Below are 54,851 nucleotides of genomic sequence, written 5' to 3'. Positions count from 1 at the left end.
CCGGCACCAGCAGCTTGCCGCGCCGGCGTCCGCTGCCGACGAGGACGTACGGCAGGTCGACGACGGCCGGGTCCACCAGCACGGGCCAGTCCCCGGGCAGCCCGATGGGGGTGATGCCGCCGTACTCCATGCCGGTCTCGCCCGTCGCCGTGTCCATCGGGGCGAACGAGGCCTTGCGGGCCCCTAGGTGGCGGCGCACGGCCCCGTTGACGTCGACCCGGGTGGTGGACAGCACCACGCAGGCGGCCAGGGTGCTGCCGCCGCCCCGCTTGCCGGTGACCACCACGCAGTTCGCGGACTGTTCGAGCAGCTCCCGGCCGTAGTGCTCGACGAAGACGGCGGTGTCGGCCCACTGCGGGTCGGTGTCGACGTAGAGGATCTGGTCCGCGGGGGTGCTGCCGCGCCAGTGGCGTACGGCGTCGGCGACCGGGCGGGTCAGCTCGTCGAGGCGGTCCGGGGCGGGCGTGGCGCTGTCGAAGTTCCCGATGGGTGCGTGCATGGCGGCACGCTAACAACGGCGGGCGGCACGGTGGACGGCCGTCTCAGCGGACGGGCGGCACCGAGACCGCCATAATCATCTCCATCGGCCCGTCGCCCTCGTTCCCGTACGTGTGCGGGGTGTCCGACTCGAAGGAGGCGCTGGCGCCCGTCGGCACACGGTGTGCCACCCCGTCGACGGTGAGGGTCAGTTCCCCGGCGGTGACGTGCACGAGTTCGACCGTGCCGGTGGGGTGCGGGTCGGACGGGCTGCTCTCGCCCGGCATCAGCCGCCACTCCCACATCTCCAGCGGGCCGGGCGCCTCCACCCCGGCGAGCAGCCGGCTGAAACTGCCGGCGTCGGTGTGCCAGAGCCGGATCGCCTGCTCCGCGGGGACGACGCGGACCGTGGGCCCCTGTTCCCGGTCGAGCAGCGTGGTGATGCTGATGCCGAGCGCGTCACCGATCTTCACCACCGTGCCGAGGCTGGGGTTGGTGCGGGCCTGCTCGATCTGGATGAGCATGCCGCGACTGACTCCGGCCCGGGCGGCGAGCGTCTCCAGGGTGAAGCCGCGCTCGCCGCGCCAGCGCTTGACGTTGCGCGCCAGGGACTGGGTCAGCAGGTCGAGGTCGGCCACGTTCCGTCCAGGTTCTTGTCCACTGTTCTCGGGTGCCGCGGTGCGGTCGGGGACGCCCGGATGCACCCGGACGTCCACCGAACTGTACTGCGCGGCGACGGCGACCGGCCGGGGCGGCGAACGCTCAGCCCTCGGCGGCCGGTTCCGCGACCCTGCCCGCCGACCCGGCCCGGTCGTCCAGCTCGGCGAGGCGTGCCACCGCCTCGTCGTCCAGCCGCGACAGGGCGCGCAGCTCTCCCGGCGTGACCCCGTCGGGGATCGGCACCGGGGCCGGCGTGCGCAGCGGCGGCTGCCAGCCCTCCTCGGGCGTCCAGCGCCGTACGACCCGGGCGGGCGCGCCCGCCACCACGCAGTGGTCGGGCACCGCGCCCCGGACCACGGCTCCGGCCGCGACCACCACGTTCCGCCCGATCCGCGCGCCGGGGAGGATCACCGCGCCGGTGCCGACCCAGCAGCCGGGGCCGATCTCCACCGGGTCCATCCTGGGCCACTGCTTGCCGATCGGCTGGTGCGGATCGTCGTAGGAGTGGTTGGTGGACGTGACGTAGACGTACGGGCCGAAGTAGCAGTCGCTGCCGATGCTGACCGTGGTGTCCGCGATGACGTGGCTGCCGCGCCCGAGGACGACCCCGTCGCCGATGCGCAGGATCGGCTCGGGTCCCAGGTCCAGGTCCGGCATCAGGCCGGCGGTCAGGGTGACCTGCTCGCCGATGATGCAGTGGGCGCCCACGTGGATCCAGGGCTCGCCGAAGACCGTGCCGAGCGGGAAGGCCAGCCGGGTGCCCGTGCCCAGGGCGCCGAAGCGGAAACGGCCGGGGTGCGCCGCGGTGACGGAGCCGGTGCGCTGCACCCAGGCCCAGCCCGCGTGGACGGCCCGCTGCGCGAGGCGGCTTCGCCAGGACGGATACGTGTTCTTGCGCTTCGGCACCCGCTCACGGTAGTGGGCGTGCGGTGCGGGCACGGGGCGGGAGTGCTGTGATCTTCACCCCACCGGGTGGCGTACGGTGCCGTACATCATCCGAACAGGAGGCGAAGATGACGCAGAAGGCGCTGATCACGGGCATCGGTGGCAGGGAGCCGAAGGTGGACGCGGAGGCCTTCGTGGCGCCGACGTCCTCGATCGTGGGGGACGTGACGCTGCACGCGGGGGCGAGCGTCTGGTACGGGGCGGTGCTGCGCGGCGACGTCGAGCGGATCTCGGTCGGCGCGAGCAGCAACATCCAGGACAACTGCACGCTCCACGCCGACCCGGGCTTCCCCGTCACCGTCGGTGAGCGGGTCTCCGTCGGGCACAACGCCGTGGTGCACGGGGCGACCGTCGAGGACGACTGCCTGATCGGCATGGGCGCCACGGTCCTCAACGGCGCGGTGATCGGCGCCGGTTCGCTGGTCGCGGCCCAGGCCCTGGTCCCGCAGGGGATGCGGGTGCCCCCGGGTTCACTGGTCGCGGGGGTGCCGGCGAAGGTGAAGCGGGAGCTGACGGAGGAGGAGCGTCAGGGGGTCACGCTGAACGGCACCATGTACGCGGCCCTCGCCGTGGAGCACCGGGCCGCGGTGGGAGAGCGCTCGTAGCGCCGGTGCCCCGCCCGGGCCCCGCACGGCGGACCGGCGCGGACCGCGCCTCGCGGGCGCGCCGCTGCTCGCCGGGCCCTCCCGGGCGCGCGCTACTCGGCGGTGGCGAGCGGCTGCGCCCTCTTCGCCTTCCGCTTCAGGACCAGCATCGAGGTCACGCCGATGGCCACGGCGAGCACCAGGCCCAGCCAGGAGAACCGCTTGAGCCAGGACTCGGCGACGACGCCGACGTAGTAGATGACCGCGGTGGTGCCGCCCGCCCAGACGATGCCGCCGAGGACGTTGGCGATCAGGAACTTCCAGTACGGCATCCGCAGCACACCGGCCAGCGGGCCGGCGAAGATGCGGAGCAGGGCGACGAAGCGGCCGAAGAAGACGGCCCACATGCCCCACTTCTGGAAGGAGCGCTCGGCGGTGGCGATGTGCCCCTCGCTGAAGTGCCCGGGGAACCTGCGGCCCAGCCGGGCCAGCAGTGGCCGTCCGCCCTTGCGGCCGATGGCGTACCCGACGGAGTCGCCGATCACCGCGCCCGCGCTGGCGCAGACCCCGAGGACCAGCGGGTCCACGCCGCCGTGCTGGGAGGACAGCAGGGCCGCCGAGACCAGGATGATCTCGCCCGGCAACGGGATGCCCAGGCTCTCCAGACCGATGACGAGTCCGACCACCGCGTACACGGCCGCCGCGGGCACCGTGTCGAGCCACTCCTGGACGTGCACGACCACACCCTCCGTTGCGCACTTCTGCTGCGTTCCGGGTGGGCCACGCGCCGCTTCCCGGGCCGCCTCGATGGGGCGACCCGGGAAGCCTACCGGTTCACCGGATGTCAGCCGTTGGGGCGCAGGGTCCAGATGACGGTCATCTCGCCGGTCACCGCGCCGTCCTCGCGCTGGATGGCGACGCTCACCGGGAACTCCGGGCGGCTGCCCGCGTCCAGCTCCGCGACCACGTCGGCGACCGGGCGGCCCAGCGTCGCGGTGGCCGTGACGGGGCCGAGCGCGATCTTCTTGAAGGCGATCTCCGCGGTGACCGGCAGCGGCACCGCCCGGGAGAGCTGGTCGCCGAAGGCGGCCAGCACGATCGCGCCGCTCGCGGACTCGCCGAGCGTGAACATGGCTCCGGCGTGGGGTCCGCCGACGTGGTTGCGGTACTCGCTCTGGTCCGGCAGGGCCAGTACGGCCTTCTCCGGAGTGGTCTCCAGGTACTCGAGGTTCAGGGTCCTGACCATCGGCACCGTGGCGGCGAGCAACTCGCCGATCGACATCTGATCTGCGCTCATGGCAGCAGGTTACCCACGAGTAGCAACTTGGGGCCAGGGCTCCGCGAGGATCGCGCCCGTCCGCTGTTTCGGTACGTCCCTGACAAGGCCCGGTGACCGAATCGTGTCCTGGGCGGCATTAGGGTGACTGCTCATGTGGCCAGGACAGCAGCCGCCCGGGGGCGAGCAGAACCCGCAGAACAATCCGTACCAGCAGCCGGGGTACCAGCAGCCGAATCCGTACCAGCAGCCCGGCTACCAGCAGCAGCCCGGCCCGTACGGGCAGCAGCAGTGGGGCGCTCCGCAGCCCCCGACGGCTCCGCAGCCGTCCGTGGGCGGTGGCGGCGGCGGTGGCGGCAACCGGACCAAGGTGGTCGCGATCGTCGCGGCGCTCGCCGTGGTGGTGGCCGCCGGCGTCACCGGGTTCCTGGTGCTGGGCGGTGACAAGGACGACCAGGCGGACCAGGGCAAGGACGGCAAGCCGTCGGCGAGCGCCTCCGCGGACAAGTCCGGGACCCCCTCCACCGACCCCAGCGCTTCCGGTGGCGAGGACAACCCGCGCGGCGGCGACGGGCCGAAGGCGACCGTCGACGGCTGGAAGGTCGTCGCCAACCCCCGCTTCGGCACCATGTTCGACGTGCCCGCGGACTGGGAGATCGACAGCACGGACACCAGCGTCGGCTTCGAGTGGGAGGAGAAGGGCAAGACCGAGCGCACCACCGTCACCGCCCCGGCCTACCTGAAGTCCGAGTGGTGCACCACCGACGAGAACAAGGACGGCCGCAAGGAGAGCACCTCCCTCGCCACCGCGGGCACCCGCGGGGAGAGCGGCGCCAAGGACGCCGCCCAGGCGGCCGAGACACGCGTGCCGTGGTGGATCTACGGCGGGTTCACCGAGCCGGACAAGAAGAGCGTGAAGTACGGCAAGCCGAAGCCGTACACCACGGCCTCCGGCATCGAGGGCAGCGTCATCACGGCGCACTCGGAGGGCGCGCCCAAGAAGGGCAAGTGCGACACCGAGGGCAAGGCGATCACCTTCGCGTTCAAGAACGGCGCGGGCGACTTCGTCACCTGGAACCTCTACGGTGCCAAGGGTGTCAAGGAGGAGATCCCGGAGGCGACGGTGCAGAAGATCCTGAGCACCGTGCGCCTCACGGAGGAACCGCCGACCGACACGTAGCCCCCCGGCGCCGCGCGGGCCGCGGGCCGGTACCGGGGCTAGCCGATGCCGAACGCCCCGGCGGGAGGCTCGGGCGACGGCTCGGCGTCCTCGTCCCGCACCGGCCGCGCGTCGCCGATGAACGTCCGCAGGCCCGGCCCGTGCTCGACCCGGGCCGGGAAGGCGTCGGCGGCGGTGCGCCGGGCCAGGGCCGCCGTGTCGAGCGGCCGGTGCGCGGCGACGAGGACCGCGTTGCCGAAGCGGCGCCCGCGCAGCACACCCGGTTCGGCGATCAGCGCCAGCTCCGCGAAGAGCGTGGCGAAGCCGGCCAGTTGGGCCCGCAGGAAGCGGAACGGCGCCCCGTCGGCGAGGTTGGCCACGTACACGCCGTCGGCCCGCAGGACCCGTGCCGCCTCGCGGGCGTAGCCGACGGAGGTCAGGTGGGCCGGCACCCGGGAGCCTCCGAAGACGTCGGCGACCAGGACGTCGGCGGAGTCGGCGGGGGCGGCCTCCAGCCAGGCACGGGCATCGGCGCCGTGCGCGGTGACGCCGGCGCCGTCCGGGAGCGGCAGGTGCTCGACGACCAGGTCCAGCAGCGCCCGGTCGGCCTCCACCACGTCCTGCCGCGAGCCCGGCCGGGTCCGTGACACGTACCGGGGCAGGGTCATCGCACCCCCGCCCAGGTGCAGCACGTCCAGCGGCCGCCCCGGCTCGGCCACCGTGTCCAGGACGTGGCCGAGCCGGCGCGTGTACTCGAACTCCAGGTGCTCCGGCTCGTCCAGGTCGACGTACGACTGCGGGGCCCCGTCGACGGTGAGCAGCCAGGCCCGCCTCCGGTCGACGTCGGGCATGAGCTTCGCGGTGCCGTGGTCGGTGACGCGGCTGACGGGTACGGCTTCGTCGTTCACCCCCTGATTGTGCCCGGGGCCGAGCGCCCACCCCGGCCGGGGGCGGCCGGGCGGCCTCGGCCGAGGCGGCGCGGCGGGCCCGACCACCTCGCCGGACCCGCGACGCCCCGCGCCCCGGCCACCTCCTCGCCGCGGACGTGCTCCAGCACGCCCGCGACGCCACCGGCCGCGGCCTCCTTCACGCCACGGCGGTCACGGTCCCGGCCGCCACGGTGCGTCCGCCCTCACGGACGGCGAACCCCAGACCGGCCTCCAGCGGCACGTCCCGGCCCAGTTCCACCGTCATCGTGACGGTGTCCCCGGGCCGGGCGACGGCCACCTCACCGAGGTCCACGTCCCCGACCACGTCCGCGGTCCGGATGTAGAACTGGGGCCGGTACCCCGTGGTGACCGGCGTCGACCGCCCGCCCTCACGCGTCGACAGCACGTACACCCGCGCCGTGAAGCGCCGACCGGGCACCACACTGCCGGGGGCGGCGACCACGTGCCCGCGCCGCACCGTGTCGCGGGCCACCCCGCGCAGCAGCAACGCCACGTTGTCCCCGGCCTGCGCCTCCTCCATCGGCCTGCCGAAGGTCTCCACGCCGGTGACGACCGTGTCGACGCCGGCGCCGAGAACCTCCACGCGGTCGCCGACGCGGACGGTGCCGCGCTCGACCGCGCCGGTCACGACCGTGCCGCGGCCGGTGATGGTGAGCACGTTCTCCACCGAAAGCAGGAACGGCGCGTCCAGGTACCGCTCGGGCACGGGCACGTAGGTGTCCACGGCGTCGAGCAGCGCCTCGACGGACGCCGTCCACCGCGGGTCGCCCTCCAGCGCCCTCAGCCCCGAGACCCGGACGACGGGCACGGCGTCGCCGCCGTAGCCGTGCGCGGTGAGCAGGTCCCGCACCTCCAGCTCGACCAGGTCGGCCAGCTCCGCGTCCTCGCCGTCCTCGACGGCGTCCGCCTTGTTGAGCGCGACCACGATGTGGTCGACGCCCACCTGCCGGGCGAGCAGGACGTGTTCGGCCGTCTGCGGCATGACCCCGTCCCGCGCGGAGACGACGAGGATCGCCCCGTCCAGCTGGGCCGCGCCGGTGACCATGTTCTTGACGTAGTCGGCGTGACCCGGCATGTCCACGTGCGCGTAGTGGCGGGTGTCGGTCTCGTACTCGACGTGCGCGAGGTTGATGGTGATGCCGCGCGCCGACTCCTCCGGGGCCCGGTCGATCCGGTCGAAGGAGACGTACCGGGTGGTGCCGTCGGTGCCGCGCTCGGCGAGGACCTTGGTGATGGCGGCGGTCAGGGTGGTCTTGCCGTGGTCGACATGGCCCATCGTGCCGATGTTCAGATGCGGTTTGGTGCGGACGTACGCCGTCTTGGACATGGCGCTACCTCGAAGCCTCGTGGCGGTGATGGGACCCCGGTGACCGGCCGACCCTCCCCCTGCGGGGTCCGCCGGACGATCCGGGGAGGGTCAGCTTCGGGCGCCGTCGGCAGCGGCGGTGAAGAGGAGGACGGCAGCCTTCGGGGCATCCGCGACCGCGGATGCTGCGAGGTGGAAGGCGTACCGGAACATGAGGCCGATCATCGCCGAGGTCCCGCCCCGCGTCGAACGGTTTTCGCGGCGCGGGAGTTGGCGGACCGCCCCCGTCCGCTACCGCCCGATGGTCCGCAGGGCTTCCCGCACGGACAGCGGTGCCAGACGCCCCTCGTTCTCCGCCACGAACGCGCGGACGGCGTCCGGGTCCGTCCTGGCGTACTGGCGCAGGCACCAGCCGATGGCCTTGCGGACGAAGAAGTCCTCGTGGCCGCCGCGCCGCAGGCAGTATCCGAAGAGCCGGTCGGTGTCGGTGCGCTGCCCGTAGCGGAGTTGGTGGAGCAGGGCCGCCCGGACCAGCCAGGGGTCCGGGTCCCCGATCCAGGCGTCCGTCTCGGCCGTGAGCCCGCGATCGGCCGCGACCAAGCCGCCGACCACGTGCGCGGAGAGCAGGTCGACGGTGTCCCACCAGGGCACCGTGGTGAGCAGATGCCGGACCACCGGCAGGAAACCGGAAGAGCAGTTCGTCACATGCCGGCGCAGCAGGTCCACGGCGAAGTACTGGTACTCGCGCTCGGGGAGCCGCCAGCAGCGCAGGGCGACCGCGGCGAGGTCCCGCTCGTCGGGACGGGGCACCCCCGCGAGGACGGTACGGGACAGCGCGCGCCGATCAGGGGAGGTCAGGCCCAGGAAGGGAGCGACGTTCCGCATGTACGCCCGCTGGTTCGCGGCCCGCTCGGGATCGGCCGCGGCGGCGTACACGGCGGTGAGCCGCTCCACCACGGTGTCGGCGAGCGGACTGTGCGGAACGTCCGGAACTCCCTTGGCTGTGACGCTCATGAGACGCACCATACGGCGATCACACACATTTGTCGGTTAGTGTCACCGGATGCTCGATGCCACCACCCGCTCTGGGGGCACCGCCACGGTCTCTCCCCGGGCCACCGCAACGGAGCTCGCCGTCGCCACCGCCGCCGGGCCGGTCGCACCGACCGGCCTCGCCGCCCGTGTGACGAGAGTGCTGCTCTCCCCGTGGTCCCGGCTCTCCCTGCTCCTGGCCCTGCTGGCCTCGGCCGCGACGACGGTCCTGCTGTTCCGGCCGCAGGAGCTGCTGACCGACGGCTGGCCACCACAGCTCGGCGGAGCCACGGCGGCACTCGCCTACGCGGTGGCGTACGGGCTGTGCACCGTCGCCTTCGTCCCCCGGCCCCTGCTCAACCTGGCCGCCGGTGCCCTGTTCGGCTCGCAGCTGGGTCTCGCGTCGGCGCTGGCGGGGACGGTGCTCGGCGCCGGGATCGCCTTCTGCCTCGGCCGGGTGCTGGGCCAGGAGGCGCTGCGTCCGCTGCTGCGCGGCAAGTGGCTGAAGGCCGCGGACGGACAGCTCAGCCGGCACGGTTTCCGTTCGATGCTGGCGGCGCGGCTCTTCCCCGGGGTGCCGTTCGCGGCCGCCAACTACTGCGCGGCCGTCTCCCGGATGGGTCTGCTGCCCTTCCTCCTGGCGACGGCCCTCGGCTCCATCCCCAACACCGCCGCCTACGCCGTGGCCGGGGCCCGCGCCTCGACGCCCACGTCGCCGGCCTTCCTCATCGCGCTGGCCTGCATCGCCCTGCCGGGGCTGGCGGGCGCCGCGGTGGCCTGGCGCAAGCGGCACCGGCTGCGCGGACGCTGACGGGGGCGCGGTCGCCGGCCGTGCCGTGACCGGCCGGACCGTGCGCGGGAGCCCCTCCACCCCTGTGGGCCGATCTTCACTTTGGGGCGCTACGCTGCCCCTCGGCACGCCAGACCCCGATCACCGCGCACGGCGGTTCGGTGTGCCCATCGACCGTTTCTCGATCGGCACTTGGACTCCGTAACCTCATGTCTTGGTTTGAATCCCTCATCCTCGGACTCGTCCAGGGGCTGACCGAGTTCCTCCCCGTGTCCTCCAGCGCGCACCTGCGGCTGACCGCGGCGTTCTCCGGCTGGCACGACCCGGGCGCGGCCTTCACGGCGATCACGCAGATCGGCACCGAGGCCGCCGTGCTCATCTACTTCCGCAAGGACATCGGGCGGATCCTCTCGGCGTGGACGCGGTCGCTCACCGACAAGTCGATGCGCCGGGACCCCGACGCCCGCATGGGCTGGCTCGTGATCGTCGGCTCGATCCCCATCGGCGTGCTCGGCCTGACCCTGAAGGACCAGATCGAGGGGCCGTTCCGGGACCTGCGCATCACGGCGACCATGCTGATCGTCGTGGGCATCATCATCGGCATCGCGGACCGGCGGGCGGCCCGGGACGAGAAGGGCGGCCGTCACCGCGCGCCCCAGCAGCGCAAGGAACTGGAGAACCTGACGGTCCGGGACGGCCTGATCTACGGCCTCTGCCAGGCGGCGGCCCTCATCCCCGGCGTCTCCCGCTCCGGCGCCACCATCAGCGGCGGTCTCTTCATGGGCTACCGGCGCGAGGCGGCGGCCCGGTACTCGTTCCTGCTCGCCATCCCCGCGGTGCTCGCCTCCGGTCTGTTCGAGCTGAAGGACGCGATGGAGAGCGACCACGTGTCCTGGGGACCGACGCTGTTCGCGACGGTCATCGCCTTCGCCACCGGCTACGCGGTCATCGCCTGGTTCATGAAGTTCATCTCGACCAAGAGCTTCATGCCGTTCGTCTGGTACCGCATCGCGCTCGGCGTCCTCATCATCATCCTGGTCACGGCGGGTGTCCTCAGCCCGCACGCCGCGGAGTCCGCCGGCTGACCGCGCCCGCTTCCGTAGCCGTCCGGTAGCGCACTGTCAGCGCTTGGCCCTACGCTGTTCCGCATGTCCCCCGATTCCTTGACTCCTGGTTCCGTGCGGTCCGCAGCGGAGCTGAACGACGAGATCCGCGCGCTGTGGCTGCGCGCGGGCGGGACCCTGTCGGCGCAGGAGCGCGTGGAGTACGAGTTGCTGGTGGTCGAGTGGGCGTCCGCGATCCGCGGCGAGGTCATCGAGGCGGCCTGACCGGCCCGGGCCTCCCCGCCGGCCGGCCGCACCCGGAGACCTGAGCCCGTCCTCCCCCGGCCCGGCGTCAGCGTCCGCCGGCGACCCGCACCACCGTCCCCGTCGTGTACGACGCGTCCGCCGACATCAGCCAGGAGATCGCCGCGGCGATCTCCTCGGCCCGCCCCGCGCGGCCCAGCGGGACGGCCGCTCCCATCCGCCCGGCACGCTCCGGGTCGCCCATGGCGGCGTGCATATCGGTGTCGACGACCCCCGGCGCGACGGCGTTGACGCGGACACCGTCCGGGCCCAGCTCCTTGGCCAGGCCCAGGGTCAGGGCGTCGACGCCCGCCTTGGAGGCCGCGTAGTGGACGTACTCGCCGGGGCTGCCGATGGTCGCCGCGCCCGAGGACACGTTCACGATCACCCCGCTCCCCCGCGCGGACATCAGCTGGGCCGCCTGCCGGGCACACAACAGCACGCCGAGCAGATTGACGTCGAGGACGCGGCGCAGGTTCGCGGGGTCGCTGTCCGCGAGGCGCCCGAGCGGACCGGTCACCGCCGCGTTGTTCACGAGCCCCGTCACCGGCCCGAGCCGGTCCTCGGCCGTCTCGAAGAGCCGCTCGACGTCGGCCTCGACCGACGTGTCCGCCCGCACGGCGACGCCCCGTCCGCCCGCCTCACGCACCCCGGTCAGGACCGCCTCCGCGGCGGCCGAGTCCCGCGCGTAGCCCACCACGAGGTCGTGCCCGTCCGCGGCGAGACGCAGACAGGTGGCCGCGCCGATCCCCCGGCTGCCGCCGGTGACCACCGTGACGGGTCGCTCCGTACGCTCCATGAGTACCTCCCGCAGAGGATCGGATGAGCCGCCCGACCGGACCGCCACCCGTTTTGATCGATCATCGATCATCCTAGGTGAGGCCCCGCTTCCCCGGAAGCGGTCATCCCATGTGATCAACTGCAATCCGCCCTCGTCGGGAGCGCACACTGAAGGGACCATGGGGTAGGGAGGCGCCTATGAAGACGCTCGACCACTGGACGGCCTCTCCGTGGCGGCGCTCGGGCACCGCCGTGCTCGCCGGCGCCCTGCCCGTGCTGGCGTTTCCGGGGCCGGCCCTGTGGTGGTGGGCCTGGGTCGCCCTGGTGCCCTGGCTGCTGCTGGCCCGGACCGCGCCGGGCGGGAGGCGGGCCGCGTACGACGGCTGGTGCGGCGGCTTCGGGTTCATGCTGGCCATGCACCACTGGCTGCTGCCCAACCTGCACGTGTTCACCTTCGTCGTCGCCGCGCTGCTGGGCGCGCTCTGGGCACCCTGGGGCTGGCTCGTGCGCCGCATGCTGGGCGGGGCGCCCTCGCTCCGCCGGGCCGGGGCGGCGCTGGTGGTGCTGCCCTCGGGGTGGCTGGCGGTGGAGCTGGTCCGTTCCTGGGAGGGGCTCGGCGGTCCCTGGGGCGTGCTCGGCGCGAGTCAGTGGCAGGTGGCGCCGGCTCTGCGGCTCGCTTCGGTGGGCGGGGTGTGGCTGCTGAGCTTCCTGGTGGTGACCGTCAACGTCGCGCTCGCCCTGCTCGTCGCCGTCCGCCGGGCCCGGACCCCCGCCCTCGCCGGGCTCCTCGCCACCGCCGCCGTCGGCTCCGCGGCCTGGGCCTGGTCACCGCGTCCCGACACCGACGAGCGGGCCGCGATCGCCGTGGTGCAGCCCGGTGTCGTCGCCGGGGCGGACAGCGCCGACCGGCGCTTCGACCGCGAGGAGCAGCTCACCCGCGACCTGCGCGGGCGGGACGTCGACCTCGTCGTCTGGGGCGAGAGCAGCGTCGGCTTCGACCTGGACGACCGGCCCGACCTGGCGCGGCGGCTTGCCGCGCTGTCCCGGGAGACCGGCGCGGACATCCTGGTCAACGTGGACGCCCGCCGCTCCGACAAGCCGGGCATCTACAAGAGCTCGGTGCTCGTCGGTCCCGACGGCCCGACCGGCGACCGGTACGACAAGATGCGGCTGGTCCCCTTCGGGGAGTACGTCCCGGCCCGCTCCCTGCTCGGCTGGGCCACCTCCGTGGGCGAGGCGGCGGGCGAGGACCGCAGGCGGGGCACCGAGCAGACCGTGATGAGCGTCGGGGGCGGGCTGCGGATCGGGCCGATGGTGTGCTTCGAGAGCGCGTTCCCGGACATGAGCCGCCGACTGGCCGCCGACGGGGCCGAGGTGCTGCTCGCCCAGTCGTCCACGTCCACGTTCCAGCAGACCTGGGCGCCGGAGCAGCACGCCTCGCTGGCCGCGCTGCGCGCCGCCGAGACCGGCCGGCCGATGGTGCACGCCACCCTGACCGGGGTCTCCGCCGTCTACGACGCGAACGGCACCCGGACCGGCTCGTGGCTCGGCACCGACGCGAGCGCCTCGCGCGTCTACGAGGTGCCGCTCACGCACGGCAGCACGCCCTACGTCCGCTTCGGCGACTGGACCCTGCACGCGGCGCTGCTCGTCCTCGCGGCCTGGGCCGTCACCGAGGGCGTGCGAGCGGTGCGGCTCAGACGGAACGCTCCCGCACCGCCCGTACCACCCGCTCACACAGCTCATGGGTCTCCAGCGCGTCCCGGGCACTGAGCACCGTGCCCGCGCGCACGGCGTCCAGGAAGGTGAGCACCGCCTGTTCGATGCCGCGCTGGCGGGCCACGGGGACCCAGTCGCCGCGGCGCCGCACGGTCGGCTGGCCCTTGTGGTCGATGACCTCGGCGAGGTTGACCACCTGGCGCTTGGTGTCCTGGCCGGAGACCTCCAGGATCTCCTCCGCCGATCCACTCAGCCGGTTCATGACGCCGAGCGCGGTGAAACCGTCCCCGGCGAGCTGGAGCACGACGTGGTGGAGCAGGCCGTTCTCGACGCGGGCGCGCACGGTCACGTCGTCGACCGGGCCGGGCACCAGGAAGCGCAGGGTGTCGACGACGTGGATGAAGTCGTCGAGGATCATCGTGCGCGGTTCCTCGGGCAGCCCCGTGCGGTTCTTCTGCATGAGGATCAGCTCGCGCGGGTGCTCGGCGCACTGGGCGTAGCCGGGGGCGTGGCGCCGGTTGAATCCGACGGCGAGGCTGGTGTCCCGTGCCTCGGCGAGGGCCACCAGGCGCTCGGAGTCGGCGAGTTCGTAGGCGAGTGGCTTGTCCACGTAGGTCGGGACGCCGGCTTCCAGCAGCCGCGTCACGATCTCGGGGTGGACGGCCGTCGGCGCGTGCACGAAGGCCGCGTCGAGGCCCTCGGCGATCAGTGAACCGAGGTCGGCGTGGCGCCGCCCGGCCGGGAGGCGGAGGCTGTCGGCGACACGGGTGAGTGTCGCGGGGGTGCGGGTCTGCACGTGCAGCTCGACCCCGGGCAGTGCGCCGAGCACCGGCAGATAGGCCTTCTGCGCGATGTCACCGAGTCCGATGCAGCCGACCTTCACGGGGTGTGCTCCTCTGACGCTAGCCGAGCTGGGTGTGCTGGGAAGCATACGGGGGCCGCGGGGGACGCCCGCCGGAGGTTCCGGACGGCCTGCCCGGGCGCTGAAAACCCCTCGTGGAACGACGTACCGTGCACGAGGATGCCCTCATGACGACCAAGCGCCTCGAACCCGCCCCCGACGCCGACGAACGCACCATGCTGGAGGGCTGGTTGGAGTACCACCGGCAGACCCTCGCCCTGAAGTGCGAAGGTCTCACCGACGCCCAGCTGAGGACGGCCGCCGTGGCGCCCTCGAACCTGTCCCTCATGGGGCTGGTGCGGCATGCGGCGGAGACGGAGCGGAGCTGGTACCGCCGGGTCCTCGCGGACGAGGACGCGGGCCCCCTCCACTACTCCGACGAGGACCCCGACGGTGAGTTCCACCTGACCGAGGACGACACCTGGCAGGAGGCGTACGCCGGCTGGCAGGCGGAGATCGAGGCCGCCCGGCGCAACGCGGCGGGCTTCCACCTCGACGACCTGTCCCGCGGGAAGCACCGGCGCACCGGCGCACGGCCCAGCCTGCGCTGGATCCACACCCACATGATCGAGGAGTACGCCCGTCACAACGGGCACGCCGACCTGATCCGCCAATGCCTCGACGGCACCACCGGCGAGTGACGTCAGCCTCGGCGGCCCCCGGGCCTCCCTACGGGGCCTGAGATCACCCGTGCGAGGCACACTCCGCTCGTCCGGCACCGCGGACGGGGCCCCGACCGCCAGAGTGGCGCGGGTGCATCGAACGACGACCACCGCAACGCTCCTGGTGACCATGGCCGTCTCGGCCCTGGCCGGCTGTACGACGGTCCACGGTCCGGCCCCGGCCGGCCCTCCGGCGGACGGCGCCCGCTCGTCCGGACCACGCCCGGACGGCCCGGCCGAGCCGCGCGTCGCGCAGGCCCCGGCCCGCGAGGCGTTGGGGACGACCGGACCCTCCCGGGCCCCCGACCGCGCGTCCGGCGCACCGCGACGCGCGACGCCCCCGGCCGCCCCGCCGCGGCGGCAGCCGCCGGCCGCCGGCGCGGGACAACAGCCGCGGCCCGCCCGGCCGGCGGCACCGCAGCGGACGCGCCCGCCGGAACGGCCCCGCGCCGGCGCCCCCTCCGCCCCCCGGCCGCCCGCGGTGGACACCGGCGCGAACGCGGACGTGTGCTCGCTCGGCAGGAAGTACGGCGGGTGGCGGCCCGGCAGCCCGGAGGCGGCCGTCTGCGAGCGGACGTACGGGCGCTGAGCCCACCCGGTGGGGCGGGGTCGGTCCGCCCCGGCCGGGTCAGGGGCGCTGCCGCGGGGGTCCCCATCCCCCGTCGGGGCGCTCGGGTCCGTCCGTGGCCGGGCCGGACGCGGCCAGCCGTGACTCCAACCGGTCGATGGCCGCGCGCACCCCTTCCCCGTAGCGGTCGGGGGCGAGCGACCGCGCGGCGCCGCGGGCGCGCCTCAGGTGCAGGTGGGCGGCCTCACGGTGGCCGAGCCGGTCGTAGTCGGCGGCCAGGTTCAGGTGCAGCGACGGGTAGAGGGCACGCGCGGCGAGCGCGCCCTCTCTCCGGTCGGCGGGCCGGTCCCGGGTGAGCTCCTCCGCGGCCGACAACGCCCGCAGGTCCCAGGCCAGTTCGTCCCCCGGGTCGTCCTGTGTGTCGGCCAGGTAGTGGGCCAGGGTGCAGCGGTGCAGCGGGTCGCCGTGCTCGCCGATCTCGGCCCACAGACCGAGGAAGCGGAGCCGGGCCTCCTCGCGGTCGCCCGCGTGGTGCAGCATGACGACCTGCCCGATCCGCGTCAGCACGGCGTCCGACGCCGTCTGCTCCTGTCCCTTGGCCACCGCGTCCTCCGTGCCCGTCGTCGGCTGTCCCCGACGACGCTAGCCGCACCTGTCGGAAATGCCGGTCAGGCGGCCCGTGACGCGCGCGGGCGACCCGGGGGCCGAGCGGTCGGAGCGGTCCGGGCGGCGGGTCAGCCCAGGTTGGGGATGGTCCAGTCGATCGGCTCGTGGCCCTGCCGTGCGACCGCCTCGTTGATCTGCGTGAACGGACGGGACCCGAAGAACTTCTTCGCCGACAGCGGCGAGGGGTGCGCGCCCTTGACGACCACGTGCCGCGTCTCGTCGATGAGCGGCAGCTTCTTCTGCGCGTAGTTGCCCCACAGCACGAACACCGCCGGGTCGGCCCGGTCGGCCACCGCGCTGATCACCGCGTCGGTGAACAGCTCCCAGCCGCGGGCCTTGTGCGAGTTCGCCTCGCCGGCCCGCACCGTGAGCACCGCGTTGAGCAGCAGGACGCCCTGCTCGGCCCAGGGCATGAGATAGCCGTTGTCCGGGATCGGGGTGTCCAGCTCGGCGTGCATCTCCTTGTAGATGTTCCGCAGGGAGGGCGGCACCTTGACGCCCGGCCGGACCGAGAAGCACAGGCCGTGGCCCTGCCCCTCGCCGTGGTACGGGTCCTGTCCGAGGACCAGCACCTTGACCCGGTCGTACGGCGTGGCCTCCAGGGCGGCGAAGACCTCCTCGCGCGGGGGGTAGACGGGGCCGTTCGCCCGCTCCTCCTCGACGAACTCCACCAGCTCCTTGAAGTAGGGCTGCTGAAGCTCGCCCCCCAGCACCTCGCGCCAGGATTCGGGCAGCATGGCGATGTCGGTCACGTCAACTTCCTTACGCTGTGCGGTCGCTTCCGGTCCTCAGAAATCTACCGGCGACCACTGACATCGGGAGCCGCTGCCGGCGTCTACCAGCTGGTCTTCCGGTACAGCTGCCACATCATCATGATCGTCGAGGGGTCCATGGCCCCTTCCGCGCCCGAGATGTCCGCACTCGCCGCCACGTACTGCTTGCCCTGCCACAACGGCAGCAGCCGGGCGTCGTTCACCATGATCTGCTGCGCCCGCTCGAAGTCCTTCTCCACGTTGGCGCGGTCGCTCTCCCGGCGCGAGCGCGGCAGCAGCTCACCGGTGATCTCCGGCACGAGGTAGGGCGTGCCCAGCGCGTTCTGCTCGCCGACGAAGGGCGCGATGAAGTTCTCCGCGTCCGGGAAGTCGGGGGACCAGCCGCGGCCGAAGACCGGGTACTCGCCCTTCTGGTAGCCGGCGACGTACGTCTTCCACGGTCGCTTCTCGAGCGTGACCTCGAACAGCTCGGAGGCCTCCAGCTGCCGCTTGATCTCACCGAACTCCCGCGCCGTCTCGGAGCCGTAGCGGTCGGTGGTGTACCAGAGGGTGAGCGGGACGCGCTCGGTGATGCCGGCCTCGGCGAGGATCTTGCGGGCCTTGGGGACGCTGGGGTCGCCGTAGTCGTCGAAGAAGCCCGTGGTGTGACCGGTGAGGCCCTTGGGGACCATCGAGTACAGCGGGTCGACGGTGTCCCGGTAGATCTTGTGGGCGATGGCCGCGCGGTCGATCACCTGGGCGATGGCCTGGCGCACTTCCTTCCGGCCGGCCCAGGGGTCCTCGGGGTTGAAGACGAGGTAGCGGATCTCCGTCCCGCTCCCCTCCACCAGTTGGAGGTCCTCGTCCTTGCTGGCCTTGCCCTGGAGGTCGATGACGTCGTCGGCCGCGAGCCCCCGGTAGGTGACCTGGATGTCCCCGTCGCGCAGCGCCTCGACCATGCCGGCGGAGTCCTTGAAGTAGCGGACGGTCACCGCGTCGTTGTGGCGTTCGGCGAAGCCCTCGTAGCGGTCGTTGCGGACGAGTTCGGCACGTTCGCCGTCCGTGTAGGACCGGAGCTCGTAGGGGCCGGAGCCGACGACCTTGCCGTCCTCGCGCAGCGCGTCGGCCGGGTAGCCGCCGGGTTCGACGATCGACATGGCCGGGGTGGCGAGCACGAACGGGAAGGTCGCGTCCGGCTTTCCGAGGTGGAAGACCACCTCGCGCTCGCTCGGCGCCTGGACCCGTTCGAGGGTGCCCAGCAGGCCCGCGGGACCGCCGTTGACGTTGATCTTCTTGATCCGGTCGATCGAGTGCTTGACCGCCCGGGCGTCCAGTCGGTCCCCGTTGGAGAAGGTCAGGCCCTTGCGCAGCTCACAGCGGTAGACCTGGTTGGAGGTGTCGGTGAAGGCGCACTTCTCCGCGGCGTCGGGCTGGGGCTCGGTCGCACCGCCCGGGTAGCTGAGCAGCGTCTGGTAGACGTTGCGGAACAGCTCCCAGGAGCCGTCCCAGGAGGCGGCCGGATCCAGGGTGCTGGGAGCGCTGGTCGTGCCGACCACGATGGGTCCCTCGTCGTCCGAACTGCCGGACGACAGGATGCCGCATCCGGTCACCAGCGACGATATGGACACGATGGCCGCGACCCGCCGCAGGCCTCGCTTCCGGTTGAACACGCGCACGCTCCTCGATCCGCCGTACCAAGGGTCGGCAGACCATACCGCAGCACCTCGCCCCCTGAACCCCCTTCTGAACAGGGGTTTTGATCATTTGGCGATGACTACGTTGTCATGGCCCCGGCGATCTTGAAACGCGAACACGGGCGCCGTCCGTGGAGACGGCGCCCGTGCTCGTCGGTGTCCCTGCGGCCTCGGTGGGCGTCGCCGTCAGGCCACGCCGGCGTTCAGGAAGATGCCCCCGTCGACCACCAGCGTCTGCCCGGTGACCCAGTCGGACTGGGCCGAGGTGAGGAACGCGGCGGCGCCGCCGATGTCGGAGGGGACGCCGAGCCGGCCCAGCGGGTAGCCCGCGGCGGCCTCCTCCTCGCGGCCCTCGTACAGGGCGGCGGCGAACTTGGTCTTCACGACGGCCGGGGCGATCGCGTTGACCCGCACCTTGGGCGCGAACTCGTGCGCGAGCTGCGCGGTGAGGTTGATCAGCGCGGCCTTGCTGACGCCGTAGGCGGCGATGAAGGGCGAGGGCGACAGGCCCGCCACCGAGGCGATGTTGACGATCGCGCCGCCGTTGTCCTTCTGCCAGGCGTGCCACGTGCGCTGGGCGAAGCCGAGCGCCGAGATCACGTTGGTCTCGTAGACCTTGCGCGCGACGTTCAGGTCGAGGTCGGCGATCGGCCCGAACACCGGGTTGGTGCCGGCGTTGTTGACCAGGAAGTCGACGCGGCCGAAGGCCTCCATCGTGCGCTCGACGGCGACGGCCTGGTGGGCCTCGTCGTGCGCCTTGCCCGCGACGCCGATGACCCGGTCGGAGCCGAGCTTGCCGACGGCCTCCTCGAGGGCTTCCTCGTTGCGTCCGGTGATGCAGACGCGGTCGCCGCGCGCGACGAGCGCCTCGGCGACGCCGTAGCCGATGCCGCGGCTGGCGCCGGTGACGAGCGCGACCTTGCCGGAGAGTCCGGGGAGTTCAGTCATGTCAGTGGTCCCTAGGTTCCCTAGTCTCCGCGATCCCTAGTCGAGCGGTCCGCCGGCCACGTACAGCACCTGGCCGGAGACGAAGCCGGCGGCCTCGCCGGTGAAGAAGGCGATGGCGTTGGCGATGTCCTCGGGCTCGCCGACGCGTGCCACCGGGATCTGCGTGGCGGCGGCGGCCTTGAAGTCGTCGAAGCCCATGCCGACGCGGTCGGCGGTGGCCTTGGTCATCTCGGTGGCGATGAAGCCGGGGGCGACGGAGTTGGCGGTGACGCCGAACTTGCCGAGCTCCTTGGCGAGGGTCTTGGTGAAGCCCTGGAGACCGGCCTTGGCGGCGGAGTAGTTGACCTGGCCGCGGTTGCCCAGCGCCGAGGACGAGGACAGGTTGACGATGCGGCCGAAGCCGGCGTCCACCATGTGCTTCTGGCAGGCCTTGGACATCAGGAAGGCGCCGCGCAGGTGCACGTTCATGACGGTGTCCCAGTCGGAGACGCTCATCTTGAACAGCAGGTTGTCGCGCAGCACGCCCGCGTTGTTGACGAGGATCGTCGGCGCGCCCAGTTCCTCGGCGATCCGCGCGACGGCCGCCTCGACCTGCGCCTCGTCGGAGACGTCGCAGCCGACCGCGATCGCCTTGCCGCCGGCCGCGGTGATCTTCTCCACGGTGTCCTTGCAGGCCGCCTCGTCGAGGTCGAGGACGGCGACGGCGCGGCCCTCCGCGGCCAGTCGTACGGCGGTGGCGGCACCGATGCCGCGCGCGGCTCCGGTGACGACGGCGACCCGGTGCTCAGTGGTGGACATTGCTGCTCTCCTCGTCCTGGGGATGCGGCCCGTGCGGAGCGTGCGCCCTTGGGTGAGCGACCGCTTAGTACCTTCCGCAGACGTGACGCTAGAAGCCCTGGCACCCGGTGTCAACGGGACACCGGGCCGGTGTGATCCATTACCCGGGGTCCCGGGTGGGTCGCCGTACCCGGCCCACCCGATCGGCCCACCGCTGCGGGCCCTCGCGCCACCGGCGCCCTAGCGTCGGAGCCCGAGCCACTCGTGGCCGGAAAGGAGGCGTCCATGCGCCGTCGTACCGGTGCCGCAGGCATAGCCGTCGCGATCGCCGCGATCGTGCCGCTGGCCGATCCCGCACACGCCCAGGAGCCGAGCTCCCCCCATCCCCTCCAGCTGAGGGCGTACCAGCCCGTCGTCGACCTGGTCCCCGGTGACGACCCGTTCGCCCCCGACCCCTTCGACCCCGACGCCCTGTCCCCGGGCTCGTTCTCCCCGGACGGTCCCGCTCCGGACGGCCCTTCCCCGGACGGCCCGGCTCCGGACGGCCTCTCGGGAGATCCGCTCGCCGAGGGCGGGCCCGACGGGTTCGGGACCGACGAAGGCCCCCTCGGCCAGAGCGGGCTCGACGAGTTCCGCCCGGGTCAGGGCGGCGTCGACGGCACGGGCTCCGGCCAGGGCGCGGGCCAGGGCGGAACCGACGGGGGCCGACCCGACGAGGGTCCGCTCGGCCAGGGCCACGCCGACCAGGGCGGGAACGGGGCCGCCTGGCAGACCGGCGGCTCCGTCGGCGGGACGCCACCGCGGCGGGACTCGCTCCCGACGATCTCCGCGACCTCCAAGCCGCGTCCCGCTCCCACCACCCCGGCCCCGGTGGCCACCCCGACGCGGACCCCCGCCGTACCGGCTCCCACGACCTCGCCGACCGCGGCACCGACGCTCGGCACCCGGGGCGGGCTGGGCGGCGCGTCGGGCACCGGGCCCAGCGACTGGGACCTCGGCATCGGCCTGGGCTGCGTGGCGAGCGCCGCGCTCGCCACCGCCTTCGTGGTCAGGCGCCGCCGACGGGTGTGACCCGGGCCGACGGCACCCCGGGCCCTAGCGCACCAGCAGGTCGAGGAGCCGTTCCGTCTCGGCCGCCGGGTCGGCCGTGAGGCCTGTGTGCACGGGGCCCGGTTGCACGATCGTGGAGCGGGGAGCGATCAGCCAGCGGAAACGGCGGCCGGGGTCGTCGCCGGCCGCCTGGCCCGCCGCGTCCCCGCCGGTGCACAGGCTCTCGACGGCACGCAGCGCCGCCCGCACGCCGGGCAGGTCCACATGCGGGTCGAGGGCCAGCAGCCGGGCCTCGTCGAGGTGGGTGCGGGCCCCGACGTAGGAACGGGCCCGGCAGTACACGAGCACCCCCGCGTTGACGCACTCCCCGCGCTCGATCCGGGGGACGACGCGCAGCAGCGCGTACTCGAAGACGTGACGGTCGCTCATCGGCGCCCCTCCACCTGTACGCGCTCGTGGACGGTGGCGGCCCGGTCGAGCAGGGGGCGTGCGTAGGCGCGCCGCAGTGCGTCGGGGGTGGCGAAGCCGGGTTCGTCCGAGAGCCAGACGTCCGGGATCTGTGCGGTCACGTCGGCGAGGAGTTCCTCGGTGACCAGCGGGGCCAGCTCGGCGGCGGCCGCGCGCACGTCCGGGGCGAAGCGCGCGAGAGCGTGGTCCGAGGCGTCGTAGGGCCGGGCGGCGGAGGTCTCGGCGCCGGGCCAGTTGTGGTGCCAGATCATGGTGGCGCCGTGGTCGACGAGCCACACCTCGCCCCGCCACCTCAGCAGGTTGGGGTTGCGCCAGGACCGGTCGACGTTGTTCACCAGAGCGTCGAACCACACGATCCGCCCGGCCTCTTCCGGGCTCACCTCGAAGGCGAGCGGGTCGAAGCCGAGGGCGCCGGACAGGAAGCCCATCCCGAGGTTGGTGCCACCGCTCGACTTGAGCAGCTCCTGCACCTGCTGGTCGGGTTCGCCGAGCCCCAGCACCGGGTCGAGGCCGACCGTCACCAGGCGGGGCACCCGGAAGCCCAGCCGGCGGGCCAGCTCCCCGCAGACCACCTCGGCGACGAGCGTCTTGCGGCCCTGTCCCGCGCCGGTGAACTTCAGGACGTAGGTCCCGAGGTCGTCGGCCTCGACCAGTCCCGGCAGCGAACCGCCCTCACGCAACGGCGTGATGTAGCGGGTGGCGATGACTTCCTTGAGCATCGCCCCAGGCTACCGGCGGGGTGGGAGGGCACGGACCTCGGGCGGGGCCCGGCCGACAGCTGATCGACAGCTGTGGTTTACGCCCGTCCGACCGCCGAGGCGACAGCATCTCGGCACGGTCTGAACAGCATGTGCACCGGGCCCGTACCTCTCGGCAGATCATCACGCATCCACCCCGGAAGGGACCCAGCATGACCAGCGCATCGTTCCACCCCGCAGCGGGACCGGCTCGTCGTACCGTCGTGGCCGCGGCCGGAGCGGCGGGGCTCGCCGTCGCGCTGACCGCCTGCGGCGGGTCCGACGACGACGCCTCGGGCGACACCGGCGCCGCGCCCTCGGCCCCCTCCGCCGAGGCGGCGGACGGCGGCGGTTCGGGCGGCGACGACGCCGGTGCCGGCGCGGCGCTCGCGGCGACCGCGGACATCCCCGAAGGCGGCGGGAAGGTCTTCGCCGACCAGAAAGTGGTGGTCACCCAGCCCGCGGCGGGCGAGTTCAAGGCCTTCTCCGCCACCTGCACCCACCAGGGCTGCGCCGTGAAAAGCGTGTCCGAGGGCGTCATCAACTGCCCCTGCCACAACAGCAACTTCTCCATCACCGACGGCAGCGTGCAGAGCGGTCCGGCGCGCAAGCCACTGCCGGCCGTGCAGATCACGGTCAGCGGGGACTCGATCCGGCTGGCCGGGTGACCGTCCCCCAGCGCCGGGGCCGGAAGATCATGATGACCCCGGGCGAGCTGGACGCGTTCCTCACCGTCCAGCGCACCTGCCGGGTCGCCACGGTCTCGGCCGACGGCGCACCGCACGTGAGCACGCTCTGGTTCGCCTGGGACGGCTCCGCGATGTGGTGGTACTCGGTCGTGCGCAGCCGGCGCTGGACGGATCTGCGACGCGACCCCCGGGTGGCCGTCGTGATCGACACCGGGGAGGCGTACGACGAGTTGCGCGGCGCGGAGCTGTCCGGCCGGGTGGAGTTCGTCGGCGAGGTTCCCCGCACGGGCGAGCTGTGCGCCGAACTCGACGCCCCGGAGACGCTTTTCGCCCGCAAGAACTTCGGGTTGGACGAGATGCCGCACGACGGCCGCCACGCCTGGCTGCGGCTGACGCCCGAGAAGGTCGTCTCCTGGGACTTCCGCAAGCTCGCCACGCGATAGGCAGTCGGGCGGTAGTCGGTGGGGCGGCGGGCGGTGGGCCCGGCGGGCGGGCCGCACGCCGACCGTCAGCCGAGCCCTCCCGCCGTCGCCCGCAACGCCTCCACCGCCGCCCGGATCGACGGGCGGCGGTCGGCGTCCGCGCGCCAGACGACGTACACGTGCCGGCGCACCCTTTGCCGCAGCGGCGCGGTGACCACCCCGGCCGGCACCGGATGCCGTCCGAGCAGCGGGGCGATGCACACACCGAGTCCCGCGGCGACCAGCCCGAGCTGGGTGTGGGTCTCGGCCGCACGGTGGCCGACGACCGGCTCGATGCCCTTCGAGCGCAGGGTGAACATCAGCCACTCGTGGCAGAACTCGCCCTCTCCCCAGGTGATCCACTCGTCGTCCGCGAACTCGGCGAGGTCCACCTCGCCCCGGCCCGCCAGCCGATGCCCGGCCGGCATCGCCACGTCGGCGGGATCGTCCAGGAGCTGCGCCTTGACCAGCCCGTCGGGCAGCGGCATCGGCTTGTTGTACCAGTCGAGCACGACGGCCAGGTCGAGGTCGCCGCGCACCACGCCCGCGATGCCGCGCTCCGGCTCCAGCTCGCAGGAGCGGATGCGCAGGGCGGGGTGCTCGGCACGCAGGGCGGAGAGCGCCGCCGGGAAGAGGCCGCGGGCGGCCGTGGGGAACGCCGAGAGCCGTAGTTCGCCCGCCACCTGGCCGCGCTGCGCCTCCAGGTCGGCCTGGGCCAGCTCGACCTGGGAGAGGATGCGGGCCGCGTGCTCGGCGAGCAGCCGTCCGGCGTCGGTGAGCCGCACGCCCCGGCCGTTCTTGGCGAGCAGGCGCTGTCCGGCCTCACGCTCCAGCTTGGCCATCTGCTGGGAGACGGCGGAGGTGGTGATGTGCAGGCCCGCGGCGGCACCGCTGACCGATCCGTGCCGCGCCAGGGCGTCGAGGGTGCGCAGGCGCTCCAGGTTCAACATGTAAGCAATACTACGAGGTACTCGGCGTGAAATCTCGATTGTGCTACGAGGACGGGCTGCGCCATCGTGGTCCGCATGAGTACCCCGGTCACGCCCTCCCCCGCGGTCCGCCGCGCCTTCGACTGGCGGCTGCGCTTCGGCCTGCTCGCCCTGGTCTGGGGCTTCAGCTTCCTGTTCATCAAGGTGGGGACCGAGGCCTTCGCCCCGTTCCAGGTCACGCTGGGGCGGTTGCTGTTCGGTACGGCGGTGGTCGTCGCGGCGATGGCCGTGAAGCGGGAGCGGCTGCCGCGCGGGGCGTCGACCTGGGCGCATCTGGCGGTCGCCGGGTTCCTGCTCAACGCGCTGCCGTTCTCCCTGTTCGCCTTCGCGGAGCTGACGATCCCCTCCTCGCTCGCCGGCATCTGCAACGCGACCTCGCCGCTGTGGGGCATGGCCCTGTCGCTGGTCGCCCTCTCCGAGGACCGTCCGACCCGGCGGCGGGTGGCCGGCCTCGGCATCGGTTTCCTCGGCGTCCTGACGGTGCTGGGTGTCTGGCAGGGCTTCCAGGGCCTGGACGTCACGGGCACGGCCCTGGCACTGCTGGCCTCGCTCAGCTATCCGGTCGGCTGGATCTACGTCCGTCGCACGCTGGTCGGCTCCAGCCACTCCCACCTCTCCCTGGCCGGCGCCCAGCTGTCGTTGGCCACGGTGCAACTGGCCGCCGTGACACCGCTGTTCACCTCGGTGCCGAGCAGCTTCCCGCTGCTTCCGCTGCTGTCGGTCGCGGCGCTGGGCATCCTCGGGACGGGTCTCGCCTTCCTGATCCAGTACGACCTGGTCGCCGAGGTCGGGCCGACGACGGCCCAGATGGTCACGTACTTCACCCCCGTCATCGCCACCGCCGCGGGCGTCACCCTCCTCGGCGAGTCCCTGTCCTGGTCGACGCCGCTCGGCGCGGTGATCGTCCTCGCGGGGGCGGCCCTCACCCAGTCGCGGCCCAGGACCTCCACGGCAGGTCCGGCGCGCCGGACCCTCCGGAGGCCGACGCGCGAGAAGACCCTGACGTAGGCGGACGACGCCTACGTCCCGGGTCCCGACCGGGCGCCCGTCCCGACCTCGGCCCGTCGGAGAGCGCAGCTCACACGTGACCGCGGAGTAAACGGCGAGCGCAGCTCACACGTGACCGCGTAAACGGCGAGCGCAGGCTCACACGTGGCTCCGGAGCCGCCCCGTCCGCGCCCTCACCGCCTCCGCGACCGCGTCCGCCAGCGGCCCGACGTCGCCGTCCGTCAGGGTCGAGACGGTGATCCGGACACCCGGTGGTGCGGCCAGCCGGAAGCGGGCGCCGGGCGCCACCGCCCAGCCGGCGTGCAGCAGCCGGGCGACGGCCCCGGTCTCGTCCGGCACCGGAACCCACACGTTCATGCCGCTGCGCCCGTACGCGGTGACCCCGCGTTCCGCGAGCGCGGCGAGCAGGGCTTCCCGGCGCCGCCCGTACGCCGCCGCCACCGCTTGCGGGTCCACCGAGCCGTCCGCCCACAGCCGGGCCACGGCCCGCTGGGTGATGCGGCTGACCCAGCCGGGGCCCAGCCGCTGCCGCCCGCGCACCCGGTCGAGGGTGACGGCGTCCCCCGTCAGCACGGCGAGCCGCAGGTCGGGGCCGTAGGCCTTGGCGGCCGAGCGGACGAAGGCCCAGTGGTGGGTCGTACCGGCAAGGGGGTGCAGAGGCAGGTCGACGATGCGGTGGCCGTGGTCGTCCTCGATCAGCAGCGTCCGCGGGTACTCGCCCAGCACGCCCCGCAGCGCCCGCGCCCGCGCGGCACTGACCGCGGCACCCGTCGGGTTCTGCGCCCGGTCCGTGACGACCAGGGCCCGGGCGCCGGCCGCGAGGACCCGGCGTACGTCGTCGGGCAGCGGCCCCTCGTCGTCGACGCCGACGGCGACCACGCGCAGGCCCAGCGCGGGGACGAGGTCGAGGAGGCTGCCCCAGCCGGGATCCTCGACCGCGACCGCGTCACCCGCCCTGAGGTGGGTCGCGAGCACGCGCTCCATGGCGTCCAGCGAGCCGGAGGTGACGGCCACGGGCCCGCTCGGCACCCCGTCCGCGTCCAGTTCGGCCCGGGCGATGCGCAGCAGTCCGGGCTCCACGGCCGCGTCCCCGTACAGCACCGGCTCCCGGTCGCCCTGCTCGGCCGCGGCGGCGAACGCCGGGCCCAGGGCCGGCAGCAGGGCCGGGTCCGGGTTGCCGTCGGACACGTCGCGCGCACCCTCCGGCACCTCCACCCGGATGAACTCGCGCCCGGTGGTGGCGGGTGTCGCGCGCACCCGGCTGCCCCGCCGCCCGGACGTCTCGATGACCCCGCGCTCGCGCAGGGTGCGGTAGGCGGCCGCGACCGTGTTCGGGTTCACCCCCAGCTGCTGCGCCAACTCCCGCATCGGCGGCAGCGGTTGACCCGGCTCCAGCTCGCCCGCGCCCACCGCGCGCTCGATGCTCGCCGAAATCTCCGCTGCGCCCCGGCCCGTGACCCGATACTCTCCTAGCACAAAGCAGATTATGCACTAGTACAATGGAGAGCGCCATGCAGGGGACCACACGGACGCCGTCGCAGCCCGGCACCACCTATCCGCCCACCGCCCGCACCGTCCCCACCCGCTCCGCCGACCGGGCCTCCTACGACAAGGAACTGGTGCACTCGATACTCGACGAGGGCTACGTCTGCCATCTCGGCTTCGTCCGCGACGGCGCCCCGGTGGTCCTCCCGACGCTCTACGCCCGGGTGGGCGAGCGCCTCTACGTGCACGGCTCGACGGGCTCCCGGCCGCTGCGGATGACGGGTGCGGCCGACCCGGGCCTGTCCGTGTGCCTGACGGTGACGCACGTGGACGCGCTGGTGCTGGCCCGCTCGGCCTTCCACCACTCGATCAACTACCGGTCGGTGGTCGTGCACGGCACCGCGTACGACGTGACGGACGCCCAGGAGAAGCGCACGGCGCTGGACGCGCTGGTCGACCACGTGGTCCCCGGCCGCTCCGCCGACTCCCGGCCGGCCGACAAGAAGGAACTGGCCGCCACCGCCGTGATCCGCCTGGACCTGGACGAGGTCTCCGCCAAGCTGCGCACCGGCGGTGCGAACGACGAAGCCGAGGACCTCGCCCTCCCCCACTGGGCCGGTCTCCTCCCGCTCCGCAAGGGCTACGACGCCCCGGTCGCCGATCCGGGCCTGGCTCCCGGCACCGGGCTGCCCGGCTACCTGTCGGCCCTGTGACGCCGGTCCGCTCCCGGGACGCGCCGGCGTAGGCCGCCGGGGTGGCGGCGGCGACCGTCCGGGCGCGGCCCCGGCCCGCCACCGGACCGAGGCCGCCTCCGGGAGAGGTCCCGCCACCACCCCGGCAGCCTCCCGGTCACACCGGCGCCGGCCGCGTCCGCACTTCCCTGGCCTCCCTGGCCTCCCTCGCCTCCGCCACCGCGAGCCCGGCGACCGAGCCGAGCATCAGCAGCGTGCCGGCCAGCGTCGCCGCGGTGAGGTGCTCGCCCAGCACGAGGACGGCGAGCCCGGCCGCGCTGACCGGCTCGAGGAGCATGATCACGGAGACGGTCGCGGACCGGACGACGGCGGCTCCGGCGAAGTAGAGCCCGTAGGCGAGAGCGGTCGGCACGGCCGCGACGTACACCAGGAGCCACAGGAGCCGGGCCGGCTCGGCGGTGTGCGGCACCAGCCCCTCGGCCAGGGCGAGCGGCAGCAGGCAGGCACTGGTGACGGCGAACGCCCCGACGGACGTGCTCCCGGCGTCCGCCCCGCCGTCCCGGCCCCACCAGCGGGTGAGCAGGGTCATCAGCGAGTACCCGACCGCGGACAGCAGGGCGAGGAGCACCCCCGGCAGGCGCACGCTCGCGGCGCCGCCGCCGAGGACGAGCACCCCGAGCCCGGCGAGCGCCCCGAGCACGGAGGTGGTTCCGCCCCACCCCAGGCGCTCCCCGAGGGCGAGGCGTGCGCCGAGCGCGATCAGCACCGGGCCGGCACCCAGGGTCACGACCGTGGCCACGGCGAGGCCGGTGGACTGCACCGCGGCGAAGTAGGCGGTCTGGAACACCGCGAGGCCCAGGCCGGTGACGAGGGCTCGCGGCGCCCTGCGGGCGAGGGGTGCGCGGACCGCTCGGACCGCGCCGCGCGGACGGCGGGAGGTCAGCGGACGGACCGCGAGCAGCAGCACCAGTCCGACGGCGCAGCGCCAGAACGACAGGGCGACGGGCCCCATGTCGCTGGCCCGGTAGACCAGCGAGGCGGCGGCCCCGGCGGTGCCCCAGGCGACACCGGCGACGATCAGATACAGCAGGCCACGCCCGACGGGCAGGCCGGTGAAGGCATTCGACACGAGTTCTCTCCGCAGACGCGCACGAGGCGCGGGAGTTCGAAGCGGCCCCGGAAGGACCGGGGGCGCGGGGACTGCGTCTGCGGGCAGCGTCCTCCGGCCCGGCGACAACGCGCCGGGCTGGTCGAGGGGGCCCGCCTCAGGCGGCCGGAGGCGGGAGGACGAGGGCGTCGGAATGCATGATCAGCACCCTAGGCCGCGGTTCCCCGGCCGGACAACTCCCTTTCGGGGCCGCCCCCGGCCAGTGGCTCGGGGGACCCCTTCACGGGCGTCGACGACTGGGCGATGAAGGCACCCACGAGGACCACGGCACCGCCGACGATCTGCGGGGCGGAGAGGTGCTCACCGAGCAGGACCCAGGCCAGGACGGTCGCGACGACCGCTTCGAGGCACGCCACCACGCCGGCGACCTGGGGCGAGAGACGGCGGACGGTGACGACGCCGGTGACGTAGGCGAGGACCGTGGCGATGAAGACGATCCAGGCCAGCAGCAGCGCGGCGGCGACGGGGGTGCCGTTCATGGGCGCGGGGTCCGCGAGCAGGGACCAGTCCATGCTCCAGGGGCGGGCGACGACCGTGAGCACCGCGGCCCCGACGAGCAGGCCGTAGGCGATGACGCCGAGCGGGTCGGGGGCCTGCTCACCGGCGTCGCTGCCCTGGTCGGACAGGACGAAGTAGCCGACCTGGCAGCAGGCGGCGCCGAGCGCGAGGAGCAGTCCGAGGGCGTCGAAGCGCAGCCCCGACCAGACCTCCACCACGCAGGCGAGGCCGCCGACCGCGAGGACCACGCCGAGCGCCGCGGCCCGGGTCACCGGCCGCCGCTGCACGAACCGCACCCAGCCGAGCACCAGGGCGGGAGCCAGGTACTCGACGAGCAGCGCGACGCCCACCGGGATACGGGAGATGGCGGCGAAGTAGCAGGCCTGGACACCGGCCACGGCGAGCAGCCCGAAGCCGACGAGCAGCCCGGGACGGCTGCGCAGCAGCGCACGGTGGCGCACGGCGAGCGGCAGCATCACCAGGGCGGCGCCGGCCACCCGCAGCCAGACCACGTGGAGCGGGTCGAGCCCTGCCTCGATCAGCGGCTTGGCCGCGACCCCGGACCCTCCGAAGGCGACCGCGGAGGCGAGGGCGAGACCGAGCCCGGTGCCTCGTCCGCGGCTGCCGTGAGCGCTGTCTGTCGTATGCACCGGCACATGATGACAGGGGACGACATGACCGTCACCCTTGATGACACCTGTCTCACCGACTGGACGTCCAGGACGCCGGCGCCCCGCCGGTCAGCGCCCCGGGGAACCGACGGTCAGGGCGTCGGCTCGCGGTGCTCCTCCGCGCGGGCCAGTACCGCGCGCGGCTCCACCGCGGCGCGGCCCAGTACCTCCACGGCGCGCGTCCGCGGGTCGGCGACGAGGGCGGCGAGCAGGTCGACACCGACGGCCCGGCCGGCTCCGCGGCGGGCGGCGCGGACGCAGGCGTCCTCCAGGACCGCGGAGGCCAGTGGCGAGAACCCGGCCGCGCCGGTCGCCCGGGGCAGGGCCCCGGAGTCCTCGACGCTGCCCTGCCAGCGCAGGCCGTAGCCGATGCTGCGCTGCACGAGGTAGCCGAGCAGGCGCGCGACCTGCGGCCCCTCGCCGAGGACGGCACGTGCCTGCGGGTCGTACTCCAGGAGGGAGTGCAGCAGGTGCGCCGTGTCGATGTGCCGATCGCCGTCCCGCACCGCTCTGCGGCGGGCGCCGGAGATCACCGATGCCAGTTCCGCGCTGAACCGGGCATCGGCGTCGGCGCCGTCCGGGCCTCGGCCGCCTTGCTCACCGGCCGACTGCCGGGGGATACGGGATTGCACTCCCTCAGCTCACCAGTCCCGCCCGGTCGGGTCATCCCCGGGGGGAAGCATTTCGGCGTCCCACGCAGAGTGGACCCGCGCGGCCGGAATCTCCTCCTTGCGGATGAGATCAAGCCGTTTCGCCCCGTCGGCCGCGCGTCGGCTTGCCGTCCGCCGGACACCGCCACGCCGAGAACGCCCTCCCGTGCGCGTGGGACCCTATCGGCACGGCGCCGGGGCGGCCGAGGACGCCGGTACGGCCGAGGACGCCGTACGCGAAAGGTGCCCCACGGATCGCTCCGCGGGGCACCTCGGTCCGGGGCCGTGCCGGGTCAGTCCTCGTCGGCGAGGATCAGGTACAGCTTCTTGCGGGCGTCGCCGATGACGGCGAGCGCCTTCTCCCGCTGCTCCTTGCTGCCGGTCTTCCAGACCTGGCCGAAGGCCTCCATCAGCCCGAAGCCGGCCTGCCGGATGTCGTTCAGCGCCTCCCAGTCGACGCCCCGCGAGGCCTCCTCCCACGGAGCTTCGGGGCCTTCCTCGGCCGCGGTGCGGCCCGCCTCGGTGAGGGCGAACAGCTTCTTGCCGCCCTCACTCTCACTGGCGATCAGACCCTCGTCCTCCAGCAGCTGGAGGGTGGGGTACACCGACCCGGGGCTGGGCTTCCACGCCCCGCCGCTGCGCTCGGCGATCTCCTGGATCATCTCGTAGCCGTGCATCGGACGGTCCTTCAGGAGAGCCAGTATCGAGGCCCGTACGTCGCCGCGCCGCGCCCTCCCCCTGGGCCCGCCGCGACCCCGGCCGCCCCAGGGGCCGCCGTGTCCGAAGCCGGGCCCGAAGGGGCCGCCGGGACCAACGCCGGGACCGCCCGGCCCGAAGGGACCGAAGGCCGCCCGGCGGCCGTCGAAGCCGTCGAAACCGCCCCGCCCGAAGGGACCGCCGGGGCCGCCCTGTCCGCGGCCGTGTCCACCGTGTCCACGCTCGTATCCGTGGGTACGCATCGTCATCACTCCATTCGATCTTTGATCTGTCGTAGAACCATCGCGTATCGATCGCGATGCCTCAACGATATATCGGAAACTATCGCGCGGCAAGGACCGGACGTCGGAGTCGGTGCACCCGGAACCCGGTCCGTCCGGTCCAGCACTCGTGGATTGGCCTTGGCCGGGGGCGCAGCGGAGCGTCTAGCGTCGCGGCATGCGTATCCGAATCGTCGACGCCTTCACCGACCGGCCCTTCGCCGGCAATCCCGCCGGAGTCCTGCTCCTCGACGCCTTCCCGGACGACGAGCGGCTCCAGAAGGTCGCCCTGGAGGTCAATCACGCCGAGACCGCGTTCGCGCACCCCCTGCCGGAAGGCGGGGAGGCCGACTGGGCGCTGCGGTGGTTCACCCCGGTCACCGAGGTCGCCCTGTGCGGCCACGCGACGCTGGCCGCTGCCCACGTGCTGCACACCACCGGCGCCCACGAGGGGCCGGTGCGGTTCGCCACGCGCAGCGGCGTCCTCGTCGCGACGCCCGGGGAGGACGGCTCGACCACCCTCGACTTCCCCACCGCGCCGCTCACCCCCGTGCAGGCGCCGCCGGGTGTCGCCGAGGCCCTGGGCGCCGAGCCCCGCGCGGTCATGGACACCGGGCCGGACCTCGGTGACCTGCTGGTCGAGGTCGCCGACGAGAAGACCGTGCACGGCCTGGCCCCGGACCACGATGCGCTGGCCGCCCACTCCGCCCGCGGCATCATCGCCACCGCGCGGGCGGACGACCCGGCACGCGGTTACGACTACGTCTCCCGCTGCTTCTTCCCGAACGTCGGCATCGACGAGGACCCGGTGACCGGCAGCGCGCACACCGCCCTCGCGCCGTTCTGGTCCGAGCGCCTCGGCCGCCCCGACCTCACCGGGCTCCAGGCCTCGGCCCGCTCCGGGCGCGTCCGCACGGAACTGCGCGGTGACCGCACGCTGCTGAGCGGGCGCGCGGTGACGGTGATCGACGGCGAGCTGCTGGCGTAGCCGTACCGCCCGGCCGGGAGGGTCGCGGGCTGCCGCGTCACGCCGTCGGCAGCCAGTCCACCTTCCCGGCCAGCAGCGCGTACCCCACGAAAGCACCGATGTCGAGCAGGGTGTGCGCCACCACCAGCGGGCCGACCCGCCCCCACCGGCGGTACAGGTACACGAAGACGACGCCCATCACCATGTTGCCGATGAAGCCGCCGATGCCCTGGTAGAGGTGGTACGAACCGCGCAGCACCGCACTGGCCGCCAGCGACGCGCCCGGGCTCCAGCCGAGTTGGTCGAGCCGGCGCAGCAGGTAGCCGACGACGATGACCTCCTCCAGCACGGAGTTCTGGAGGGCCGAGAGGATCAGCACGGGGTACTTCCACCACACGTCCGGCAGCGCCTCGGGCACCACGGTGAGGTTGAAGCCGAGCCCCCGGGCCGCCAGGTAGAAGGCGATCCCGGTGCTGCCGATCACCGCCGCGACGGCGGCCCCGCGGGCCAGGTCGGGCCAGGGCCGGGTGCGGTCGAAGCCGAGCGTGCGCAGGCTGCGCCCCTCACGGAGCAGGAAGTGCGCGACGAGGGCGACCGGGACCAGCGCCGTGGTGATCCCGAAGAGCTGCCAGGCCAGGTCCAGCCAGGGACGGCCGGGCGCGGCGGAGGCGTTGAGCGTGGCCGCCTGGTCCTTGAGCCCGCCGGGGCGGGTGACCGAGCCGATGAAGCTGATGAGGGCGGACACCCCGCTGGCGCCGAGCGACAGGGCCAGGACCAGCAGGGTCTCGTCACGGAGGGTTCGCCGCGAGAGCCCCTCGCCCGCGACCGGCCCCCCGGGAACTGGTTTCTGAGGGATCGCATCGTCCACCGGGCCCGCCTCCGCCATGCACACCTGCCTCCAGCTGGGACGTCACAGCTTGCCCGATCAGTATGCGCGGCGTGCGGCGGGGGCGGGGTTCGAGGGTGCCGTGGCGTCACGGCACCCTCCCTCGCGGACTCAGCCCAGGGGCGCCGGCTCCGGCAGGCCCACCGGCCAGAGGTGCACGGGGTCGCCCTCGCGCATGAGTTCGCAGTAACGGCGGGTCGTGGCGGCCAGCGCGGCGTCCCTGGACAGCCCCGCCTCCAGCCCCCGGTGGAACGTGGCCGCCTGCCACGTAGCGCCGTTGACCCGGCGGCGGCACCGCTCCTCGATCACCCCGAGGTACAGGTCCCGGTCGGCGGGCTCCACGCCCCACGCGTCCAGCCCCGCCTCGGCGAGCGGCAGCAGTTCCTCCCGTACGAGGACCGCGGCGTCGACCTCCGTGGTGCCGCCCAGCCTCCCGCGCCGGGGCCACTCGAAGCGGGCGTCGATGCCATGGCGGCAGGCGGCCTCGAAGTTGCCGGCCGCGGCCTCGAACGGGAGCCGGGTCCAGATCGGCCGGGGCTCGTCGGCGAGCGCGCGCACGACGCCGTAGTAGAAGGCCGCGTTGGCGATGACGTCGGTGACGGTGGGGCCCGCGGGCAGGACCCGGTTCTCCACGCGCAGGTGGGGGACGCCGTCGGCGATGTCGTAGACGGGGCGGTTCCATCGGTAGACGGTGCCGTTGTGCAGGACCAGCTCGGAGAGCGAGGGCACGCCGCCCGCGTCCAGGACCTCCAGCGGGTCCTCGTCGTCGCAGATCGGCAGCAGGGCCGGGTAGTAGCGCCGGTTCTCCTCGAACAGGTCGTACGCGGAGGTGATCCACCGCTCCCCGAACCAGGTGCGGGGCCGGACGCCCTGGGCCTGTAGCTCGGGCGGGCGGGTGTCGGTGGACTGCTGGAACAGCGGTGGCCGCGACTCGCGCCACAGCTCGCGCCCGAACAGGAAGGGCGCGTTGGCACCGACGGCGATCTGCGCGGCGGTGACGGCCTGCGCCGCGTTCCACACGTCCGCGAAGCGGTCCGGGGTGACCTGGAGGTGCAGCTGCACGGAGGTGCAGGCGGCCTCCGGCGCGATGGACTTGCTCGTACAGGTCAGGCGTTCCACGCCCTCGATGTCGAGGGTGAAGTCCTCGCCGCGGGCGGCGACGATCTGCTCGTTGAGCAGGGCGTAGCGGTCGACGGCGGACAGGTTCGAGGACACCAGGTCGTCCCGGTCCAGGGTCGGCAGGATACCGATCATCGCGATCGCCGCGTCGACCTCGCCCGCCTTGCGGTCCGCGTAGGACAGCGAGGTGCGGATCTCCTCCGCGAGACGGTCGAACACCCGGTCGCCCAGTCGGTGCGGGGCGATGTTGACTTCGAGGTTGAACATGGCGAGTTCCGTTTGGAAGTCACGACTCGCGATACGTTCGAGGACTTGCGCATTCAACATTTTCGGCATGCCGTCAGCGCCCACGAGATTCAATTCGATCTCCAGCCCCATCAGGTTCTTGGGACGGTCGAACCGCTTCTCCGCCAGGAGTCGCTCCAGTCCCGTCAGGCACCGCTGGAGCTTCTCGCGGTAGCGCTGGCGATCGGACAGGTCGAACTGACCTGCCACGACCTTCTCCCCCATGGAAGCGTCCCTTCTCGGAGCGGTAGTCGAAGACCCGGCCTCCGGCGGCCGGGTCAGGGGGGATGATGCCCCGCCGAAGCGATCGATAACGTCCCCGCACGGGCCTGGTACCCGCTAGGCTGTGCCGATGTGACCGGTGGCACATTCACGAGGCATGGCACGCCGAGCAGATTCCAGGTCCGCGAACTCGTGAAAAAAGCCGATGACAATTGGCCGACCGCTCGGTGAGCATTTCCCGAGGTCAGCGTCGCACACCCGGCACGAAATCCGGAGGATTCCCGCATATCGACGACCGAATGCAACCTTGTTCGTGTTGCCGGAATCGGCTAGCCGAAACACAGTCTGAACACATGTCGTATAAACTCCGCGAACGAGGCGGAAGACCGGCGCCAACGGTCGATGGATCCTGCCGTCGAGTCTGACGCTCGGCAGGCCTCACCCACTTCTCGGTTCCCGGACGCCGGCCCCTGCCTCTCAGCCCTCGTGAGCCGACAGCGTCGTCCGCCCCGTTCCGCCCTCGCGCCACCGTGCCTTCGAATGAGAGGCGACCCATCATGCCCCTGCATGTCTTCCCGGCCCCCGCGCCCGCCCTGCGCTCCGTTCTCACCGCTCTCTCCTCCCCCACCGCGGTGCGCGAGGCCCGAACCCCCTCCCTGCTCGGCGCCCAGGGACCCGTCACTCCCGAACTTCCGCTGCCCGTCCACGTCCTGGACCACATCACGGCGGAGGGCGTGGCGGTCACGCGGCTGACCGGATGGCGGTTCCTCATCCGCTGCGGCGACCGCGCCGTGGCGGCGGCCGAGACCATGCTGACCCCGGACGGCTGGGCGTTCTCGCACTTCTTCGAGGGTCCCTACGTCGCCTCGACGGAGCTCGCGCTGCGCCAGGCCGAGTCGGTGCCCCAGTCCCACCAGCCGCGCCTGCTGTCCGTCCCGGGGCTGTACATGCTCACGCTCTGGCTGCACGGCGACCGCACCGCCGACGCCGCCGCCGGCCACCCCGCGGCCAACGACCTGCTGGTCCCGCTGGCGCCTGCGCCGCCCGGCATCGCGGCCCACCGCCCGCACCGGGTCGCCGATCTGCTGCCGGTCCTCACGCACCGGGTGACGCCGACCCGGCTGCTGGGCTCCCCCGCCTGACCCGCCTCTCACCCACCCGCGCGGACTAGCCTCATCCGGCCATGCCGAACCATCCGAAGTGACAGTGCAGTTGGGATGAACCGTCCGCGCGGGTGACGCGTCATGAACCTGTGAGAAGCGGTGCAGCGAAATCCCTGCGGATCGAGGCCCGTAGGGCAACACTGGGTTCGGACCGACTTGGACAACGGGGGGCGGCCATGAACGACGCTTCACGCCGCGGGACAGACAAGACAGCGCACTCACCCGACATCACAGACCGAGAGACCCCACTCATGTGTCAGCACCAGCCACCGTGCCCCTCAGCCGACTCCGCCGACCGGGAATCCGCCCGCCTCGCGGCGCACCACCCGGAGCAGGGTTGGAGCCTGCTGTGCAACGGCGTCGTCCTGTTCGAGGACACCGGTGAGCTCCTGCCGGACGGCCAGGTCATCGCCCCGCACCGCCCTGTCGGCGCGGGCCTGATGACCGCCGCCTGAGCGACAGCCGGGCGGTGTGGCACCGCTCCGCCCGGCGCACTTCCCGGGGCCGGCCCGCGGACCTGTCCGCGGGCCGGCCCCCACGCGTGTCCGGGTCCGGTCACAGCGCGTGGCGCCCCGTGCGGTCGCGGTGAACCCGGCACGCCGGGCCCGGACCCGGCGGCATGCCGGTCGCCCGACCAGCCGGCCCCGCCGCCCCCGCACCCGTCGCCCCCCGCGGGCGGCCTATCGTGACCGGCATGCAGTCCTACACGATCGGTCAGGCAGCGCGGCTGCTCGGCGTCAGCCCCGACACCGCCCGACGCTGGGCCGACGCGGGCCGGATCACCACCCACCGCGACGAGGCCGGCCGGCGCCTCGTCGACGGCCGGGACCTGGCCGCGTTCTCGGTGGATCTCGCCCGCTCGGGCGACACCGGCGACGAGACCTCGTACACCTCGGTCCGCAACGCCTTTCCCGGCATCGTCACCGCGATCAAGCTCGGGGACGTGGCCGCCCAGGTCGAGATCCAGGCCGGCCCGCACCGGCTGGTCTCCCTGCTGACCCGGGAGGCGGTGGAGGAACTCGGTCTGGAGGTCGGCATGGAGGCCACGGCCCGCGTGAAGTCGACGAACGTCCATATCGACAGAACCTGACACACCCTCCGCGCCGGTCGCGTCGTATCAACGCACATGCGAGCCTCAAACGCTCTCCGCCTCGCTCATGCGATACGACAAGAGACTTCTGCCTGGCAGATGCGGAAGTATGATCGGCGCAAAGAGGAGCCCGGCGCGACCCGGCCACCACCCCGTCCCGTCGTACTCCTGCGTCAGCAGACCGAGGGAGTGGCCCCGTGACGACCCGTTCCGTGCGCAGGAACCGCCGTGCCCACCGGACCCTGCGGGTGAGCGGTGCGGGGACTGCCCTGCTGCTGGCCCTGAGCGCCTGCTCGTCGTCCTCCGGCTCGGACCCGGCCTCGGACTCGGCCGGTTCCGCGTCGTCCTCCGCCGCGCCGGTGTCCGGCCGGGTCACCGTCTTCGCCGCCGCCTCGCTGAAGGAGAGCTTCACCGCGCTCGGCGACACGTTCGAGGAGCGGCACCCCGGCACCGAGGTCACCTTCAACTTCGCCGGCAGCGACACCCTCGCCGCCAGCATCACCAGCGGTGCCCCGGCGGACGTGTTCGCCTCGGCCAGCCCGAAGACGATGGCCACCGTCACCGACGCCGGCGCCACGGCCGCGGCCCCGTCCACCTTCGTGCGCAACGAGCTGGAGATCGCCACCCTGCCCGGGAACCCCGACGGCATCTCCTCCCTGAAGGACCTCACCGCCTCCGGGCTCAAGGTCGTGCTGTGCGACGAGGCCGTGCCGTGCGGCGCCGCGGCGCGAAAAGCCCTGGATGCGGCCGGTCTCGACCTCACGCCTGTCTCCTACGAGCAGGACGTCAAGTCCGCGCTGACCAAGATCGAGCTGAAGGAGGCCGACGCCGCCCTCGTCTACAAGACCGATGTGAAGGCGGCCGCCGGCAAGGTGACCGGGGTGCCCTTCCCGGAAGCGGCCCGGGCCGTCAACGACTACCCGATCGCCCTCCTCGAGGACGCTCCCAACGCCGCCGCGGCGAAGGCCTTCATCGAGCTGGTGAAGTCCGCCGAGGGGCAGCGGGTGCTGACCGGGGCCGGGTTCCGCACCCCGTGACGAAGCACGCGCCCCGGTCCGCTCCGGCCGAGCCCTTCGGGAGCGACGGCACGGCGTCCGACACCGTCGAGGGCGGCCCTGGACGCCCTCGGCGGCGCGGGCGGACCCGCACGGTACCGGTGCCCCTGCTGCTGCCCGCCCTCGTCGGCCTGGCGTTCCTGCTGCTGCCCCTGATCGCCCTGCTGGTGCGGGCACCGTGGCGCAGCCTGCCCGACCAGTTGACCAGCCCCGAGGTGTGGCAGGCGCTGCGCCTGTCGCTGCTGTGCGCCACGTCGGCGACCGCGCTGAGCCTGGTCGTCGGCGTGCCCCTGGCCTGGGTGCTGGCGCGCACCGACTTCCCCGGCCGCGGCCTCGTCCGGGCGCTGGTGACGCTCCCCCTCGTGCTGCCCCCGGTGGTGGGCGGCGTGGCGCTCCTGCTGGCGTTCGGGCGCAACGGCGTCATCGGGCAGTGGCTGGACGCGTGGTTCGGGATCACCCTGCCCTTCACGACGACGGGCGTCGTCCTCGCGGAGACCTTCGTGGCCCTGCCGTTCCTGGTCATCAGCGTCGAGGGGACCCTGCGCGCCGCCGACCCCCGCTACGAGGAGGCCGCCGCGACGCTGGGCGCCTCCCGGTTCACCGCCTTCCGCCGGGTCACGCTGCCGTTTATCGCGCCGGGCATCGCGGCGGGCGCCGTCCTGGCGTGGGCGCGGGCGCTGGGCGAGTTCGGGGCGACGATCACGTTCGCCGGCAACTTCCCGGGCCGGACCCAGACCATGCCGCTCGCGGTCTACCTCGCGCTCCAGAACGACCCGGCGGCGGCCATCGCTCTCAGTCTGGTGCTGCTGGCCGTCTCCATCGCCGTACTCGCGGGCCTCAGGGACCGCTGGATGAGGACGGCATGACCGACACCGAGGAACGGGCCGCCATGGAACCCACCGGTGGGCAGGCGTCCCGCGGCGGCCTCGACGCCCGGCTCGTGGTGGACCGCGGCACGTTCCGCCTGGACGTCGCGCTCACCGCCGCACCCGGCGACGTCGTCGCCCTGCTCGGCCCCAACGGCGCCGGGAAGAGCACCGCCCTGCGCGCCCTCGCCGGCCTGGAACCGCTCACGGGCGGCCGACTGCACCTCGACGGCGCCCGGCTCGACGGCACGCCACCCGAGTCCCGCCCGGTCGGCGTGGTCTTCCAGGACTACCTGCTCTTCCCGCACCTCACCGCCCTCGACAACGTCGCCTTCGGGCCGCGCTGCCGGGGCGCGAGCAAGGCGGAGGCGCGGGCGCGGGCCGCCGAGTGGCTGGAGCGGATGGGCCTGGCCGGCCAGGCGGGCGCCAAGCCCCGTCGTCTCTCCGGGGGCCAGGCCCAGCGCGTCGCGCTCGCCCGCGCCCTGGCCACCAACCCCCGGTTGCTGCTGTTGGACGAGCCCCTCGCGGCGCTGGACGCCCGGACCCGGCTGGAGGTGCGGGCCCAGCTCCGCCGTCACCTGGCCGAGTTCGAGGCCGTCGCCGTGCTGGTCACGCACGACCCGCTGGACGCCATGGTGCTGGCCGACCGCCTGGTCGTCGTCGAGGACGGCAAGGTCGTCCAGGAAGGCGGTCCCGCGGACATCGCCCGCCGCCCGCGGACGGACTACATCGCTCGCCTCGTCGGCCTGAACCTCTACCGCGGAACCGCCGACGGCCACACCGTGCGGTTCGACGCCGGCCCCGCCGTCACCACCACCGAGGACCTCACCGGTCCCGTCTTCGTGGCGTTCCCGCCCGGCGCCGTGACCCTGTACGCGGAGCGCCCCACCGGCTCCAGCGCCCGCAATCTGTGGCCGTGCGAGGTCGCCGGCCTGGAGACGCACGGCGACCGGATCCGCGTGGACCTCACCGGGGAGCTGGCGCTCACCGCGGACGTCACCACGGTCGCCGCGGCCGAGCTGGGCCTCCACCCGGGGGCACCGGTGTGGGCGGCGGTCAAGGCGACGCAGACGCACGCATACCCGGCGTAAGGGCGTCGCCGGGCTACGTTGGCCCGCATGAGCCTGAGCATCCGCAACCAACTCACCGGCACCGTCACGGCCGTCACGCCGGGCGAGGCCATGGCGACGGTCCGGGTCCGCCTCTCCGGCGGTCAGGACCTCACCGCGGCGATCACCCGCGACGCCGCCGACGACCTCTCCCTCGCCGCCGGGTCCGCCGTCCGCGCCCTGGTGAAGTCGACGGAGGTCGCCCTGGCCACCGGCAGCGTCGACGGCCTGTCCATCCGCAACCGGCTGCCCGGGACGGTCACCGCCCTCACCGCCGGCGAGGCGATGGCCTCGGTCCGGGTGGCCGTCGAGGGCGCCGAACTGACCGCCGCCATCACCAGGGAGGCCGCCGACGACCTGTCGCTGTCCGTCGGCACTCCCGTCGTCGCGCTGGTCAAGTCGACCGAGGTGTCCCTGGCCACCGCCTGACACGCCGGGAGGCCCCGCCCGAACCCCCTACGGGGCCGGACGGGGCCTCCCGGCACGGCTCTGGCTCAGTCCTCGTAGGCGTCCAGCGGCGGGCAGGAGCAGACCAGGTTCCGGTCGCCGAATGCCTGGTCGATGCGGCGCACCGGCGGCCAGTACTTGTCGGCGGCGGACACCCCGGCCGGGAAGACGGCCTCCTCGCGCGTGTACGCGTGGTCCCAGTCGCCGCCCAGCGCGGCGGCGGTGTGCGGCGCACCCCGCAGCGGGTTGTCGTCCGCGGACCAGGTGCCGGAGCCGACCTTCTCGATCTCCGCCCGGATGGCGATCATGGCCTCGCAGAACCGGTCCAGCTCGGCGAGGTCCTCGGACTCGGTCGGCTCGATCATGAGCGTCCCGGCCACCGGGAAGGACATCGTCGGCGCGTGGAAGCCGTAGTCGATCAGCCGCTTGGCCACGTCGTCGACGCTGACACCGGTCGCCTTGGTCAGCGGACGCAGGTCGATGATGCACTCGTGCGCGACCAGCCCGCCGGGGCCGGTGTACAGCACCGGGAAGTGCGGCTCCAGGCGCTTGGCGATGTAGTTGGCGGACAGCACGGCCACCTGCGTGGCGCGCTTGAGCCCCTCGCCGCCCATCAGGCGGACGTACGACCACGAGATCGGCAGGATGCCGGCCGAGCCCCACGGCGCCGCCGAGATCGGGCCGACGCCCGTCTGCGGACCGGCCGCCGGCTGGAGCGGGTGGTTGGGCAGGTACGGCGCCAGGTGCGACCGCACGGCCACGGGGCCGACGCCGGGACCGCCGCCGCCGTGCGGGATGCAGAAGGTCTTGTGCAGGTTCAGGTGCGAGACGTCGCCGCCGAAGTGGCCCGGCTTGGCGACGCCGACCAGGGCGTTGAGGTTGGCGCCGTCCACGTAGACCTGACCGCCGGCCTCGTGCACCTGGGCGCAGATGTCGGCCACGTGCTCCTCGAACACACCGTGCGTCGAGGGGTACGTGATCATGAGCACGGCCAGCTGGTCGCGGTGCTGCTCGATCTTGGCGCGCAGGTCCTCGACGTCGATCTCGCCGTCCTCGGCGGTCTTCACGACCACGACCTTCATGCCGGCCATGACCGCGCTGGCCGCGTTGGTGCCGTGCGCGGAGGACGGGATGAGGCAGACGGTGCGCTGGTCGTCGCCGTTGGCCCGGTGGTAGCCGCGTACGGCCAGCAGACCGGCGAACTCGCCCTGCGACCCGGCGTTGGGCTGGAGCGAGACCTTGTCGTAGCCGGTGACCTCGGCCAGCCGCTCCTCCAGCTCACGGATGAGGGTCAGGTAGCCCTGCGCCTGCTCGGTGGGCGCGAAGGGGTGCAGCGCGCCGAACTCGGACCAGGTGACCGGCTCCATCTCGGTGGTCGCGTTGAGCTTCATGGTGCACGAGCCCAGCGGGATCATGCCGCGGTCCAGGGCGTAGTCCCGGTCGGCGAGGCGGCGCAGGTAGCGCAGCATCGCCGTCTCGGAGCGGTGCTGGTGGAAGACGGGGTGGGTCAGGAAGTCGTCCGTGCGCAGCAGCGCGTCGGGCAGTGCCTCCCCGGTCGCCGCGTCCAGCGACTCGATGTCACCTTCGACGCCGAAGGCGTTCCACACGCCGCCGACCTGGGCGCGCGTGGTCGTCTCGTCGCAGGCGAACGACACGTGGTCGGCGTCGACGAGACGCAGGTTGATGCCGTTCTCGCGGGCGGCGTGGACGACCTCGGCGGCGCGGCCGGGCACCCGCGCGGTGACCGTGTCGAAGTAGGCGCCGTGCACGATCTCGACGCCGCCGGCCGCGAGGCCCGCCGCGATGAGCGTGGCGTACCGGTGGGTGCGCCGGGCGATGGCCCGCAGCCCGTCGGGGCCGTGGTAGACGGCGTACATGCCGGCCATGACGGCGAGCAGCACCTGCGCGGTGCAGATGTTGCTGGTGGCCTTCTCCCGGCGGATGTGCTGCTCGCGGGTCTGCAGGGCGAGGCGGTAGGCCCTGTTGCCGTCGGCGTCCACCGAGACGCCGACCAGGCGGCCGGGCAGGCTGCGCGCGAACTTCTCGTGCACCGCCATGTAGCCGGCGTGCGGACCGCCGAAGCCCATCGGCACGCCGAAGCGCTGGGTGGTGCCGACGGCGATGTCCGCGCCCAGCTCACCGGGCGACGTCAGCAGGGTGAGGGCGAGCAGGTCGGCGGCGACGGTGACGAGCGCGCCGAGTTCGTGCGCCCGGTCGATGACCGGCTTGATGTCGCGGACGGCACCGGAGGCGCCGGGGTACTGGACCAGGACGCCGTTGATCTCCCGCTCGGCGACCTCGGCCGGGATGCCCTCGCTCAGGTCGGCGACGACGACCTCGACACCGGTCGGTTCGGCGCGGGTGCGGATCACCGCGATGGTCTGCGGCAGCGCGTCGGCGTCGACGAGGAAGAGGCCCTTCTTGTTCTTGCCCATGCGCCGGGACAGCGCCATCGCCTCGGCGGCGGCGGTGCCCTCGTCCAGCAGCGAGGCGCCGGAGGTGGGCAGGCCGGTCAGCTCGGCGACCGTCGTCTGGAAGTTGAGCAGCGCCTCCAGGCGGCCCTGGCTGATCTCCGGCTGGTACGGGGTGTACGCCGTGTACCAGGCCGGGTTCTCCATGACGTTGCGCAGGATGACCGGCGGCGTGAAGGTGCCGTAGTAACCGAGGCCGATCATGGAGTCGAGGACCTGGTTGCGGTCGGCGAGCGAACGCAGTTCGGCCAGCACCTCGGCCTCGGAGCGCGCGCCCGGCAGGTCCAGCGCGTCGGCGTTCTTGATCACATCCGGCACCGCGGCGGCCGTCAGCTCGTCGAGCGAGCCGTAGCCGACCTGCGCGAGCATCTTGGCCCGGGCCTCGTCGTCGGGGCCGATGTGGCGCTGCTCGAACGGCGCGGCCTGTTCGAGCTCGGAGAGCGAAATGCGAGGGGCGGTCATTGCGGAGGCCTCCTGGTCTGACGACCTTCGAGGGGCACCACGGCGCGGGTACCCGAACGGCCTCCCCCTCTGTCATCTGACCTGAGAGCTTCACCGGGACGGCCCGAGGGCTCCACCCGGCTTTCACCGTCGGTGAGAGCGGAAGCCGTCGACACCCGCTCTGCTTTCCAGAGTGACCTCGTCCATGCGGTACGTGAGCCTGAGAGATTCCGGGGAGGATTTGCTCCTTCGGCGCCTCCGGAGGTGTCCGGAGGACTCTCCCGCACGGGGTCAGCAGCCATTTGCCAGCGTACCAGCGTGCTCACCGCACGGACCTTCGAGTGGCCGTCCCAGCCTTTGTGCCCTTTTGTGGTACTTACGGATGATTCGGCGGCTGGTGTGCGATCCCAGTGCGACCAAGTGGAGGGCCCCGTGCGTACTGACATCGACCCGCGGAACCTGATCGGCCGCAAGGCGTTCGACCGCAACGGCAGCCGGATCGGCACCGTCGACGAGGTCTACCTCGACGACGCGACCGGCGTCCCGGAGTGGGCGGCCATACGCACCGGCCTGTTCAGCAGGGACGCCTTCGTGCCCCTGGAGCCGAGCGAACTGGTCGAAGGCACCCTGCGGGTGCCCTTCGAGCGGACGCTGATCAAGGAAGCCCCCGACTTCGGCGTCGGCCGCCACCTCTCCCCGGAGCAGGAACTTCAGCTCTACCACCACTACGGTCTGGACGTGGCCGCGCCCGCGCCCGCCCCGCTCCCCGACCGCGACTTCGGCAAACTGGCCGGTCAGGGCAAGGAAGAGAGCTGACCGTCCCGCCCCCCGGAACCCGCCGCTAGCCGGGAGCCGGACGCTCACGGTCCGACGAACCGCCACCCGCCCCGGCCTCCGGAGCCGAATCCGCGGGCGCGGCCTCCGCGTCCCCCCGTCTTCGCGGCCCGGCAGGACCGGCAGGCCCGGCAGGCCCGGCCGGGACCAGCGGCAGCGGATCCGCCGGTGCCAGATCCGGGTCGTCCACCGGGAAGGTCCGTACCCTCCCGGTCCCCGAGTACGGCGTCTCGAACCGCACGGTGACCCTCCCCAGCCCACTGCCCTGCACCCATCCGTGCCCGTACTCCGCGTGCCGCACGTCGTGTCCCGAGGGCCACCGGCGCTCGGCGTGCGCCGGTGCGTGCCGCTTCTCGGCGGGCTCGGGCTCCTCGGCGAGTTCCCCGGACCGGTCCCCGGCCGCCTGCGCGAACAGGTCCTCCTGTGTGTAGTCGGCCAGCCCGCTGACGCCCACCCCCAGCAGCCGTACACCGCCCGTGGTGTCCACCGAGTCCAGCAGCCGGGCCGCAGCCTCGCGCACGACCGCCGGATCGTCCGTGGGCCCGCGCAGGGTATCGGAGCGCGTCAGCGTCGAGAAGTCGTACCTGCGCACCTTCAGCACGATCGTCCGTCCCGACAGCCCGGACCCGCGAAGCCGCCGCACACACCGCTCCGCCAGCCGTCCCACCTCCACCCCGACCCGCACCCGGTCGTGGATGTCCACGTCGTAGGTGTCCTCGACCGACACCGACTTCGTCTCCCGCTCCGACACGACGGGCCGGTCGTCGCGGGCCAGGGCCATGGCGTACAGGGCGTGCCCGTGCGCCTTGCCCAGCAGCCGCACCAGCTCGTCCTCGCCCGCCTCCGCCAGCTCGCCGACCGTGGTGATCCCGGCGCGCCGCAGGTGGTCGCCGGTCGCCGGCCCCACCCCGGGCAGCGTCCGCACGGACATCGGCTCCAGCATGGCCCGCTCCGTGCCCGGCCGGATCAGGACCAGGCCGTCGGGCTTGGCCTCCTCCGAGGCGATCTTGGCGAGCATCTTGGACGCCGCGAGTCCCACCGATCCGGTCAGGCCGGTGAAGGTGCGGATGTCCGTGCGCAGCCGGGCACCGGCCAGCCGCGCCGACGCCGCGTCCCAGGCCGTCCCGCCGGCCTCCAGGTCCACGAACGCCTCGTCCAGGCTCAGCGGCTCCACGAGGGGCGACAGGGCCCGCAGCAGCCGCATCACCTGCTCACTGATCGACCGGTACAGCTCGAAACGCGGCACGAGGTACGCGGCGTGGGGCGCCAGCCGCCGGGCCTGGCCCATGGGCATCGCCGAGTGCACGCCGAAGACCCGCGCCTCGTACGAGCAGGTGGCGACCACCCCGCGCGGCCCGAGGCCGCCCACGATCACGGCCTTCCCGCGCAGGCTCGGCTTGGACGCCTGCTCCACCGAGGCGAAGAAGGCGTCCATGTCGAGGTGCAGGATGGTGGGCGCGGTTCTCACATCTCCGATGCTGCCCTACGCCACTGACATCGCCTCGCGGCGGCGGCCCGGTCAGACCGCCCGGTTGCGCCGCCGCGCCAGCTCGTCCGCCGGATTGTGCCCGACCAGGGTCTCCCCCGTGTCCACGCGCTCCCCGTGCAGCTGCGACAGCGCGCTCTCGACGTCCCGCCACACCACTCCCACGGCGATCCCGAAGATGCCCTGGCCGCCCTGGAGCAGGGCGTGCACCTCGTCGGGGGACGTGCACTCGTGGACCGTGGCGCCGTCGCTCATCAGCGTCATCCGCTCCAGGTCCTGGAAGCCGCGCTCCCTGAGGTGCTGGACCGCGGTGCGGATGTTCTGCAGGGACACCCCGGTGTCGAGGAAGCGCTTGACGATCTTCAGCACGACGACGTCGCGGAAGCTGTACAGGCGCTGTGTCCCGGAACCGTGCGCGGGCCGCACACTGGGCTCGACGAGCCCCGTGCGGGCCCAGTAGTCGAGCTGCCGGTAGGTGATCCCGGCGGCCGCGCAGGCCGTCGGCCCGCGGTAGCCGATCTGCTCGGACGCCATGGCCGTCGTCCCTCCGCTGCTCGGCACGGCGGCCGGCCGCTGCGGAGCCGGGTCGGCCGCGCCACCCTGCTGGGGATACCTCCCGCTCGCTCGGAGCCGAGAGCCCGGGGGAGGGTACGGTCCACTCTCCCCGAGGCTGTGCCCGGGGCCACCCCCAGCCGTACCGTCGCCGCTGATTCTCACGCCGACCTCCGTCCTTGACCTGCCTCCTCGAAGGTAGGCAGTCACCAAGGGTGCGTCAACGATCGCCACACTCGGCACGCCGAGTGATAATCACCCTGAGAGTGGTTTCGCGTGCCCCGGCACGGGGAAAGGCTAGCCGAATGTGCCTGGAAGGGGCCGCGTGACACCGCGCACCACCTCCGCCTCGCCCGGCTCACTGGTTGCTGGTCCCGAAGTCCTCCGGGGAGATCTGGTCGAGGAACTCGCGGAACTTCTCGACCTCGTCCTCCTGCTCGTCCGGGATGGCGATGCCCGCGTCGTCGAGCACCGCGTCGCTGCCGTAGATCGGCGTTCCGGTGCGCAGCGCGAGCGCTATGGCGTCGGACGGCCTGGCACTGACCTCGACACCGCTGGCGAAGACCAGCTCGGCGTAGAAGACCCCGTCCCGGAGGTCGGTGATGCGCACTTCCGTGAGCTCCTGGCCGACCGCTTCCAGCACGTCCTTGAACAGGTCGTGGGTCAGCGGCCGCGCGGGGGACATCCCCTGCTGGGCGAAGGCGATCGCCGTCGCCTCCCCCGGCCCGATCCAGATGGGAAGGTAGCGGTCGCCTCCCACCTCGCGCAGCAGCACGATCGGTTGGTTGGAGGGCATCTCGACCCGGACACCTACGACATCGAGCTCGTTCACACAGCAACCCTAGGCCGTGCCCGGGACCTTTGGGTAGTCGGGCCGGGATCGAGCGGGTGATCCGGCCTGAGGTGCACGTCCGTTTCAGGGCAGCCGCACGCCCAGGGCGCTCTGCACCAGCGCCGCGTGCAGCCTCACCGCCAGCCCCGCCAGCTCCTTGGTCCGGGCTTCCGCGTGTGCCCTGGTCTGGGGGTTGCGGTGGCGTCTGAGCGGCGCGACCACCTGGTCGACGAGGCCCGCCTCCCGGTCGGCGGCGGCCTTCATGACCCGCAGGTGACGCGGCTCGATCCCGAACCGTCCCAGTTCGACCACCAACGAGGCGACGGTGGCCGCCTCGGCGTCGTAGGCCCCGTCGGCCAGTGGAGCGACGAGCCCGTAGGACTCCCACTCCTTCAGTTCCTGCTCGCCGATACCGGCCGCGACGAGCAGCTCGTCCCGCCCGATCCTGGCGGCCGTGGGTGCCTCGGCCTGCTCCGGTGCGGTCTCCGGGTCCCGCTGCCTGCCCAGTGAGGGCAGGGGCACGGCCTCGCCGCGCTCCATGGCGTCCAGATGCTCGCGGATCACCTTCAGCGGCAGGTAGTGGTCGCGCTGCATGCGCAGCACCTGGCCCAGACGCTCGACGTCGTGGGCGCTGAACTTGCGGTATCCGGCCGGCGTCCGCCGCGGCTCGACGAGCCCTTCCGACTCCAGGAACCGGATCTTGGAGATGGTGATGTCGGGGAACTCGTCACGCAGCGCGTTCAGCACCGTGCCGATGCTCATCAGCCCACTGTCCGCGGCGGCGGCGCCGTGCCCGGCACCGCCGCTCGGTGTATGAAGCATGGACCTTCCCTGGAGGTTCCCCGGGCCGGGGCCCGGGGGGCGGGTCAGTAACCCCGCTGGCTCGCGTAGAAGACCAGCCGGTACTTGCCGATCTGCACCTCGTCGCCGTTCGACAGGGCGACCTGGTCGATACGCTCGCGGTTGACGTACGTACCGTTCAGGCTGCCGACGTCGGCCACCGTGAACGATCCGTCCGGACTGCGGCGGAACTCGACGTGCCGACGGGAGACCGTCACGTCGTCCAGGAAGATGTCGCTCTGCGGATGACGTCCGGCGGTGGTCAGCTCGCCGTCCAGCAGGAAGCGGCTGCCCGAGTTCGGGCCGCGGCGCACCACCAGGAGCGCGGAGCCCAGCGGCAGCGCGTCGACGGCGGCCTGCGCCTCGGGAGAGAGCGCCGGGACCGCGGTCTGACCGGTGACCTCGGCGTCGTACGCCTCCAGGCCGGAGATGGAGATCGTGGAGGTCGTCTCGGACGCACGCTCCGGGACCGCCCCGGCACGCAGCGGCGCACCGCAGTTGGAGCAGAAGCGGCTGTTCTCCGCGTTGCGGTTACCGCACCTCGTGCACACCAGGGCCGACATGGACGGATCCTCCTGCCGCGGCTGCCCCGCCGGGGCGTTCGACGCGTACGGGCCGGGGGGAAACCCTCCACCCGTACCTGAGGTTGACGGTTGCCCGAAACCTATGCCGCCGGACTGTGCAGGGTCAACAGACGCCGCGCCCTGACCACCGGAAATGTCCCCGCCCGGACCCACCTGGTCCCGGAACATCGGGCGTCGGCCCTCCGCGTCGGGCTGTGCGCGATGGCGCGCGGTCGCGTTGTCGCTGCCCTCTCGCGCGCTCTTGCCGAACAACTTCGCAAACAACTTCACGGGCGATTCCCCTTGACCGAAACAGACCCGCCCGTGGGGCAGGACGAACCCTGACTGAACCAACTGACCGACCCGGACACCTTCACAACGTCCGTCTCCACCAGACAGTTTCCACCACGCACCACCCAATCGGTGCGCCGACCCCCCGCAACCTCATGCCCTGGCCGGACGTCCCCCATGCACCACCGGTTCACTGGGAGGACGACCGAGCGTAGTCAGGCCGCTTCGCTGCTCGCAAGGCGTCCACGACGATCTTGTCCGACCGCTCGACGGTGACGGTGGCCTGTTCCTTCTCCAGAGTCTGCACCACTCCTCCAGGAATGTTGAGAGCCGGTTCGAGGTCCTGCGGCTTGCCGATGACCTGGAAACGATAGGGCGCGTTGATCTTGTTCCCGTCGACGGTCACGGACTTGTCGGCGTCCGTGAGGTACGTTCCGGCGACGACCCGCACACCGTTCACCTGGATCGCCTCCGCGCCCGCCGCACGCAGCTCCTGCACCGCGTCGAGCAGCATGTCCGCCTCGACCGTCCCCTTCGTGTCCTCGATCGTCACCGTGATGCCGGGCCCCTGCGCGGCCACGGTGCCCGCGAGGACGCCGAGTTGCCGCTCCTTCTCGAGCGTCTGCTTCCGGGCCTCCTCGGCCTGGTCGGAGCTGTTCTCCAGCTCGTCGCGCTGCTGCTCGAGGCCCTGCTTCTCGTCTTCAAGACGCTGAGTACGGTCGTCCAGTTCATCGAGGATGCGGACCAGATCCTCCTGTCGCGCACCTCTCAGCGCGCTGTCACCGTCGCTGTTCGACGCCACCTGCACGGCCAGGCCGAAGCCCAGCCCGAACAGCAGCAGCGCGACGATGAGTTGGGCCCGGGTGAGGCGCGGCGGCCACAACCCCTTCACCAGCCGCTGCCTGCCGGTCAGCCCCGCCCGCGGCCCGTCCGGCGCGTCACCGGCCGGGGCCTCCTCGGCGTTCCGCGCCGGCGGTACCTCGTCGGGCAGCTCTCTGCGCAGCCGGTTCGTGTTCTGCTCGTCCTGGTCGCTCATCGGCCTCACGCCCGGAAGACGTGGCGGCGGATGGCCGCGGCGTTGGAGAAGATGCGGATACCGAGGACGACGACGACACCCGTGGACAGCTGGGCCCCCACGCCCAGCTTGTCGCCGAGGAACACGATCAGCGCGGCCACCACCACGTTCGACAGGAACGACACCACGAAGACCTTGTCGTCGAAGATGCCGTCGAGCATGGCCCGCAGACCACCGAAGACGGCGTCCAGCGCCGCCACGACGGCGATCGGCAGGTAGGGCTCGACGGCCGCCGGCACCTCCGGCCGGACCAACAGGCCGGCCACGACTCCCACGACGAGGCCCAGTACGGCGATCACGATGTGCCCTTCTCGGTTATCGGCTGTGCTGTACGTACGATCAGGCTCGGTGCGCCGGGGAGCTTGAGGTCCTCGGCGGCGGAGATGGCCGTCCGGATGCCGTAGTTCTCCTGGAGGGCGTGCAGGTAGAGCCCGTCGGCGCTGTCCTGGAACCGGGTGGCGAGCCGCTCCCCGTCCCCCACGGCGAGCACCGTGTACGGCGGCACCAGCGGCCTGTTGTCGACCAGTATCGCGTCACCGGCGGCCCTGATCGCCGACAGCGCGGTCAGGCGCTGCCCGTTGATGGAGACGGCCTCGGCTCCCGATTCCCAGAGCCCGTTGACGACGCGCTGCATGTCCCGGTCCCGCACCCGGCCCGTGTCGGAGAAACCGGAGGTGCCGCGCGGCTGCCCGTCGCCGCCCGTGGCCGCCTCCTTGGCGTCGTCCACGACGAGTTTCACCCCGGGGCCGTGCACCTCCACCGCACCCGACAGGATGCCCATCAGGTCGGACCGTCCGCTGTCGCCGTTCTTCTCGAGCGCCTCGTGCTGCCGCGCGCTGACGTCGTCACGGAGGGTGTCGACGCTCTCCTCGAGTCGGTCGGCCGCCGAGGTCTCCCCCTCTATGCGGTCGATGAGTTCTTCGCGTTCCTTGGCGACGGCGGGGGCGGCCACCCGCGCCTGGGCGGCGCCGACCGTCACCACCAGGGCCGCCAGCACCAGCCCGGCGGCCAGTCCGAGCTTGGCCCGGAGGGTCCTCGGCATTCCGCCGCTGCCGTCGGCCTTCTTCCGCGCGGCGGCTTCGGCGTACCCGTCGTCGAGGCTGTGGTCCATGACGTTGGTGATCAACGACATGGACGCGTCCGGGCGTGCGGGCCGCGTGGGGGTGCTCCGAACGGGGGGTTGCTGCGGCATGCCGCACATCGTCGCACGCCACGCCCACTACCTCCGAATGGCCCCACCGGCGTGCCGGACAGGCCCCCTTGGGGACACTTGTCCGGCACGCACGCGTGCGGCCCGTATTACCGGCCCGCGCTGTCCACCACCGCGGCCCACTCGTCGAGCAGGGCCTGCGCGGAGGCGTCGTCGGGGCCTTCGGCCCACAGGTGGGTGACCGCCTCGGCCGGGTCGGGCAGCACCATGACCCAGCGCCCGTCGGTCTCCACCACGCGCACACCGTCCGTGGTGTCCACGAAGCGGTCTCCGGCTGCCTCGACGACCCGCCGCATGACGAGGCCCTTGACGGCCCAGGGGGTCGCGAGATCGCGCTTGAGCACGTGCGCCCGCGGGATCCGCGCGTCGATCTGGCTCAGCGTGAGCTGTGTCCGGGCGACCAGACCGATGAGCCGCACGAAGGCCGCCGTACCGTCGTAGACGCTGCTGAACTCCGGGACGATGAAGCCGCCCTTGCCGTCACCGCCGAAGATCGCGCCTTCCTCACCGCCGACCCGCGTCAGGTCGTCTGGCGAGGTGGTCGTCCACTCGACCTGCGTCCCGTGGTAGGCCGCCACCTGCTCGGCGATCCTCGTGGTGGTCACCGGCAGCGCGACCCGCCCGCTGCGTCGTTCGGCGGCGATCAGGTCGAGCATCACCAGCAGCGCACGGTCGTCCTCGATGATCCGGCCCTTCTCGTCGACGAGCGACAGCCGCTCACCGACCGGGTCGAACCGCACGCCGAACGCAGCGCGCGAGGAGGCCACGATCTCCCCGAGGCGCACCAGCCCCGACCGCCGCATGTCGGCCGACTCGGTCGGCCGGGACTCGTCGAGACCGGGGTTGATGGTCAGCGAGTCGACGCCCAGCTTCCCGAGCAGGCTCGGCAGGACCAGTCCGGAGCTGCCGTTGGAGGCGTCGACGACCACCTTGAGCCCGGACTCCGCGATCCCCGTGATGTCGACGTTGCGCAGCAGCGACCCGGTGTACGAGTCGAAGACGCTGGACGGGAAGTGCAGGTCCCCGATCTCACCGGGGAAGGCGCGCCGGTACTCCTGGCGCGCGAAGACCCGGTCGAGCTTGCGCTGGCTTCCCTGCGACAGGTCGGCGCCCTGCCCGTCGAAGAACATGATGTCGACGGAGTCCGGCACCCCGGGGGTGGTCCGGATCATGATCCCGCCGGCACTGCCCCGCGCGGTCTGCTGCCGTGCCACGGGCAGCGGTACGTTCTCCAGGTCCCGTACGTCGATGGCGCTGGCCTGCAGGGCGGAGATCACCGCCCGCTTCAGCGCACGGGCACCACGGGAGTGGTCGCGGGCCGTGGTGACGGTGGAGCCCTTCTTCAGCGTGGTCGCGTAGGCGCCGGCCAGTCGTACGGCCAGCTCCGGCGTGATCTCCACGTTCAGGATGCCGGACACCCCGCGGGCGCCGAAGAGGTGCGCCTGGCCGCGGGACTCCCAGATGACGGACGTGTTGACGAAGGCGCCGGCCTCGATGGTCTTGAAGGGGTAGACCCGCACGTTCCCCTGGATGATCGATTCCTCGCCGACCAGGCACTCGTCGCCGATGACCGCGCCGTCCTCGATGCGCGCGGCCCGCATGATGTCGGTGTTCTTGCCGACAACGCAGCCCCGCAGGTTGCTGTGCGGACCGACGTACACGTTGTCGTGAACGACTGCCTTGTGCATGAAGGCGCCGCTCTTGACGACGACGTTGGAGCCGACGACGCTGTGTTCGCGGATCTCGGCGCCGGCTTCGACCTTGGCGTAGTCACCGATGTACAGGGGGCCCCGGAGCACCGCGTCGGGGTGCACCTCGGCGCCCTCGGCGACCCAGACGCCGGGGGAGATCTCGAAGCCGTCGATGTCGACGTCTACCTTGCGCTCGAGCACGTCGGCCTGGGCCTTCACGTAGCTCTCGTGGGTGCCGACGTCCTCCCAGTAGCCCTCGGCGACGTAGCCGTAGACGGGCTTGCCTTCCTTCATCAGCTGGGGGAAGACGTCACCCGACCAGTCCACGGGCACATCGGGGTCCACGTAGTCGAAGACCTCGGGCTCCATGACGTAGATACCGGTGTTCACGGTGTCCGAGAAGACCTGGCCCCAGGTCGGCTTCTCCAGGAAGCGCTCGACCTTGCCCTCTTCGTCGACGATGGTGATACCGAATTCAAGGGGGTTCGGCACCCGTGTGAGACACACGGTGACGAGCGCGCCCTTTTCCTTGTGGAAATTGATCAGGTCGGTGAGGTCGAAGTCGGTCAGGGCGTCACCGGAAATGACGAGGAAGGCATCGTCCTTCAACGCCTCCTCGGCGTTCTTGACGCTTCCGGCGGTACCGAGTGGCTTCTCCTCATTGGCATAGGTGAGCTCCATCCCGAGCTCCTCGCCGTCACCGAAGTAGTTCTTGACCAGCGAGGCCAGGAACTGGACGGTGACGACGGTCTCGTTCAGCCCATGCCTTTTGAGCAGCCGCAGAACATGCTCCATGATCGGCCGGTTGGCCACCGGCAGGAGCGGCTTGGGCATGCTCGAGGTCATGGGACGAAGGCGCGTGCCCTCGCCTCCAGCCATCACGACGGCCTTCATGTCGGAAGCGTCCTCCTCTAAGACGACGGATTGACCGACTTCTCCCGTCCAGAGTCCCGCACTTTGGCAGAGCGGGCCATCCGGCCGTCGGGGCCGCGCATTCAGCGAACGAGTCAGTCGGCCATGGTGCCCGCGCGAACCAAGCGGCGGACCTGCACCACATAGAGAACACCTGCCCACCAGTACAGGGTTGTACCCCATCCGGCGAACGCCCATCCGAAAACAGCAGCGAGTGACGCGATCCATCCGCTTGCGTCACTGAGCAGCAGCAACGGGAACGCGTACATGAGGTTGAAGGTGGCGGCCTTCCCCAGGAAGTTCACCTGGGGCGGCGGATAGCCGTGGCGCCGGAGGATCCCCACCATGACGAGCAGGACGGCCTCGCGTGCGAGCAGGACGAGGGTCAGCCAGAGCGGTAGGACCTCCCGCCAGGTGAGGCCGACCAGGGTGGAGAGGATGTACAGCCGGTCGGCCGCGGGGTCCAGGAGCCGGCCGAGGCTGCTGATCTGGTTCCAGCGCCGCGCGAGCTTGCCGTCCAGGTAGTCGCTGATCCCGCTGAGGGCCAGCACCAGGAGGGCCCAGCCGTCACTCTTGGGGCCCCCGAACTCGGGCCTGAGGATGAGCCACAGGAAGAGGGGCACGCCGGCGAGGCGGGCCATGCTCAGGATGTTCGGGATGGTGAGGACCCGGTCGGTCTGCACGCGGGTCTCCTGGACCTCCACGCGGGGGCCTCCTGGGGTGAAACGAGCCAATGATGCTCCCTGACCTTACCTCAACGCAAAAAAGCTCTGGCTCTCGGGCTGCATGCCCAAGAGCCAGAGCTCTAAGAGGAGTTCGGCGGCGTCCTACTCTCCCACAGGGTCCCCCCTGCAGTACCATCGGCGCTGAAAGGCTTAGCTTCCGGGTTCGGAATGTAACCGGGCGTTT

Annotated in this window: 58 protein-coding genes, 1 rRNA gene and 1 riboswitch (1 of these 60 running past the window's edge); of the genes, 22 read left to right on the top strand and 37 right to left on the bottom strand. The window is 72.6% G+C overall.

Annotated elements, in window-relative coordinates:
* The 3 genes from AC07FV_RS12380 to AC07FV_RS12370 all read right to left on the bottom strand — a co-directional run.
* Positions 1-499 carry the 5' portion of a YbaK/EbsC family protein gene (locus AC07FV_RS12380; protein WP_479086735.1) on the bottom strand. It extends 59 nt beyond the left edge of the window, so the window shows 499 of its 558 coding nt (coding positions 1-499); the start codon lies at positions 497-499; its stop codon lies beyond the left edge, outside the window.
* Between the two features lie 43 nt (positions 500-542).
* Positions 543-1,115, bottom strand: coding sequence for a helix-turn-helix domain-containing protein (locus AC07FV_RS12375; RefSeq protein ID WP_479086733.1), 573 nt, complete (start codon positions 1,113-1,115; stop codon positions 543-545).
* A 124-nt stretch (positions 1,116-1,239) separates the two neighbouring features.
* Entirely contained in the window at positions 1,240-2,043 is an 804-nt protein-coding gene (locus AC07FV_RS12370) for an acyltransferase (protein ID WP_479086731.1), read from the bottom strand.
* Positions 2,044-2,150: 107 nt separating this feature from the next.
* On the opposite strand from AC07FV_RS12370, the gene AC07FV_RS12365 reads away from it, so the two are divergent.
* Positions 2,151-2,687 carry a gamma carbonic anhydrase family protein gene (locus AC07FV_RS12365; RefSeq protein ID WP_384691589.1) on the top strand — a complete coding sequence of 179 codons (537 nt, stop codon included), beginning with the start codon at positions 2,151-2,153 and terminating at the stop codon, positions 2,685-2,687.
* Positions 2,688-2,779: 92 nt separating this feature from the next.
* On the opposite strand, the gene AC07FV_RS12360 is transcribed toward AC07FV_RS12365, so the two are convergent.
* Both AC07FV_RS12360 and AC07FV_RS12355 read right to left on the bottom strand, forming a co-directional pair.
* The gene (locus AC07FV_RS12360) at positions 2,780-3,403 is read right to left on the bottom strand and encodes a DedA family protein (RefSeq protein ID WP_479086729.1); all 624 of its coding nucleotides are present in this window, start codon (positions 3,401-3,403) and stop codon (positions 2,780-2,782) included.
* A gap of 107 nt (positions 3,404-3,510) precedes the next feature.
* A complete protein-coding gene (locus tag AC07FV_RS12355) occupies positions 3,511-3,948 on the bottom strand; it encodes a DUF4442 domain-containing protein (protein WP_383637518.1) in 438 nt (145 codons plus the stop codon).
* 148 nt (positions 3,949-4,096) lie between these two features.
* On the opposite strand from AC07FV_RS12355, the gene AC07FV_RS12350 reads away from it, so the two are divergent.
* Complete coding sequence (locus tag AC07FV_RS12350) at positions 4,097-5,122, top strand: DUF8017 domain-containing protein (protein WP_479086727.1); 1,026 nt, start codon at positions 4,097-4,099, stop codon at positions 5,120-5,122.
* Between the two features lie 38 nt (positions 5,123-5,160).
* Here the strand turns inward: AC07FV_RS12350 and AC07FV_RS12345 are convergent, their stop codons facing one another.
* From AC07FV_RS12345 to AC07FV_RS12335, 3 genes are all read right to left on the bottom strand, one after another.
* A complete protein-coding gene (locus AC07FV_RS12345; protein ID WP_479087353.1) occupies positions 5,161-5,952 on the bottom strand; it encodes a spermidine synthase in 792 nt (263 codons plus the stop codon).
* Between the two features lie 235 nt (positions 5,953-6,187).
* A complete protein-coding gene (gene tuf / locus AC07FV_RS12340) occupies positions 6,188-7,378 on the bottom strand; it encodes an elongation factor Tu (protein WP_479086725.1) in 1,191 nt (396 codons plus the stop codon).
* A 270-nt stretch (positions 7,379-7,648) separates the two neighbouring features.
* On the bottom strand, positions 7,649-8,371 hold the full coding sequence (locus AC07FV_RS12335; RefSeq protein WP_479086724.1) for a DNA alkylation repair protein: 723 nt from the start codon (positions 8,369-8,371) through the stop codon (positions 7,649-7,651).
* Positions 8,372-8,420: 49 nt separating this feature from the next.
* On the opposite strand from AC07FV_RS12335, the gene AC07FV_RS12330 reads away from it, so the two are divergent.
* From AC07FV_RS12330 to AC07FV_RS12320, 3 genes are all read left to right on the top strand, one after another.
* On the top strand, positions 8,421-9,200 hold the full coding sequence (locus AC07FV_RS12330; RefSeq protein WP_383637357.1) for a TVP38/TMEM64 family protein: 780 nt from the start codon (positions 8,421-8,423) through the stop codon (positions 9,198-9,200).
* 188 nt (positions 9,201-9,388) lie between these two features.
* Entirely contained in the window at positions 9,389-10,264 is an 876-nt protein-coding gene (locus AC07FV_RS12325) for an undecaprenyl-diphosphate phosphatase (protein ID WP_479086723.1), read from the top strand.
* 63 nt (positions 10,265-10,327) lie between these two features.
* On the top strand, positions 10,328-10,507 hold the full coding sequence (locus AC07FV_RS12320) for a hypothetical protein (protein WP_356606316.1): 180 nt from the start codon (positions 10,328-10,330) through the stop codon (positions 10,505-10,507).
* 67 nt (positions 10,508-10,574) lie between these two features.
* Here AC07FV_RS12320 and AC07FV_RS12315 read toward each other — a convergent pair whose 3' ends face one another.
* Positions 10,575-11,324 (bottom strand): SDR family NAD(P)-dependent oxidoreductase, encoded by a 750-nt coding sequence (locus AC07FV_RS12315; protein ID WP_479086721.1) that lies wholly within the window; start codon positions 11,322-11,324, stop codon positions 10,575-10,577.
* A 179-nt stretch (positions 11,325-11,503) separates the two neighbouring features.
* Between AC07FV_RS12315 and lnt the strand changes: the two genes are divergently transcribed.
* On the top strand, positions 11,504-13,078 hold the full coding sequence (gene lnt / locus AC07FV_RS12310; RefSeq protein WP_479086720.1) for an apolipoprotein N-acyltransferase: 1,575 nt from the start codon (positions 11,504-11,506) through the stop codon (positions 13,076-13,078).
* Here the strand turns inward: lnt and AC07FV_RS12305 are convergent.
* The gene (locus AC07FV_RS12305; RefSeq protein WP_479086718.1) at positions 13,002-13,907 is read right to left on the bottom strand and encodes a Gfo/Idh/MocA family protein; all 906 of its coding nucleotides are present in this window, start codon (positions 13,905-13,907) and stop codon (positions 13,002-13,004) included. The two genes, lnt and AC07FV_RS12305, sit on opposite strands and share 77 nt — an antisense overlap.
* A 146-nt stretch (positions 13,908-14,053) precedes the next feature.
* Between AC07FV_RS12305 and AC07FV_RS12300 the strand changes: the two genes are divergently transcribed.
* Positions 14,054-14,566 (top strand): DinB family protein, encoded by a 513-nt coding sequence (locus AC07FV_RS12300; protein WP_479086716.1) that lies wholly within the window; start codon positions 14,054-14,056, stop codon positions 14,564-14,566.
* A gap of 112 nt (positions 14,567-14,678) precedes the next feature.
* The gene (locus tag AC07FV_RS12295; RefSeq protein WP_479086714.1) at positions 14,679-15,176 is read left to right on the top strand and encodes a hypothetical protein; all 498 of its coding nucleotides are present in this window, start codon (positions 14,679-14,681) and stop codon (positions 15,174-15,176) included.
* A 39-nt stretch (positions 15,177-15,215) separates the two neighbouring features.
* Here the strand turns inward: AC07FV_RS12295 and AC07FV_RS12290 are convergent, their stop codons facing one another.
* The 5 genes from AC07FV_RS12290 to fabG form a co-directional block, all read right to left on the bottom strand.
* Positions 15,216-15,758 carry a hypothetical protein gene (locus tag AC07FV_RS12290; RefSeq protein WP_479086712.1) on the bottom strand — a complete coding sequence of 181 codons (543 nt, stop codon included), beginning with the start codon at positions 15,756-15,758 and terminating at the stop codon, positions 15,216-15,218.
* A 131-nt stretch (positions 15,759-15,889) separates the two neighbouring features.
* Positions 15,890-16,573 carry a uracil-DNA glycosylase gene (ung, locus tag AC07FV_RS12285; RefSeq protein ID WP_479086710.1) on the bottom strand — a complete coding sequence of 228 codons (684 nt, stop codon included), beginning with the start codon at positions 16,571-16,573 and terminating at the stop codon, positions 15,890-15,892.
* A gap of 83 nt (positions 16,574-16,656) precedes the next feature.
* The gene (locus AC07FV_RS12280; protein ID WP_479086708.1) at positions 16,657-18,243 is read right to left on the bottom strand and encodes an ABC transporter substrate-binding protein; all 1,587 of its coding nucleotides are present in this window, start codon (positions 18,241-18,243) and stop codon (positions 16,657-16,659) included.
* Positions 18,244-18,453: 210 nt separating this feature from the next.
* On the bottom strand, positions 18,454-19,215 hold the full coding sequence (locus tag AC07FV_RS12275; protein WP_479086706.1) for an SDR family oxidoreductase: 762 nt from the start codon (positions 19,213-19,215) through the stop codon (positions 18,454-18,456).
* Positions 19,216-19,251: 36 nt separating this feature from the next.
* Positions 19,252-20,013, bottom strand: a complete 762-nt coding sequence (gene fabG / locus AC07FV_RS12270) for a 3-oxoacyl-ACP reductase FabG (protein WP_383637387.1) — start codon at positions 20,011-20,013, stop codon at positions 19,252-19,254.
* Between the two features lie 264 nt (positions 20,014-20,277).
* Between fabG and AC07FV_RS12265 the strand changes: the two genes are divergently transcribed.
* Positions 20,278-21,063 (top strand): hypothetical protein, encoded by a 786-nt coding sequence (locus AC07FV_RS12265; protein ID WP_479086704.1) that lies wholly within the window; start codon positions 20,278-20,280, stop codon positions 21,061-21,063.
* 24 nt (positions 21,064-21,087) lie between these two features.
* Here the strand turns inward: AC07FV_RS12265 and AC07FV_RS12260 are convergent, their stop codons facing one another.
* Both AC07FV_RS12260 and AC07FV_RS12255 read right to left on the bottom strand, forming a co-directional pair.
* Positions 21,088-21,471, bottom strand: coding sequence for a DUF3037 domain-containing protein (locus AC07FV_RS12260; RefSeq protein WP_383637393.1), 384 nt, complete (start codon positions 21,469-21,471; stop codon positions 21,088-21,090).
* Complete coding sequence (locus AC07FV_RS12255) at positions 21,468-22,229, bottom strand: HipA family kinase (RefSeq protein WP_479086702.1); 762 nt, start codon at positions 22,227-22,229, stop codon at positions 21,468-21,470. Before AC07FV_RS12255 ends, AC07FV_RS12260 begins: the two co-directional genes overlap by 4 nt.
* 191 nt (positions 22,230-22,420) lie before the next feature.
* Between AC07FV_RS12255 and AC07FV_RS12250 the strand changes: the two genes are divergently transcribed.
* Positions 22,421-22,915, top strand: a complete 495-nt coding sequence (locus AC07FV_RS12250; protein ID WP_479086700.1) for a Rieske (2Fe-2S) protein — start codon at positions 22,421-22,423, stop codon at positions 22,913-22,915.
* On the top strand, positions 22,912-23,379 hold the full coding sequence (locus AC07FV_RS12245; protein WP_479086698.1) for a pyridoxamine 5'-phosphate oxidase family protein: 468 nt from the start codon (positions 22,912-22,914) through the stop codon (positions 23,377-23,379). Before AC07FV_RS12250 ends, AC07FV_RS12245 begins: the two co-directional genes overlap by 4 nt.
* 65 nt (positions 23,380-23,444) lie before the next feature.
* Here AC07FV_RS12245 and AC07FV_RS12240 read toward each other — a convergent pair whose 3' ends face one another.
* Positions 23,445-24,347, bottom strand: coding sequence for a LysR family transcriptional regulator (locus AC07FV_RS12240; RefSeq protein WP_383637402.1), 903 nt, complete (start codon positions 24,345-24,347; stop codon positions 23,445-23,447).
* A gap of 75 nt (positions 24,348-24,422) precedes the next feature.
* Between AC07FV_RS12240 and AC07FV_RS12235 the strand changes: the two genes are divergently transcribed.
* The gene (locus AC07FV_RS12235) at positions 24,423-25,394 is read left to right on the top strand and encodes a DMT family transporter (RefSeq protein ID WP_479086696.1); all 972 of its coding nucleotides are present in this window, start codon (positions 24,423-24,425) and stop codon (positions 25,392-25,394) included.
* A 138-nt stretch (positions 25,395-25,532) separates the two neighbouring features.
* Here AC07FV_RS12235 and AC07FV_RS12230 read toward each other — a convergent pair whose 3' ends face one another.
* Positions 25,533-26,870, bottom strand: a complete 1,338-nt coding sequence (locus AC07FV_RS12230) for an aminotransferase class I/II-fold pyridoxal phosphate-dependent enzyme (protein ID WP_479086694.1) — start codon at positions 26,868-26,870, stop codon at positions 25,533-25,535.
* Between the two features lie 35 nt (positions 26,871-26,905).
* On the opposite strand from AC07FV_RS12230, the gene AC07FV_RS12225 reads away from it, so the two are divergent.
* Positions 26,906-27,592, top strand: a complete 687-nt coding sequence (locus AC07FV_RS12225) for a pyridoxamine 5'-phosphate oxidase family protein (RefSeq protein ID WP_479086692.1) — start codon at positions 26,906-26,908, stop codon at positions 27,590-27,592.
* A 136-nt stretch (positions 27,593-27,728) separates the two neighbouring features.
* Here AC07FV_RS12225 and AC07FV_RS12220 read toward each other — a convergent pair whose 3' ends face one another.
* The 4 genes from AC07FV_RS12220 to AC07FV_RS12205 all read right to left on the bottom strand — a co-directional run bounded on the left by AC07FV_RS12220 (position 27,729) and on the right by AC07FV_RS12205 (position 31,517).
* Positions 27,729-28,700, bottom strand: coding sequence for a DMT family transporter (locus tag AC07FV_RS12220; RefSeq protein ID WP_479086690.1), 972 nt, complete (start codon positions 28,698-28,700; stop codon positions 27,729-27,731).
* A gap of 188 nt (positions 28,701-28,888) precedes the next feature.
* Positions 28,889-29,893, bottom strand: coding sequence for an EamA family transporter (locus AC07FV_RS12215; protein ID WP_479086688.1), 1,005 nt, complete (start codon positions 29,891-29,893; stop codon positions 28,889-28,891).
* A 107-nt stretch (positions 29,894-30,000) separates the two neighbouring features.
* Entirely contained in the window at positions 30,001-30,540 is a 540-nt protein-coding gene (locus AC07FV_RS12210; RefSeq protein ID WP_479086686.1) for a Clp protease N-terminal domain-containing protein, read from the bottom strand.
* Between the two features lie 311 nt (positions 30,541-30,851).
* Positions 30,852-31,517 (bottom strand): PadR family transcriptional regulator, encoded by a 666-nt coding sequence (locus AC07FV_RS12205; RefSeq protein ID WP_479086684.1) that lies wholly within the window; start codon positions 31,515-31,517, stop codon positions 30,852-30,854.
* A gap of 196 nt (positions 31,518-31,713) precedes the next feature.
* Between AC07FV_RS12205 and AC07FV_RS12200 the strand changes: the two genes are divergently transcribed.
* Complete coding sequence (locus AC07FV_RS12200) at positions 31,714-32,523, top strand: PhzF family phenazine biosynthesis protein (protein WP_479086682.1); 810 nt, start codon at positions 31,714-31,716, stop codon at positions 32,521-32,523.
* Positions 32,524-32,560: 37 nt separating this feature from the next.
* Here the strand turns inward: AC07FV_RS12200 and AC07FV_RS12195 are convergent, their stop codons facing one another.
* A complete protein-coding gene (locus AC07FV_RS12195; protein WP_479086680.1) occupies positions 32,561-33,388 on the bottom strand; it encodes a CPBP family intramembrane glutamic endopeptidase in 828 nt (275 codons plus the stop codon).
* 111 nt (positions 33,389-33,499) lie between these two features.
* Positions 33,500-35,017 (bottom strand): glutamate-cysteine ligase family protein, encoded by a 1,518-nt coding sequence (locus tag AC07FV_RS12190; RefSeq protein ID WP_479086679.1) that lies wholly within the window; start codon positions 35,015-35,017, stop codon positions 33,500-33,502.
* A gap of 554 nt (positions 35,018-35,571) precedes the next feature.
* Here AC07FV_RS12190 and AC07FV_RS12185 point away from each other — a divergent pair.
* The 7 genes from AC07FV_RS12185 to AC07FV_RS12155 all read left to right on the top strand — a co-directional run bounded on the left by AC07FV_RS12185 (position 35,572) and on the right by AC07FV_RS12155 (position 40,726).
* Positions 35,572-36,156, top strand: a complete 585-nt coding sequence (locus AC07FV_RS12185; RefSeq protein ID WP_479086677.1) for a hypothetical protein — start codon at positions 35,572-35,574, stop codon at positions 36,154-36,156.
* Positions 36,157-36,428: 272 nt separating this feature from the next.
* Positions 36,429-36,632, top strand: coding sequence for a DUF5999 family protein (locus tag AC07FV_RS12180; protein WP_053127824.1), 204 nt, complete (start codon positions 36,429-36,431; stop codon positions 36,630-36,632).
* A gap of 239 nt (positions 36,633-36,871) precedes the next feature.
* Positions 36,872-37,267: a TOBE domain-containing protein gene (locus AC07FV_RS12175; RefSeq protein WP_383637438.1), complete on the top strand. Its 396-nt coding sequence runs from the start codon at positions 36,872-36,874 to the stop codon at positions 37,265-37,267.
* A gap of 197 nt (positions 37,268-37,464) precedes the next feature.
* Entirely contained in the window at positions 37,465-38,304 is an 840-nt protein-coding gene (gene modA / locus AC07FV_RS12170) for a molybdate ABC transporter substrate-binding protein (RefSeq protein WP_479086676.1), read from the top strand.
* Positions 38,301-39,188 (top strand): ABC transporter permease, encoded by an 888-nt coding sequence (locus AC07FV_RS12165; protein ID WP_479086675.1) that lies wholly within the window; start codon positions 38,301-38,303, stop codon positions 39,186-39,188. The genes modA and AC07FV_RS12165 overlap by 4 nt, the downstream gene beginning before the upstream one ends.
* Positions 39,185-40,279, top strand: coding sequence for an ABC transporter ATP-binding protein (locus AC07FV_RS12160; RefSeq protein WP_479086673.1), 1,095 nt, complete (start codon positions 39,185-39,187; stop codon positions 40,277-40,279). Before AC07FV_RS12165 ends, AC07FV_RS12160 begins: the two co-directional genes overlap by 4 nt.
* Before the next feature lie 27 nt (positions 40,280-40,306).
* Entirely contained in the window at positions 40,307-40,726 is a 420-nt protein-coding gene (locus tag AC07FV_RS12155; protein WP_479086672.1) for a TOBE domain-containing protein, read from the top strand.
* Between the two features lie 65 nt (positions 40,727-40,791).
* Here AC07FV_RS12155 and gcvP read toward each other — a convergent pair whose 3' ends face one another.
* The gene (gcvP, locus tag AC07FV_RS12150; protein ID WP_479086670.1) at positions 40,792-43,677 is read right to left on the bottom strand and encodes an aminomethyl-transferring glycine dehydrogenase; all 2,886 of its coding nucleotides are present in this window, start codon (positions 43,675-43,677) and stop codon (positions 40,792-40,794) included.
* 177 nt (positions 43,678-43,854) lie between these two features.
* A riboswitch (glycine riboswitch) is annotated at positions 43,855-43,950 on the bottom strand.
* A gap of 138 nt (positions 43,951-44,088) precedes the next feature.
* Between gcvP and AC07FV_RS12145 the strand changes: the two genes are divergently transcribed.
* Positions 44,089-44,472, top strand: a complete 384-nt coding sequence (locus tag AC07FV_RS12145; RefSeq protein ID WP_479086668.1) for a PRC-barrel domain-containing protein — start codon at positions 44,089-44,091, stop codon at positions 44,470-44,472.
* Positions 44,473-44,497: 25 nt separating this feature from the next.
* Here AC07FV_RS12145 and AC07FV_RS12140 read toward each other — a convergent pair whose 3' ends face one another.
* The 11 genes from AC07FV_RS12140 to rrf all read right to left on the bottom strand — a co-directional run.
* Positions 44,498-45,958, bottom strand: a complete 1,461-nt coding sequence (locus AC07FV_RS12140; RefSeq protein WP_479086667.1) for a DNA polymerase IV — start codon at positions 45,956-45,958, stop codon at positions 44,498-44,500.
* 51 nt (positions 45,959-46,009) lie between these two features.
* The gene (locus AC07FV_RS12135) at positions 46,010-46,693 is read right to left on the bottom strand and encodes a MerR family transcriptional regulator (protein ID WP_479086666.1); all 684 of its coding nucleotides are present in this window, start codon (positions 46,691-46,693) and stop codon (positions 46,010-46,012) included.
* Positions 46,694-46,886: 193 nt separating this feature from the next.
* Entirely contained in the window at positions 46,887-47,360 is a 474-nt protein-coding gene (locus AC07FV_RS12130) for a bifunctional nuclease family protein (RefSeq protein WP_356606246.1), read from the bottom strand.
* 84 nt (positions 47,361-47,444) lie between these two features.
* The gene (gene ftsR, locus AC07FV_RS12125) at positions 47,445-48,182 is read right to left on the bottom strand and encodes a transcriptional regulator FtsR (RefSeq protein ID WP_479086665.1); all 738 of its coding nucleotides are present in this window, start codon (positions 48,180-48,182) and stop codon (positions 47,445-47,447) included.
* A 44-nt stretch (positions 48,183-48,226) separates the two neighbouring features.
* Entirely contained in the window at positions 48,227-49,183 is a 957-nt protein-coding gene (locus tag AC07FV_RS12120) for an FHA domain-containing protein (RefSeq protein ID WP_479086663.1), read from the bottom strand.
* A 61-nt stretch (positions 49,184-49,244) separates the two neighbouring features.
* Positions 49,245-50,090, bottom strand: a complete 846-nt coding sequence (locus AC07FV_RS12115) for a DUF881 domain-containing protein (RefSeq protein WP_479086662.1) — start codon at positions 50,088-50,090, stop codon at positions 49,245-49,247.
* A gap of 5 nt (positions 50,091-50,095) precedes the next feature.
* A complete protein-coding gene (locus AC07FV_RS12110; protein ID WP_003977440.1) occupies positions 50,096-50,428 on the bottom strand; it encodes a small basic family protein in 333 nt (110 codons plus the stop codon).
* Positions 50,425-51,321 carry a DUF881 domain-containing protein gene (locus AC07FV_RS12105; RefSeq protein WP_479086660.1) on the bottom strand — a complete coding sequence of 299 codons (897 nt, stop codon included), beginning with the start codon at positions 51,319-51,321 and terminating at the stop codon, positions 50,425-50,427. The genes AC07FV_RS12110 and AC07FV_RS12105 overlap by 4 nt, the downstream gene beginning before the upstream one ends.
* 107 nt (positions 51,322-51,428) lie before the next feature.
* Complete coding sequence (locus tag AC07FV_RS12100; protein WP_479086659.1) at positions 51,429-53,924, bottom strand: sugar phosphate nucleotidyltransferase; 2,496 nt, start codon at positions 53,922-53,924, stop codon at positions 51,429-51,431.
* Positions 53,925-54,037: 113 nt separating this feature from the next.
* On the bottom strand, positions 54,038-54,646 hold the full coding sequence (gene clsA / locus AC07FV_RS12095) for a cardiolipin synthase ClsA (protein ID WP_356606236.1): 609 nt from the start codon (positions 54,644-54,646) through the stop codon (positions 54,038-54,040).
* 110 nt (positions 54,647-54,756) lie between these two features.
* Positions 54,757-54,851, bottom strand: a 5S ribosomal RNA gene (gene rrf / locus AC07FV_RS12090); the annotation flags it as partial.

The sequence above is a fragment of the Streptomyces sp. NPDC045956 genome (assembly GCF_056430705.1).
Note: the sequence above shows the minus strand (reverse complement) of the source record. Positions and strands in the feature narration are given on the sequence as shown.

What these genes read in the sequence shown, in the direction of transcription:
- AC07FV_RS12240 (WP_383637402.1), bottom strand. Translation starts at nt 24,347, where the DNA reads ATGTTGAACCTGGAGCGCCTGCGCACCCTCGACGCCCTGGCGCGGCAC.
- AC07FV_RS12255 (WP_479086702.1), bottom strand. Translation starts at nt 22,229, where the DNA reads ATGCTCAAGGAAGTCATCGCCACCCGCTACATCACGCCGTTGCGTGAG.
- AC07FV_RS12365 (WP_384691589.1), top strand. Translation starts at nt 2,151, where the DNA reads ATGACGCAGAAGGCGCTGATCACGGGCATCGGTGGCAGGGAGCCGAAG.
- lnt (WP_479086720.1), top strand. Translation starts at nt 11,504, where the DNA reads ATGAAGACGCTCGACCACTGGACGGCCTCTCCGTGGCGGCGCTCGGGC.
- AC07FV_RS12185 (WP_479086677.1), top strand. Translation starts at nt 35,572, where the DNA reads ATGCCCCTGCATGTCTTCCCGGCCCCCGCGCCCGCCCTGCGCTCCGTT.
- AC07FV_RS12180 (WP_053127824.1), top strand. Translation starts at nt 36,429, where the DNA reads ATGTGTCAGCACCAGCCACCGTGCCCCTCAGCCGACTCCGCCGACCGG.
- ftsR (WP_479086665.1), bottom strand. Translation starts at nt 48,182, where the DNA reads ATGCTTCATACACCGAGCGGCGGTGCCGGGCACGGCGCCGCCGCCGCG.
- AC07FV_RS12200 (WP_479086682.1), top strand. Translation starts at nt 31,714, where the DNA reads ATGCGTATCCGAATCGTCGACGCCTTCACCGACCGGCCCTTCGCCGGC.
- AC07FV_RS12300 (WP_479086716.1), top strand. Translation starts at nt 14,054, where the DNA reads ATGACGACCAAGCGCCTCGAACCCGCCCCCGACGCCGACGAACGCACC.
- AC07FV_RS12325 (WP_479086723.1), top strand. Translation starts at nt 9,389, where the DNA reads ATGTCTTGGTTTGAATCCCTCATCCTCGGACTCGTCCAGGGGCTGACC.
- AC07FV_RS12205 (WP_479086684.1), bottom strand. Translation starts at nt 31,517, where the DNA reads ATGCGTACCCACGGATACGAGCGTGGACACGGTGGACACGGCCGCGGA.
- AC07FV_RS12105 (WP_479086660.1), bottom strand. Translation starts at nt 51,321, where the DNA reads ATGCCGCAGCAACCCCCCGTTCGGAGCACCCCCACGCGGCCCGCACGC.
- AC07FV_RS12260 (WP_383637393.1), bottom strand. Translation starts at nt 21,471, where the DNA reads ATGAGCGACCGTCACGTCTTCGAGTACGCGCTGCTGCGCGTCGTCCCC.
- fabG (WP_383637387.1), bottom strand. Translation starts at nt 20,013, where the DNA reads ATGTCCACCACTGAGCACCGGGTCGCCGTCGTCACCGGAGCCGCGCGC.
- AC07FV_RS12190 (WP_479086679.1), bottom strand. Translation starts at nt 35,017, where the DNA reads ATGGGGGAGAAGGTCGTGGCAGGTCAGTTCGACCTGTCCGATCGCCAG.
- AC07FV_RS12250 (WP_479086700.1), top strand. Translation starts at nt 22,421, where the DNA reads ATGACCAGCGCATCGTTCCACCCCGCAGCGGGACCGGCTCGTCGTACC.
- AC07FV_RS12155 (WP_479086672.1), top strand. Translation starts at nt 40,307, where the DNA reads ATGAGCCTGAGCATCCGCAACCAACTCACCGGCACCGTCACGGCCGTC.
- AC07FV_RS12160 (WP_479086673.1), top strand. Translation starts at nt 39,185, where the DNA reads ATGACCGACACCGAGGAACGGGCCGCCATGGAACCCACCGGTGGGCAG.
- AC07FV_RS12350 (WP_479086727.1), top strand. Translation starts at nt 4,097, where the DNA reads ATGTGGCCAGGACAGCAGCCGCCCGGGGGCGAGCAGAACCCGCAGAAC.
- AC07FV_RS12315 (WP_479086721.1), bottom strand. Translation starts at nt 11,324, where the DNA reads ATGGAGCGTACGGAGCGACCCGTCACGGTGGTCACCGGCGGCAGCCGG.
- AC07FV_RS12345 (WP_479087353.1), bottom strand. Translation starts at nt 5,952, where the DNA reads ATGCCCGACGTCGACCGGAGGCGGGCCTGGCTGCTCACCGTCGACGGG.
- AC07FV_RS12175 (WP_383637438.1), top strand. Translation starts at nt 36,872, where the DNA reads ATGCAGTCCTACACGATCGGTCAGGCAGCGCGGCTGCTCGGCGTCAGC.
- AC07FV_RS12235 (WP_479086696.1), top strand. Translation starts at nt 24,423, where the DNA reads ATGAGTACCCCGGTCACGCCCTCCCCCGCGGTCCGCCGCGCCTTCGAC.
- AC07FV_RS12355 (WP_383637518.1), bottom strand. Translation starts at nt 3,948, where the DNA reads ATGTCGATCGGCGAGTTGCTCGCCGCCACGGTGCCGATGGTCAGGACC.
- AC07FV_RS12335 (WP_479086724.1), bottom strand. Translation starts at nt 8,371, where the DNA reads ATGAGCGTCACAGCCAAGGGAGTTCCGGACGTTCCGCACAGTCCGCTC.
- tuf (WP_479086725.1), bottom strand. Translation starts at nt 7,378, where the DNA reads ATGTCCAAGACGGCGTACGTCCGCACCAAACCGCATCTGAACATCGGC.
- AC07FV_RS12100 (WP_479086659.1), bottom strand. Translation starts at nt 53,924, where the DNA reads ATGAAGGCCGTCGTGATGGCTGGAGGCGAGGGCACGCGCCTTCGTCCC.
- AC07FV_RS12195 (WP_479086680.1), bottom strand. Translation starts at nt 33,388, where the DNA reads ATGGCGGAGGCGGGCCCGGTGGACGATGCGATCCCTCAGAAACCAGTT.
- AC07FV_RS12265 (WP_479086704.1), top strand. Translation starts at nt 20,278, where the DNA reads ATGCGCCGTCGTACCGGTGCCGCAGGCATAGCCGTCGCGATCGCCGCG.
- AC07FV_RS12320 (WP_356606316.1), top strand. Translation starts at nt 10,328, where the DNA reads ATGTCCCCCGATTCCTTGACTCCTGGTTCCGTGCGGTCCGCAGCGGAG.
- gcvP (WP_479086670.1), bottom strand. Translation starts at nt 43,677, where the DNA reads ATGACCGCCCCTCGCATTTCGCTCTCCGAGCTCGAACAGGCCGCGCCG.
- AC07FV_RS12330 (WP_383637357.1), top strand. Translation starts at nt 8,421, where the DNA reads ATGCTCGATGCCACCACCCGCTCTGGGGGCACCGCCACGGTCTCTCCC.
- AC07FV_RS12225 (WP_479086692.1), top strand. Translation starts at nt 26,906, where the DNA reads ATGCAGGGGACCACACGGACGCCGTCGCAGCCCGGCACCACCTATCCG.
- AC07FV_RS12275 (WP_479086706.1), bottom strand. Translation starts at nt 19,215, where the DNA reads ATGACTGAACTCCCCGGACTCTCCGGCAAGGTCGCGCTCGTCACCGGC.
- AC07FV_RS12115 (WP_479086662.1), bottom strand. Translation starts at nt 50,090, where the DNA reads ATGAGCGACCAGGACGAGCAGAACACGAACCGGCTGCGCAGAGAGCTG.